Annotated in this window: 55 protein-coding genes, 1 pseudogene and 1 riboswitch (1 of these 57 only partly in view); of the genes and pseudogenes, 40 read left to right on the top strand and 16 right to left on the bottom strand. The window is 60.9% G+C overall.

Annotation, left to right across the window (positions count from 1 at the left end):
* From ACTJK9_RS12765 to ACTJK9_RS12730, 8 genes are all read left to right on the top strand, one after another.
* A protein-coding gene (locus tag ACTJK9_RS12765; RefSeq protein ID WP_039769786.1) for a 2-oxoglutarate dehydrogenase E1 component crosses the window boundary here: on the top strand, positions 1-63 show its 3' end. Its footprint begins 2,769 nt before the window's first position; the window shows 63 of its 2,832 coding nt (coding positions 2,770-2,832); the start codon falls outside the window, past its left edge; its stop codon occupies positions 61-63.
* A gap of 42 nt (positions 64-105) precedes the next feature.
* A complete protein-coding gene (odhB, locus tag ACTJK9_RS12760; RefSeq protein WP_039769789.1) occupies positions 106-1,329 on the top strand; it encodes a 2-oxoglutarate dehydrogenase complex dihydrolipoyllysine-residue succinyltransferase in 1,224 nt (407 codons plus the stop codon).
* A 97-nt stretch (positions 1,330-1,426) separates the two neighbouring features.
* A complete protein-coding gene (lpdA, locus tag ACTJK9_RS12755) occupies positions 1,427-2,863 on the top strand; it encodes a dihydrolipoyl dehydrogenase (RefSeq protein ID WP_011333117.1) in 1,437 nt (478 codons plus the stop codon).
* A 201-nt stretch (positions 2,864-3,064) separates the two neighbouring features.
* The gene (sucC, locus tag ACTJK9_RS12750) at positions 3,065-4,231 is read left to right on the top strand and encodes an ADP-forming succinate--CoA ligase subunit beta (protein ID WP_007959029.1); all 1,167 of its coding nucleotides are present in this window, start codon (positions 3,065-3,067) and stop codon (positions 4,229-4,231) included.
* Positions 4,231-5,115 (top strand): succinate--CoA ligase subunit alpha, encoded by an 885-nt coding sequence (gene sucD, locus ACTJK9_RS12745; RefSeq protein ID WP_011333119.1) that lies wholly within the window; start codon positions 4,231-4,233, stop codon positions 5,113-5,115. Before sucC ends, sucD begins: the two co-directional genes overlap by 1 nt.
* A 328-nt stretch (positions 5,116-5,443) precedes the next feature.
* Positions 5,444-6,757, top strand: coding sequence for a branched-chain amino acid transport system II carrier protein (gene brnQ, locus ACTJK9_RS12740; RefSeq protein WP_039769790.1), 1,314 nt, complete (start codon positions 5,444-5,446; stop codon positions 6,755-6,757).
* A 151-nt stretch (positions 6,758-6,908) separates the two neighbouring features.
* Positions 6,909-7,646, top strand: a complete 738-nt coding sequence (locus ACTJK9_RS12735) for a DUF599 domain-containing protein (RefSeq protein ID WP_011333121.1) — start codon at positions 6,909-6,911, stop codon at positions 7,644-7,646.
* Entirely contained in the window at positions 7,646-8,047 is a 402-nt protein-coding gene (locus ACTJK9_RS12730) for an MAPEG family protein (protein WP_064594489.1), read from the top strand. The genes ACTJK9_RS12735 and ACTJK9_RS12730 overlap by 1 nt, the downstream gene beginning before the upstream one ends.
* 77 nt (positions 8,048-8,124) lie before the next feature.
* Here the strand turns inward: ACTJK9_RS12730 and ACTJK9_RS12725 are convergent, their stop codons facing one another.
* Complete coding sequence (locus tag ACTJK9_RS12725; protein WP_007959016.1) at positions 8,125-8,361, bottom strand: hypothetical protein; 237 nt, start codon at positions 8,359-8,361, stop codon at positions 8,125-8,127.
* A 158-nt stretch (positions 8,362-8,519) separates the two neighbouring features.
* On the opposite strand from ACTJK9_RS12725, the gene ACTJK9_RS12720 reads away from it, so the two are divergent.
* The 4 genes from ACTJK9_RS12720 to ACTJK9_RS12705 all read left to right on the top strand — a co-directional run bounded on the left by ACTJK9_RS12720 (position 8,520) and on the right by ACTJK9_RS12705 (position 12,228).
* Positions 8,520-8,996, top strand: a complete 477-nt coding sequence (locus ACTJK9_RS12720; protein WP_440814155.1) for a PaaI family thioesterase — start codon at positions 8,520-8,522, stop codon at positions 8,994-8,996.
* The gene (locus ACTJK9_RS12715) at positions 8,993-9,445 is read left to right on the top strand and encodes a PaaI family thioesterase (RefSeq protein WP_085611495.1); all 453 of its coding nucleotides are present in this window, start codon (positions 8,993-8,995) and stop codon (positions 9,443-9,445) included. Before ACTJK9_RS12720 ends, ACTJK9_RS12715 begins: the two co-directional genes overlap by 4 nt.
* Before the next feature lie 81 nt (positions 9,446-9,526).
* The gene (htpG, locus tag ACTJK9_RS12710) at positions 9,527-11,431 is read left to right on the top strand and encodes a molecular chaperone HtpG (protein ID WP_440814153.1); all 1,905 of its coding nucleotides are present in this window, start codon (positions 9,527-9,529) and stop codon (positions 11,429-11,431) included.
* 68 nt (positions 11,432-11,499) lie between these two features.
* Complete coding sequence (locus ACTJK9_RS12705) at positions 11,500-12,228, top strand: dienelactone hydrolase family protein (protein WP_064594496.1); 729 nt, start codon at positions 11,500-11,502, stop codon at positions 12,226-12,228.
* A 42-nt stretch (positions 12,229-12,270) separates the two neighbouring features.
* Here ACTJK9_RS12705 and ACTJK9_RS12700 read toward each other — a convergent pair whose 3' ends face one another.
* Both ACTJK9_RS12700 and ACTJK9_RS12695 read right to left on the bottom strand, forming a co-directional pair.
* Positions 12,271-13,161: a pirin family protein gene (locus ACTJK9_RS12700; RefSeq protein ID WP_440814150.1), complete on the bottom strand. Its 891-nt coding sequence runs from the start codon at positions 13,159-13,161 to the stop codon at positions 12,271-12,273.
* Positions 13,162-13,222: 61 nt separating this feature from the next.
* Positions 13,223-13,639 carry an OsmC family protein gene (locus ACTJK9_RS12695; protein ID WP_007959010.1) on the bottom strand — a complete coding sequence of 139 codons (417 nt, stop codon included), beginning with the start codon at positions 13,637-13,639 and terminating at the stop codon, positions 13,223-13,225.
* A gap of 129 nt (positions 13,640-13,768) precedes the next feature.
* Here ACTJK9_RS12695 and ACTJK9_RS12690 point away from each other — a divergent pair, with 129 nt between their 5' ends.
* From ACTJK9_RS12690 to ACTJK9_RS12680, 3 genes and pseudogenes are all read left to right on the top strand, one after another.
* Complete coding sequence (locus ACTJK9_RS12690; RefSeq protein WP_440814147.1) at positions 13,769-14,824, top strand: amidohydrolase family protein; 1,056 nt, start codon at positions 13,769-13,771, stop codon at positions 14,822-14,824.
* 130 nt (positions 14,825-14,954) lie between these two features.
* Positions 14,955-15,482, top strand: a pseudogene (locus tag ACTJK9_RS12685) (MCP four helix bundle domain-containing protein); the annotation flags it as partial.
* A gap of 54 nt (positions 15,483-15,536) precedes the next feature.
* Positions 15,537-16,580: a methyl-accepting chemotaxis protein gene (locus ACTJK9_RS12680; protein WP_440814304.1), complete on the top strand. Its 1,044-nt coding sequence runs from the start codon at positions 15,537-15,539 to the stop codon at positions 16,578-16,580.
* Between the two features lie 53 nt (positions 16,581-16,633).
* Here the strand turns inward: ACTJK9_RS12680 and ACTJK9_RS12675 are convergent, their stop codons facing one another.
* From ACTJK9_RS12675 to purM, 3 genes are read right to left on the bottom strand one after another with little or no spacing between them, the layout of a single operon-like run.
* Positions 16,634-17,347 carry a DUF3108 domain-containing protein gene (locus ACTJK9_RS12675; protein ID WP_007950391.1) on the bottom strand — a complete coding sequence of 238 codons (714 nt, stop codon included), beginning with the start codon at positions 17,345-17,347 and terminating at the stop codon, positions 16,634-16,636.
* A gap of 8 nt (positions 17,348-17,355) precedes the next feature.
* Positions 17,356-18,006 carry a phosphoribosylglycinamide formyltransferase gene (gene purN / locus ACTJK9_RS12670; RefSeq protein ID WP_085611491.1) on the bottom strand — a complete coding sequence of 217 codons (651 nt, stop codon included), beginning with the start codon at positions 18,004-18,006 and terminating at the stop codon, positions 17,356-17,358.
* Positions 18,006-19,064, bottom strand: coding sequence for a phosphoribosylformylglycinamidine cyclo-ligase (gene purM, locus ACTJK9_RS12665; RefSeq protein ID WP_007950393.1), 1,059 nt, complete (start codon positions 19,062-19,064; stop codon positions 18,006-18,008). The genes purN and purM overlap by 1 nt, the downstream gene beginning before the upstream one ends.
* Before the next feature lie 375 nt (positions 19,065-19,439).
* Between purM and ACTJK9_RS12660 the strand changes: the two genes are divergently transcribed.
* The 5 genes from ACTJK9_RS12660 to ACTJK9_RS12640 all read left to right on the top strand — a co-directional run bounded on the left by ACTJK9_RS12660 (position 19,440) and on the right by ACTJK9_RS12640 (position 24,113).
* Complete coding sequence (locus ACTJK9_RS12660) at positions 19,440-20,498, top strand: DUF2066 domain-containing protein (RefSeq protein WP_440814144.1); 1,059 nt, start codon at positions 19,440-19,442, stop codon at positions 20,496-20,498.
* A 35-nt stretch (positions 20,499-20,533) separates the two neighbouring features.
* A complete protein-coding gene (locus ACTJK9_RS12655) occupies positions 20,534-21,607 on the top strand; it encodes an AI-2E family transporter (protein ID WP_039769808.1) in 1,074 nt (357 codons plus the stop codon).
* A gap of 210 nt (positions 21,608-21,817) precedes the next feature.
* Complete coding sequence (gene hda, locus ACTJK9_RS12650; protein WP_007950396.1) at positions 21,818-22,522, top strand: DnaA regulatory inactivator Hda; 705 nt, start codon at positions 21,818-21,820, stop codon at positions 22,520-22,522.
* A 214-nt stretch (positions 22,523-22,736) separates the two neighbouring features.
* A complete protein-coding gene (locus ACTJK9_RS12645) occupies positions 22,737-23,357 on the top strand; it encodes a C40 family peptidase (RefSeq protein ID WP_039769810.1) in 621 nt (206 codons plus the stop codon).
* A gap of 219 nt (positions 23,358-23,576) precedes the next feature.
* Positions 23,577-24,113 (top strand): C40 family peptidase, encoded by a 537-nt coding sequence (locus ACTJK9_RS12640; protein WP_039769812.1) that lies wholly within the window; start codon positions 23,577-23,579, stop codon positions 24,111-24,113.
* Between the two features lie 63 nt (positions 24,114-24,176).
* Here ACTJK9_RS12640 and ACTJK9_RS12635 read toward each other — a convergent pair whose 3' ends face one another.
* Both ACTJK9_RS12635 and ACTJK9_RS12630 read right to left on the bottom strand, forming a co-directional pair.
* Complete coding sequence (locus tag ACTJK9_RS12635; RefSeq protein WP_085611489.1) at positions 24,177-25,490, bottom strand: PQQ-dependent sugar dehydrogenase; 1,314 nt, start codon at positions 25,488-25,490, stop codon at positions 24,177-24,179.
* Positions 25,491-25,555: 65 nt separating this feature from the next.
* Positions 25,556-26,140 carry a hypothetical protein gene (locus tag ACTJK9_RS12630; protein ID WP_039769816.1) on the bottom strand — a complete coding sequence of 195 codons (585 nt, stop codon included), beginning with the start codon at positions 26,138-26,140 and terminating at the stop codon, positions 25,556-25,558.
* 166 nt (positions 26,141-26,306) lie between these two features.
* Positions 26,307-26,532: riboswitch (cobalamin riboswitch) on the top strand.
* A gap of 81 nt (positions 26,533-26,613) precedes the next feature.
* On the opposite strand from ACTJK9_RS12630, the gene cobO reads away from it, so the two are divergent.
* From cobO to ACTJK9_RS12560, 14 genes are all read left to right on the top strand, one after another.
* Entirely contained in the window at positions 26,614-27,225 is a 612-nt protein-coding gene (cobO, locus tag ACTJK9_RS12625; protein WP_007950401.1) for a cob(I)yrinic acid a,c-diamide adenosyltransferase, read from the top strand.
* A complete protein-coding gene (locus tag ACTJK9_RS12620; RefSeq protein WP_440814138.1) occupies positions 27,222-28,517 on the top strand; it encodes a cobyrinate a,c-diamide synthase in 1,296 nt (431 codons plus the stop codon). Before cobO ends, ACTJK9_RS12620 begins: the two co-directional genes overlap by 4 nt.
* Positions 28,514-29,164: a 5,6-dimethylbenzimidazole synthase gene (gene bluB / locus ACTJK9_RS12615; RefSeq protein ID WP_440814136.1), complete on the top strand. Its 651-nt coding sequence runs from the start codon at positions 28,514-28,516 to the stop codon at positions 29,162-29,164. Before ACTJK9_RS12620 ends, bluB begins: the two co-directional genes overlap by 4 nt.
* Positions 29,161-30,069, top strand: a complete 909-nt coding sequence (cbiB, locus tag ACTJK9_RS12610; protein WP_440814134.1) for an adenosylcobinamide-phosphate synthase CbiB — start codon at positions 29,161-29,163, stop codon at positions 30,067-30,069. Before bluB ends, cbiB begins: the two co-directional genes overlap by 4 nt.
* A complete protein-coding gene (gene cobD / locus ACTJK9_RS12605; RefSeq protein ID WP_221399055.1) occupies positions 30,062-31,072 on the top strand; it encodes a threonine-phosphate decarboxylase CobD in 1,011 nt (336 codons plus the stop codon). Before cbiB ends, cobD begins: the two co-directional genes overlap by 8 nt.
* On the top strand, positions 31,069-32,571 hold the full coding sequence (locus ACTJK9_RS12600; RefSeq protein ID WP_221399056.1) for a cobyric acid synthase: 1,503 nt from the start codon (positions 31,069-31,071) through the stop codon (positions 32,569-32,571). Before cobD ends, ACTJK9_RS12600 begins: the two co-directional genes overlap by 4 nt.
* Before the next feature lie 83 nt (positions 32,572-32,654).
* On the top strand, positions 32,655-33,176 hold the full coding sequence (gene cobU, locus ACTJK9_RS12595; RefSeq protein WP_221399057.1) for a bifunctional adenosylcobinamide kinase/adenosylcobinamide-phosphate guanylyltransferase: 522 nt from the start codon (positions 32,655-32,657) through the stop codon (positions 33,174-33,176).
* Positions 33,173-34,228 (top strand): nicotinate-nucleotide--dimethylbenzimidazole phosphoribosyltransferase, encoded by a 1,056-nt coding sequence (gene cobT / locus ACTJK9_RS12590; RefSeq protein ID WP_440814130.1) that lies wholly within the window; start codon positions 33,173-33,175, stop codon positions 34,226-34,228. The genes cobU and cobT overlap by 4 nt, the downstream gene beginning before the upstream one ends.
* Positions 34,225-34,800: an alpha-ribazole phosphatase family protein gene (cobC, locus tag ACTJK9_RS12585; protein ID WP_440814127.1), complete on the top strand. Its 576-nt coding sequence runs from the start codon at positions 34,225-34,227 to the stop codon at positions 34,798-34,800. Before cobT ends, cobC begins: the two co-directional genes overlap by 4 nt.
* Before the next feature lies 1 nt (position 34,801).
* Positions 34,802-35,533 carry an adenosylcobinamide-GDP ribazoletransferase gene (locus ACTJK9_RS12580; protein ID WP_440814125.1) on the top strand — a complete coding sequence of 244 codons (732 nt, stop codon included), beginning with the start codon at positions 34,802-34,804 and terminating at the stop codon, positions 35,531-35,533.
* Between the two features lie 56 nt (positions 35,534-35,589).
* Entirely contained in the window at positions 35,590-35,994 is a 405-nt protein-coding gene (locus ACTJK9_RS12575; RefSeq protein ID WP_007950413.1) for a MarR family winged helix-turn-helix transcriptional regulator, read from the top strand.
* 53 nt (positions 35,995-36,047) lie between these two features.
* A complete protein-coding gene (locus ACTJK9_RS12570) occupies positions 36,048-37,256 on the top strand; it encodes an MFS transporter (protein ID WP_440814123.1) in 1,209 nt (402 codons plus the stop codon).
* Positions 37,253-37,375, top strand: coding sequence for a hypothetical protein (locus tag ACTJK9_RS12565; RefSeq protein WP_007950415.1), 123 nt, complete (start codon positions 37,253-37,255; stop codon positions 37,373-37,375). The genes ACTJK9_RS12570 and ACTJK9_RS12565 overlap by 4 nt, the downstream gene beginning before the upstream one ends.
* 55 nt (positions 37,376-37,430) lie before the next feature.
* Positions 37,431-37,991 (top strand): glutathione peroxidase, encoded by a 561-nt coding sequence (locus ACTJK9_RS12560; protein WP_039769833.1) that lies wholly within the window; start codon positions 37,431-37,433, stop codon positions 37,989-37,991.
* A 97-nt stretch (positions 37,992-38,088) separates the two neighbouring features.
* Here ACTJK9_RS12560 and ACTJK9_RS12555 read toward each other — a convergent pair whose 3' ends face one another.
* From ACTJK9_RS12555 to ACTJK9_RS12545, 3 genes are all read right to left on the bottom strand, one after another.
* Positions 38,089-39,360 carry an OmpP1/FadL family transporter gene (locus ACTJK9_RS12555; RefSeq protein WP_064594534.1) on the bottom strand — a complete coding sequence of 424 codons (1,272 nt, stop codon included), beginning with the start codon at positions 39,358-39,360 and terminating at the stop codon, positions 38,089-38,091.
* Between the two features lie 146 nt (positions 39,361-39,506).
* A complete protein-coding gene (locus ACTJK9_RS12550) occupies positions 39,507-39,989 on the bottom strand; it encodes a hypothetical protein (RefSeq protein WP_085611479.1) in 483 nt (160 codons plus the stop codon).
* Positions 39,990-40,265: 276 nt separating this feature from the next.
* Positions 40,266-40,490, bottom strand: a complete 225-nt coding sequence (locus ACTJK9_RS12545) for a hypothetical protein (RefSeq protein ID WP_007950419.1) — start codon at positions 40,488-40,490, stop codon at positions 40,266-40,268.
* Between the two features lie 954 nt (positions 40,491-41,444).
* Here ACTJK9_RS12545 and ACTJK9_RS12540 point away from each other — a divergent pair.
* Together ACTJK9_RS12540 and rmuC are read left to right on the top strand one after the other, a co-directional pair.
* On the top strand, positions 41,445-41,768 hold the full coding sequence (locus ACTJK9_RS12540; protein ID WP_085611478.1) for a hypothetical protein: 324 nt from the start codon (positions 41,445-41,447) through the stop codon (positions 41,766-41,768).
* Between the two features lie 175 nt (positions 41,769-41,943).
* Positions 41,944-43,308 (top strand): DNA recombination protein RmuC, encoded by a 1,365-nt coding sequence (gene rmuC, locus ACTJK9_RS12535; RefSeq protein WP_440814301.1) that lies wholly within the window; start codon positions 41,944-41,946, stop codon positions 43,306-43,308.
* A gap of 9 nt (positions 43,309-43,317) precedes the next feature.
* Here rmuC and ACTJK9_RS12530 read toward each other — a convergent pair whose 3' ends face one another.
* Both ACTJK9_RS12530 and ACTJK9_RS12525 read right to left on the bottom strand, forming a co-directional pair.
* Positions 43,318-46,788, bottom strand: a complete 3,471-nt coding sequence (locus ACTJK9_RS12530; RefSeq protein ID WP_085611476.1) for a hybrid sensor histidine kinase/response regulator — start codon at positions 46,786-46,788, stop codon at positions 43,318-43,320.
* 134 nt (positions 46,789-46,922) lie between these two features.
* Positions 46,923-47,465 (bottom strand): TetR/AcrR family transcriptional regulator, encoded by a 543-nt coding sequence (locus tag ACTJK9_RS12525; protein WP_085648475.1) that lies wholly within the window; start codon positions 47,463-47,465, stop codon positions 46,923-46,925.
* A 91-nt stretch (positions 47,466-47,556) separates the two neighbouring features.
* Here ACTJK9_RS12525 and ACTJK9_RS12520 point away from each other — a divergent pair, with 91 nt between their 5' ends.
* The 4 genes from ACTJK9_RS12520 (at position 47,557) to ACTJK9_RS12505 (ending at position 52,351) form a co-directional block, all read left to right on the top strand.
* Positions 47,557-48,744 (top strand): MFS transporter, encoded by a 1,188-nt coding sequence (locus tag ACTJK9_RS12520; protein WP_440814118.1) that lies wholly within the window; start codon positions 47,557-47,559, stop codon positions 48,742-48,744.
* Positions 48,745-48,797: 53 nt separating this feature from the next.
* A complete protein-coding gene (locus ACTJK9_RS12515; protein WP_440814116.1) occupies positions 48,798-49,109 on the top strand; it encodes a cupin in 312 nt (103 codons plus the stop codon).
* 105 nt (positions 49,110-49,214) lie between these two features.
* Positions 49,215-50,366, top strand: a complete 1,152-nt coding sequence (locus tag ACTJK9_RS12510) for a TDT family transporter (RefSeq protein WP_440814113.1) — start codon at positions 49,215-49,217, stop codon at positions 50,364-50,366.
* A 110-nt stretch (positions 50,367-50,476) separates the two neighbouring features.
* Positions 50,477-52,351 (top strand): MFS transporter, encoded by a 1,875-nt coding sequence (locus tag ACTJK9_RS12505; protein WP_440814110.1) that lies wholly within the window; start codon positions 50,477-50,479, stop codon positions 52,349-52,351.
* A 123-nt stretch (positions 52,352-52,474) separates the two neighbouring features.
* Here ACTJK9_RS12505 and sugE read toward each other — a convergent pair whose 3' ends face one another.
* From sugE to rdgC, 3 genes are all read right to left on the bottom strand, one after another.
* Complete coding sequence (gene sugE / locus ACTJK9_RS12500; protein WP_008077894.1) at positions 52,475-52,789, bottom strand: quaternary ammonium compound efflux SMR transporter SugE; 315 nt, start codon at positions 52,787-52,789, stop codon at positions 52,475-52,477.
* A 118-nt stretch (positions 52,790-52,907) separates the two neighbouring features.
* Positions 52,908-53,873 (bottom strand): bile acid:sodium symporter family protein, encoded by a 966-nt coding sequence (locus ACTJK9_RS12495; protein WP_039769848.1) that lies wholly within the window; start codon positions 53,871-53,873, stop codon positions 52,908-52,910.
* A gap of 74 nt (positions 53,874-53,947) precedes the next feature.
* Positions 53,948-54,868: a recombination-associated protein RdgC gene (rdgC, locus tag ACTJK9_RS12490; RefSeq protein WP_007950430.1), complete on the bottom strand. Its 921-nt coding sequence runs from the start codon at positions 54,866-54,868 to the stop codon at positions 53,948-53,950.
* Positions 54,869-55,078 lie beyond the last annotated feature (210 nt).

The raw sequence follows: 55,078 nt of genomic DNA, 5'->3' as shown, positions 1-55,078 counted from the left end.
GGTTACGCATCGATGCACGCCGAGCAGCAGGAACAACTGCTGCAAGACGCGTTTACCGTTTAACGCCTTCGCGCACCTGAAACCGAATTTAAGGAACCACAGATAATGGCTATCGAGATCAAAGCCCCCACTTTCCCGGAATCGGTTGCCGATGGCACCGTTGCCACCTGGCACAAACAACCGGGCGACGCCGTCAAGCGTGACGAACTGATCGTCGACATCGAAACCGACAAAGTCGTACTGGAAGTGCTGGCTACCGCCGACGGCGTGCTGGGCGCAATCGTCAAGGGCGAGGGCGACACCGTCCTGTCCGACGAAGTCCTGGGCTCCATCGTTGAAGGCGGCGCTGCTGCCGCCGCTCCGGCTGCCGCCGCTGCTCCGGCCGCTGCTGCCGCTGCACCTGCTGCCGCTGATGGCGAAGACGACCCGATCGCTGCTCCTGCCGCGCGCAAGCTGGCTGAAGAGAACGGCATCAACATCGCGTCCGTTGCCGGCACCGGCAAAGGCGGTCGCGTGACCAAGGAAGACGTGGTTGCAGCCGTTGCTGCCAAGAAAGCCGCTCCGGCTGCCGCGCCTGCCAAGGCTGCTGCTCCGGCCGCCGCCGCTCCTGTGTTCGCCGCTGGCGACCGCATCGAAAAGCGCGTTCCGATGACCCGCGTTCGTGCCACCGTTGCCAAGCGTCTGGTTGAAGCTCAATCGAACATGGCGATGCTGACCACTTTCAACGAAGTCGACATGACCGAAGTCATGGCCCTGCGTTCGAAGTACAAGGACCTGTTCGAGAAGTCCCACAACGGCGTACGCCTGGGCTTCATGTCGTTCTTCGTCAAGGCTGCCACCGAAGCGCTGAAACGCTTCCCGGCGGTCAACGCTTCGATCGACGGCAACGACATCGTTTACCACGGTTATGCCGACATCGGTGTCGCTGTTTCCAGCGACCGTGGCCTGGTAGTTCCGGTTCTGCGTAACGCCGAACACATGAGCCTGGCTGAAATCGAAGGCGGCATCGCCACCTTCGGCAAGAAAGCCCGTGACGGCAAACTGTCGATGGACGAAATGACCGGCGGCACCTTCACCATCACCAACGGTGGTACCTTCGGTTCGATGATGTCGACCCCGATCGTCAACCCGCCGCAGGCAGCGATTCTGGGCATGCACAACATCATCCAGCGTCCAATGGCCATCAACGGTCAGGTCGTGATCCGTCCGATGATGTACTTGGCACTGTCCTACGATCACCGTCTGATCGATGGCAAAGAAGCTGTAACCTTCCTGGTGACCATCAAGAACCTGCTGGAAGATCCGGCTCGTCTGTTGCTGGATATCTGATAGAAGCAGTCACGCGCTGCAAGCTTCAAGCTGCGGGAAAACGCAGCCTGGCTTGCAGCGCGCGGCTTGAAGCTTTTCGCTAAAGAGGATTTTTTGAATGTCGCAGAAATTTGACGTAGTAGTGATCGGTGCGGGCCCTGGCGGCTACGTGGCAGCTATCAAGGCCGCCCAACTCGGCCTGAGCACTGCCTGCATCGAGAAGTACACCGATGCTGAAGGCAAGCAAGCCCTGGGCGGCACCTGCCTGAACGTAGGCTGCATTCCTTCCAAGGCGCTGCTGGACAGCTCCTGGAAATACAAGGAAGCGAAAGAAAGCTTCAACGTCCACGGTATCTCGACCGGCGAAGTCAAAATGGACGTCGCTGCGATGGTTGGCCGCAAGGCTGGCATCGTCAAGAACCTGACCGGTGGTGTTGCCACTCTGTTCAAGGCCAACGGCGTCACTTCGATCCAGGGCCACGGCAAACTGCTGGCCGGCAAGAAAGTCGAAGTCACCAAGCCGGACGGCTCGGTTGAAGTCATCGAAGCCGAAAACGTCATTCTGGCTCCTGGCTCGCGTCCGATCGACATTCCACCGGCTCCGGTCGATCAGAAAGTCATCGTCGATTCGACCGGCGCTCTGGAATTCCAATCCGTACCTAAGCGTCTGGGTGTGATCGGCGCTGGCGTGATCGGTCTGGAACTGGGTTCGGTCTGGTCGCGTCTGGGTGCGGAAGTGACTGTCCTGGAAGCCCTGGACACCTTCCTGATGGCAGCGGACACCGCTGTTTCCAAGGAAGCGCTGAAAACCCTGACCAAACAGGGTCTGGACATCAAACTGGGCGCTCGCGTAACCGGCTCGAAAGTGAACGGCGACGAAGTCGTTGTGAACTACACCGACGCCAACGGCGAACAGACCATCACTTTCGACAAGCTGATCGTAGCCGTTGGTCGCCGTCCGGTGACCACTGATCTGCTGGCTGCCGACAGCGGCGTGACCCTGGACGAGCGCGGTTTCGTGCACGTTGACGATCACTGTGCCACCACCGTACCGGGCGTTTACGCCATCGGTGACGTGGTTCGCGGCATGATGCTGGCTCACAAGGCCTCGGAAGAGGGCATCATGGTTGTCGAGCGCATCAAGGGCCACAAGGCCCAGATGAACTATGACCTGATCCCTTCGGTTATTTATACTCACCCGGAAATCGCATGGGTCGGTAAAACCGAGCAGGCCTTGAAAGCTGAAGGCGTTGAAGTTAACGTCGGCACCTTCCCGTTCGCTGCATCCGGCCGTGCCATGGCCGCCAACGATACCGGTGGTTTCGTCAAGGTCATCGCCGATGCCAAGACTGACCGCGTATTGGGCGTGCACGTGATTGGCCCGAGCGCTGCAGAACTGGTTCAGCAGGGCGCGATCGGTATGGAATTCGGCACCAGCGCTGAAGACCTGGGCATGATGGTTTTCTCCCATCCGACCCTGTCTGAAGCCTTGCACGAAGCAGCTTTGGCAGTGAATGGCGGCGCCATCCACATTGCCAACCGCAAGAAGCGTTAAGACACACAATAAGAAACCACGGCGGTACGGCCCGTCGTGAGCCTTGCGTGCAAGACTCACCGCGGAATGTCCGCTGGACGCAGCCTTGCGTAGCTGCACCGGGTATCCGGCAAGGCTACGCAAGCAGCAGTCACAGGTGGCGCGGCACTCATAAAGAGCGCAGCGCCGAATGCGCAGTACCTAACGAAGACGGTAAAAAGCATGAATCTTCACGAGTATCAGGGTAAGCAGCTGTTCGCTGAATACGGCCTGCCAGTTTCCACTGGTTTCGCAGTAGACACCCCGGAAGCAGCAGCAGAAGCTTGCGACAAAATCGGCGGCAACGAGTGGGTTGTCAAAGCCCAGGTTCACGCCGGTGGTCGCGGTAAAGCGGGCGGCGTCAAGCTGGTTCGCAGCAAAGAAGACGCCAAAGCCTTCGCACAGCAGTGGCTGGGCAAGCGTCTGGTGACTTACCAGACTGACGCCAACGGCCAGCCAGTCACCAAGATCCTGGTTGAATCGTGCACTGATATCGCTAAAGAGCTGTACCTGGGCGCTGTCGTTGACCGTTCGAGCCGTCGCATCGTGTTCATGGCTTCCACCGAAGGTGGCGTGGACATCGAGAAAATCGCTCACGACACTCCAGAAAAAATTCTGAAAGCCACCATCGATCCACTGGTCGGCGCTCAGCCATTCCAGGGTCGCGAGCTGGCATTCCAGCTGGGTCTGGAAGGCAAGCAGGTTGCTCAGTTCGCCAAGATCTTCGTAGGTCTGGCCAAGCTGTTCAAGGATCACGACCTGGCTCTGCTGGAAGTGAACCCGCTGGTGATCAAGGCTGACGGCGATCTGCACTGCCTGGATGCCAAGATCAACATCGACGCCAACGCAATGTACCGCCAGCCCAAGCTGAAGACTTTCCACGATCCGTCGCAGGACGATCCGCGCGAAGCGCACGCTGCCAAGTTCGAACTGAACTACGTAGCGCTGGAAGGCAACATCGGCTGCATGGTGAACGGTGCCGGCCTGGCCATGGGTACCATGGACATCGTCAACCTGCACGGCGGCAAGCCAGCCAACTTCCTCGACGTAGGTGGTGGTGCTACCAAAGAACGCGTAACCGAAGCTTTCAAAATCATTCTGTCCGACAGCAATGTCGCTGCAGTACTGGTTAACATCTTCGGCGGCATCGTTCGTTGCGACATGATTGCCGAAGGCATCATCGGTGCAGTGAAAGAAGTCGGCGTGAAAATCCCGGTTGTTGTTCGTCTTGAAGGCAACAACGCTGAACTGGGCGCTAAAGTACTGGCAGAAAGCGGTTTGAACATCATCGCTGCTACCAGCCTGACCGACGCTGCTCAACAAGTCGTTAAAGCTGCGGAGGGCAAGTAATGAGCGTCCTGATCAATAAAGACACCAAAGTAATCTGCCAGGGCTTCACCGGTGCGCAGGGTACTTTCCACTCCGAACAAGCCATTGCCTACGGCACCAAAATGGTTGGCGGCGTGACGCCAGGCAAAGGTGGCACCACTCACCTGAACCTGCCTGTGTTCAACACCGTGAAAGAAGCTGTAGAAGCCACTGGCGCCACCGCCAGCGTGATCTACGTTCCGGCTCCTTTCTGCAAGGACTCGATCCTGGAAGCAGCTTTCGGCGGCATCAAGCTGATCGTCTGCATCACCGAAGGCATTCCTACCCTGGACATGCTGGACGCCAAAGTTAAGTGCGACGAGCTGGGTGTTACCCTGATCGGCCCTAACTGCCCAGGCGTGATCACCCCAGGCGAATGCAAGATCGGCATCATGCCAGGTCACATTCACTTGCCAGGCAAGGTCGGTATCGTTTCCCGTTCCGGCACCCTGACCTACGAAGCTGTGAAGCAGACTACTGACGCCGGTTTCGGTCAGTCGACTTGCGTCGGCATCGGTGGTGACCCGATCCCGGGTTCGAACTTCATCGACATCCTGAAGCTGTTCCAGGAAGACCCGAAGACCGAAGCGATCGTCATGATCGGCGAGATCGGCGGTTCGGCTGAAGAAGAAGCGGCTGCCTACATCAAGGCTAACGTGACCAAGCCGGTTGTTTCCTACATCGCTGGTGTGACTGCTCCTCCGGGCAAGCGCATGGGCCATGCTGGCGCAATCATCTCCGGCGGCAAAGGCACTGCAGACGAGAAATTCGCTGCTCTGCAAGACGCAGGCGTGAAAACCGTGCGTTCGCTGGCAGACATCGGCAAGGCCCTGGCCGAGCTGACTGGCTGGGAAGTGAAGAAGTAAGCTTCGGCTGACTTCTCTGCTACAGCAACAAAGGCCACCTTCGGGTGGCCTTTGTCGTTTCTGGCGTTCGGGTGGACGATGGCAATTTATAAGCACTCATCCAATAACATGCAAAAACGCGACACAGAAACGTCGCGTATCGGATAGTTCGCCCTCTAACAGTGCGTTTGTCGGGCAAATTCGTTAGGCTAGCCGCCATTTTGCGTCTGCCGCCCACAAGGCATGCAACGCGCTAAACGGGTCAGTCTTATACGGATTGACAGCATTTCCCTAACCCCACAGGGAAATCCCCCTCTAAATTCCGATTCAGTAGTGTGGTATTTCCTTAATGAAAGTTTTGAAAGGTCAGGACATCCTGGCACTTGGCTTTATGACATTCGCCCTGTTCGTCGGGGCCGGCAACATCATCTTCCCGCCTATCGTCGGTTTGCAGTCCGGGCCTAACGTCTGGATTGCGGCGCTGGGCTTTCTGATCACGGCGGTCGGTCTGCCGGTGGTCACCGTGGTCGCACTGGCCAAGGTCGGTGGCGCAATGGATGCCCTGAGCAGCCCGATCGGCAAAATCGCTGGTGGCGTGCTGGCAGCGGCTTGCTACCTGGCCGTCGGCCCATTGTTCGCCACCCCGCGAACCGCGACCGTCTCCTTTGAAGTAGGTCTGGCGCCGCTGACCGGCGAGAGCCCGCTGGCACTGTTCCTCTACAGTTCGGTGTACTTCCTGCTGGTGTTCTTCATTTCGCTCTACCCTGGGCGTCTGCTGGACACTGTCGGTCGCTTCCTCGCGCCGCTGAAAATCATCGCCCTGGCCGTGCTCGGCATCGCCGCATTCGCACTGCCGGCTGGTGATATCGGCGTGGCCACTCCGGAATACGTTGCGGCACCGTTCTCCCAGGGCTTCATCAATGGTTATCTGACCATGGATACCCTCGGCGCGCTGGTGTTCGGCATCGTCATCGTCAACGCGATCCGCTCCCGTGGCGTCGAGTCGCCGGCGCTGATCACCCGTTACGCGATCATCGCCGGGCTGATTGCCGGTGTCGGTCTGGCGCTGGTGTATGTCAGCCTGTTCCGTCTGGGTTCCGGCAGCCATGAAGTGGCGGCGGGCGCGACCAACGGCGCGGCGGTGCTGCACGCCTACGTGCAACACACCTTCGGTTCGCTGGGCAGTGGCTTCCTTGCCGTGCTGATCTCCCTGGCGTGCCTGGTGACGGCGGTTGGCCTGACCTGCGCCTGTGCCGAATACTTCAGCCGCGTACTGCCGCTGTCGTACAAGACCCTGGTGATCATCCTGGCGGCGTTCTCGCTGTTGGTGTCCAACCTGGGCCTGACCAAGCTGATCGCGTTCTCGATCCCGGTACTGACCGCGATCTACCCGCCGTGCATCGTGCTGGTGGCCCTGAGCTTCTGTGCGGCGTTCTGGCATGAACAGAGCCGCATCATGGGCCCGGTAATGTTGGTGTCGTTTGTGTTCGGTACCATCGATGCCCTGAAAGGCGCCGGTCTGGCTGACTGGATGCCATCGCAACTGGCCCACCTGCCGCTGAGCGAGCAAGGTCTGGCGTGGCTGGTGCCGTGCGTGATGACCCTGGTGGTTGCCGTGGTTTGCGACCGCCTGCTGGGCAAGCGCGCCGAAGCACTCGCTTAAGATTGCCGGGTCGCCACAAGCGGCTGCCGAGCGATTAAACAGAAATGCCCCGTATCAATCGATACGGGGCATTTTTTATGGGCTTCAGGCAGTGTCTTTTTCCGTCGACTAACGTCGAAGGGGAGCCGAAATCTTCATCACAGGGAATTGCATGTCGTTCATCCAAGCCAACCTGATCCACCTGCTGGCCGCGCTCTGGTTTGTCATCTGCTGGGGCGGCTACACCCGTTATGCCACCTGGAAGGGCCGTGACACCGCGTGCCTGGCCAGCGTGCTGCACCTGTACCGCGAAGACTGGATGCGCCGCATGCTGCTGCGCGACAACCGCATCGCCGATGCCAGCGTGATCGGCAACCTTGAGCGCAACGCCTCGTTCTTCGCTTCCAGCACACTGATTATCCTGGCGGGCATTCTGACCGTGCTCGGCGCTTCCGAGCGCGCGGTGTCATTGCTGGCGGACATTCCGATGGTGCAACAGGCTTCGCAGGGCATGTCGGAGATCAAGTTGCTGTGCCTGGCGCTGGTGTTCGTCTATGCCTTCTTCACCTTCAGTTGGTGCATGCGCCAGTACAACTTCGCCGCGATTCTGGTCGGCTCGGCCCCGATGATCGGTGAGCGGCAAGTCTCGGAGCAGGAGCGCAAGGCGTTCGCCTCGCGGGCAGCGCGGGTGATTTCGATGGCGGCCAACCAGTTCAACTTCGGTCTGCGTTCGTATTACTTCGGGATGAGCATGCTGGCGTGGTTCGTCAGCCCGTGGCTGTTCATGTTGATGAGCGCCGGCGTGGTGCTGGTGTTGTATCGCCGGGAGTTTCATTCCGACGTGCTCGATGTAATGGTCTATACCCCTACAGAGGCGCCATTGCCCGAAGCGAACAAAGAGGCTGCTTGATGAGTATTCCGTTCTGGTGTGTGTTTATCAGTGCATTGTTGATCTACGTGGCGCGTATGCCGGTCGGCAAGGCCATGAAAGAGCAGGGCGGTTACAACAACCATCTGCCGCGTCAGCAACAGGCGCAACTCACCGGTTACGGAGCGCGGGCGCTGGCGGCACATCAGAACAGCATCGAAGCGTTCATCCTGTTCGCCGTTGGCGTGCTGATGGCGCATACCACGCAGACGGCGGGATGGCTGATCGATACATTGGCGATCATCTTCGTGATCTCACGGATTTTCTATCTGTGGTTTTACCTGGCGGATATTCCCAAGCTGCGCAGTCTGGTCTGGCTGGTCGGCTTAGTGTGTTCATTGTTGCTGATGATTAGTCCGACTTTTAGAACTGTTTTGCTCTAAGACGGCATGGGCAAAAAATCACAGGCAAAAGAAAACCCGCACTTGGCGGGTTTTCTTTTTTGGCCATCAAGAGCGGCTTATTGCTTCTTGGCAGCTTCTTCTTGCGCTGCAGCGTTCGATTCGGCCTGAGCTTTGGCAGCTTCGGCGTTTTCTTTCGCTGCGTCGTTCACTTTATCCTGAGCTTTGTTCATGTCTTGCTGAGCTTGTTCAGCATGTTGGTTGGCATCTTGAGCTTTGTCCTCGGATTTTTTATCGCAGGCAGCGAGACCGAGGGAAGCGGTCAACATCAAGGCAATAGCTAAAGTCTTACGCATGGGGTGTTTCTCCTTATGGAAAATAACTACTGGCCTTAAGAGCTCAGGCCCACGGCTTAAGTTCCTCATTTCTTTCAGATATATAAGTTTGTTTTGCAATGGAACTTTTGCTGTTCTTTCCACTACTGGGAATAGCCACTAACAAGAGTAATTATCAAATGGCCGAAAACCCCGTTTTTGAGCGTGCGACACGGTTTCTCTCGGCCTTGCGCCACTGTCAGGTGCTGGGATTGAAGGTGCATGGCGCAAGTAGCGAAGGCCTGACGGTGGTGCTGCCGTACAGTGCGCAAATCGTTGGCAATCCGCTGACCGGCGTGATCCACGGCGGGGCGATCACGTCGCTGATGGATACCGCGTGCGGCATGTCGACCCTGTGCGTCCTGCCGGAATTCGAAGTCTGCCCGACCCTCGATCTGCGCATCGACTACATGCATGCCGCTGAGCCGCATAAAGATGTTTACGGCTTCGCCCAATGTTATCGAGTCGCCACCGATGTGATCTTCGCTCGCGGCTTTGCCTATCAGGACGATCCCGAGCAGCCGATTGCCCATGTCGTCGGCACCTTCATGCGCATGGGCAAGGGCCTTAAAGGCACCAAAGGCTTTGGTGGCGCGATCAAGGGAGAAACCCCATGAGCGATGATTTCAAGCAGCAGCTGCAAGAGGCCCACGAGACGGGTAACTACGCGCCGCTCCTGAAGCTGATTCCCTATGCCGGGCTGATCGGCGTCGAGTGTTCGCGGGTCGGTGATGACTTGCTGTTCAAGCTGCCGGCCAACAAGGACAACATTGGTAACCCTTTATTGCCGGCGATTCACGGCGGGGTGATTGCCGGGTTCATGGAGCTGTCCGCGGCCCTGCACCTGCTGATTTTCACCGGCGCGCCCGGTGTGCCGAAAATTATCGATTTCTCCCTCGATTACCTGCGGGCCGGGCAGTTTCGCGATACCTGGGCCCGGTGTCAGGTCTGCCGCCAGGGCCGGCGGGTGGCCAACGTCGCGGTCACGGCCTGGCAAAGTACCGAGAGCGAACCGATCGCCACTGCCCGCGCGCATTTCAAAATCGATGAGCCCTTGAAATCCTGAAGCACGCCCCCAACTCACAGAACAACCCGCCGCCGACCGGTAAGGTCGCGGCCAATGCCATCTGATTGGAGTTTGATGACCATGAGTGTGGAAACTCAAAAGGAAACCCTGGGCTTCCAGACCGAGGTGAAGCAACTGCTGCACCTCATGATCCATTCGCTGTATTCCAACAAGGAAATCTTCCTTCGCGAATTGATCTCGAACGCCTCTGACGCTGTCGACAAATTGCGCTTCGAAGCCCTGGCCAAGCCTGAGTTGCTCGAAGATGGCGCTGAACTGAAAATCCGTGTGAGCTTCGACAAGGACGCCAAGACCGTCACCCTCGAAGACAACGGCATCGGCATGAACCGTGACGATGTGATCACCCACCTGGGTACCATCGCCAAATCCGGCACTGCCGATTTCATGAAAAACCTGTCCGGCGATCAGAAGAAGGATTCGCACCTGATCGGTCAGTTCGGCGTGGGTTTCTACTCGGCCTTCATCGTTGCTGACAAAGTTGACGTGTACAGCCGTCGCGCCGGCACTGCTGCCAGCGAAGGCGTGCACTGGTCGTCGAAAGGCGAGGGCGAATTCGAAGTCGCCACCCTCGACAAGCCGGAGCGCGGCACCCGCATCGTCCTGCACCTGAAATCCGGTGAAGACGAGTTTGCCGATGGCTGGCGTCTGCGCAACATCATCAAGAAGTACTCCGACCACATCGCGCTGCCGATCGAGCTGCCGAAAGAAGTGGCCGCTGCCGAAGGCGAAGAGAAGTCTGAAGTTGAATGGGAAACCGTCAACCGCGCCAGCGCCCTGTGGACCCGTCCTCGCACCGAAGTGAAGGACGAGGAATACCAGGAGTTCTACAAACACATCGCTCACGACTTCGAAAACCCGCTGTCGTGGAGTCACAACAAGGTTGAAGGCAAGCTCGAGTACAGCTCGCTGCTGTACGTGCCGGCCCGCGCACCGTTTGATCTGTACCAGCGTGAAGCGCCGAAAGGCCTGAAGCTGTACGTACAGCGCGTGTTCGTGATGGATCAGGCCGAGTCGTTCCTGCCGCTGTACCTGCGCTTCATCAAGGGCGTGGTCGACTCCAACGACCTGTCGCTGAACGTGTCGCGGGAAATCCTGCAGAAAGACCCGATCATCGACTCGATGAAGTCGGCGCTGACCAAGCGCGTGCTGGACATGCTGGAAAAACTGGCGAAGAACGAGCCTGAGCAATACAAGGGCTTCTGGAAAAACTTCGGTCAGGTCATGAAAGAAGGCCCGGCAGAAGATTTCGCCAACAAGGAAAAAATTGCCGGTCTGCTGCGTTTCGCATCGACCAACGGCACCGATGGCGAGCAGATCGTCGGTCTGGCCGAGTACCTGGCGCGCGCCAAGGACGGTCAGGACAAGATCTACTACCTCACCGGCGAAACCTACGCGCAGGTCAAGAACAGCCCGCACCTGGAAGTCTTCCGCAAGAAAGGCATCGAAGTGCTGCTGCTGACCGACCGCATCGACGAGTGGCTGATGAGCTACCTGAGCGAGTTCGACGGCAAGAGCTTTGTCGACGTCGCACGCGGTGACCTGGACCTGGGCAACCTGGACTCGGAAGAGGACAAGAAGGCCGCAGAAGAAGTCGCCAAGTCGAAAGAAGGTCTGGTCGAGCGCCTGAAAACCGCACTGGGCGATTCCGTTGCCGAAGTCCGGGTTTCCCATCGCCTGACCGATTCGCCGGCCATTCTGGCGATTGGCGAGCAGGATCTGGGTCTGCAAATGCGTCAGATCCTTGAAGCCAGTGGGCAAAAGGTGCCGGATTCGAAGCCGATCTTCGAATTCAACCCGAGCCACCCGCTGATCGAGAAGCTCGACAACGAGGCCAGCGAAGATCGCTTCAGCGACCTGTCGCACATCCTCTTCGACCAGGCCGCCCTGGCGGCGGGCGACAGCTTGAAAGACCCGGCCGCTTACGTGACCCGTCTGAACAAGCTGCTGGTCGAGCTGTCGGCCTGATCAAGCTGTAGAAAAACCCGCTTCGGCGGGTTTTTTCATTCTGGAATTCAACCAATCTGGAGTCAGAAATGAGCCAAGTCACTGTACGTTCCGTGGTCTATCAGATTGACGGCCAGCCTTATGAAGGTCGCCTGGCCTTCGACGCCGAGCACAAAGGCGCGCGTCCGGGTCTGCTGATGGCGCCGAACTGGATGGGTGTCAGCGCTGGCGCTGAAGAGATCGCCAAGTCGGTGGCGGCCAAGGGTTATGTGGTGCTGATCGCTGACGTGTATGGCCAGGCCGTGCGTCCGCAGAACGCTGATCAGGCTGGTGCGGCGATGATGCCGCTGAAGAATGATCGTGCGCTGCTGCGCAAGCGTATGCAGGCCGCATTCGAGCAATTGCAGAAGCAGGGCGAGGCGGTGGTCGATACCTCGAAACTGGCGGTGTTCGGCTTCTGCTTCGGCGGTTGCTGCGCGCTGGATCTGGCCCGCACCGGTGCCCCGGTGAAAGCGGCGGTGTCGTTCCACGGCACACTGGATTCGCCGAACCCGGCGGACGCGAAGAACATCAAGGGCTCGGTGCTGGTGCTGCACGGTGCTTCGGACCCACTGGTGCCGAAAGAGCAGTTGCCGGCATTCGAGGACGAGATGAACGCTGCTGGCGTGGACTGGCAGTTGCTGAGCTACGGTGGCGCCGTGCACTCGTTCACCGATCCGCACGCCAATGTGCCGGGCAAGATGATGTACGACGCGAAGACCGCAGCGCGGGCGTTCAAGTCGATGCATGACTTGCTGGAAGAAGTGTTCAAGGGCTGAATCGGCTGAACACACTCCCACGCCTGGCGTGGGAGTGTGGCTTTACAGCGGTGTCGGTTCGCTGCGCGATTTAGGCAGCTCGATCCGCTCGACTTCCCCCGGCACCGTCGGCCAGTCCCCGGCCGCCCACTTGCGTCGCGCCTCATCGATCGCCGCCGGATCGCTCGCGACAAAATTCCAGTTGATTCGCCGTGGCCCGTCCAGTGGCGCACCACCGAACAACACGGCGTGGCTGTCGCTCTCGGCGAAGAGGCTCATCTCTTCCCCGGCCGGCAATACCGCCAGCGCATGGGGTTCCACCGTCTCGCCATTCAGCTGCACATCACCACTCAACACATACAGCGCCCGCTCTTCATGTTCGGTCGGGATCAGCAGCGTGGTCGCAGTCTGCATCTTCAATTCGGCATACAGCGTAGGAGAAAGCACCGGCACCGGTGATTCCAGGCAAAAGCCTGACCCGGCAATCATGCGGATCTGCACGCCGAGGTTGTCGCTGACCGGCAAGGTTGCGGCCGGGTGGTGGCTGTAATGCCCCGGGCCTTGTTCGTGATCCTTGGGCGAGGCGAGCCAGATTTGCAGGCCGTGCATCTTGAAGCTTTGCTCCCACAGCGGTTCGGGCGTGCGCTCGACGTGCGCGATCGCCGTACCAGCCGTCATCCAGCTGACATCGCCGGCGCTGACCACCTGATCCGAACCCAGGCTGTCCTTGTGCTGGATCTGTCCTTCGAACAAATACGTGAGGGTCGACAGACCGATGTGCGGATGCTGTCGGATGTTCATGCCTTTGCCCGCCGGATAAACCGTTTCGAGCATGTGGTCGAAAAACACAAAAGGCCCGACGCTGCGGCATTTGGCTGACGGCAGCGGGCGCAGGATCGGCTGGCCTTCGACGTCTTCGGCGCGCGGGCGGATGATCAGGGGTTGGGTGTCCATGGTCCATTCCAGGCTGAGCGGGTGATGCGTGGAGCATAACCCGCCGGTGTCATCGAGGTGATTACTGGCTGTCGAAGCCGACTGGCGCGTGGGTTTCGATGGTGACTTCGCTGGTGGTCATCAGCTTGTGGATCGGGCAGCGATCGGCGACGCGCAGCAGTTCTTCGCGCTGGGCATCGGTGAGCACGCCCTTGAGGGTGAGGGTCACGTGCAGGGCGTATTTGCCTTTCTGTTCCTGGCTGTTGTCGCGTTTGACCTCAACGCCGACGCCGGTCAGCGGGATGTCCTTTTTCTTCGCGTACAGCTTCAGGGTCAGGGCCTTGCAGGCCCCGAGGGCGGCGTCGAAGTAATCGTGCGGCTCCGGAGCCGAGCCTTCGCCGCCAGCAGTCGTCGGGACGTCTGCAAACAGCTCATGCTCATCGATCTGAACGGTGTGGCGAAAACCTTCGGCGGACACGGTATTGACGGTAACGGTCATGTGAACCTCGCAAGCTGTAGGAAAAGGGATTCGATCAAAAAAGACCTTGCAGGTATAGAGCATTTCCCACACAGGCGCGTTCCACTTTCTTGCCGGGTGAACCCTCGTTGCCCGGCGAGGGTCTAGGCTATGCCTGTCTGCCGGAGAATGCTTGTGTCCGTGTTTCGTTTGAGCCTTGCCTGCCTGATGGTTTTCACCGGCGCCGCCAGTGCCCGGGAATACACCTACAGTGACGCGCACCTGCATTACGTGGATTTTTTCCAGGAAACCGCCGGCATGCCGAAATTGCTGACGGCCATGAAGGAAAATGCCATCGAGCACGTGATGATTTCCGGCATTCCCGTGGCGAAGAAATGGCACGAAGACGAGCCGAAGCGCCCGCGTTATTACGCCGGTGATGACGCCGATGCCTACTGGTACAGCGCGACTGACGTGATCGTCGCCGACGCGGTGCAGAAGCTGACGCCGGAGCAACGCCAGTACTTTCACCCGTTTCTTTCAGGCTTCAACCCCAACGACAAGAACTCCGCCGCGCACATCCAGCGCATGCTCGATCTGTATCCCGGCTTGTGGCAGGGCATCGGCGAGGTCTTCACCCGTCACGACGATCTCACCGCACTCACCTCCGGCGACACGCCACGCGCCAACAACGAAGCCATGACCCGCATCTATCACTTGGCCGCTGAAAACGATCTGCCGGTGATGCTGCATTCCAACATCACTTCCAAGCGTGAGAAGAATCCGCTGTACCTGAAGGAAATCGAAGAGCCGCTGCGTAATCATCCGCACACCCGGTTCATCTGGGCGCATGCCGGCACCAGTGCCGAAATCCACCGTCATCAGACGCAGCTGGATTTTCTGCTGCCGACCCTCACGCGAATGCTGGAGGATTACCCGAACCTGTTCATCGATCTGTCGTGGAGCTTGCTGACGCCTTATCTGCTGGACGAAAAGGGTCAGCCGCGAGCGGAATGGGTGCAACTGGTCGAGCGCTATCCGGATCGGTTCATGATCGGTTCGGACGTGGTCGGGCGATTCAACAAACTCGGCAAGGAAATCCACGGCTTCAAGCCGTTTCTCGACGCCTTGCCGGAAGCCGTGGCGAAAAAAGTCGCACGGGACAACTTCCTGGCGATATTGCCGCGAACAGCGCTCAAGTCCGGCAAACCCACGCTGAATCGTTAATGCCGAGGGTTCGTAGGATCAAGGCCTTTTGATATCGCGTTTTGGTCTTACGCATTTTTTAAAAGGGCCGATACCTTCTAGAACAACCAGCTGCAGGGTTGATGCAGCGCTTTTGGAAGGAACCAGAGCAATGAGTATCCGTAGTCTCAATATTGCGCCCCGGGCCGGGCTGGGTTTTGGCGTGCTGGCGCTGATGGTGTTTGCCCTTGGGGCGTTCGCCCTGTTGCAGATGTCGAACATGCGTGCGCAATCCGACGAGGTCGACAACAACTGGCTGCCCAGCGTGATGGCGGTGGGCGAGATGAGCCAGGACATGCTGCGCCTGCGCGCGCTGACCATGCGCCTGTTGCTCAATCGCGATCCGCAGGCGCTGGAGCAGAACGTGGCCAAGCTCAATGATTTGCGCGGTGTGCTGAGTGAAGCCCAGCAACGTTACGACAGCCTGATCGCGTTGCCCGCAGAGCGCGCGCTGTTCGACCGCTTCAAGGTTGCCGAACACAAGTACCTGGAGCTTCAGGCACAGGTGATGACGTTGTCTGCTCAGGGACGAGTGGAAGAGGCGGCCGCCATTCTCAACGGACAGATGAGCCCGCTGGCGGATGAAATTGCAGTGACCCTGCGTGAGTTGGTCGAATTGAACAAGCACAACGCCAACCTCGCCACAGAGGCCGCACGGCTGGTGTTCACCAACTCGCGGGTGTGGGTCGGGGTGATGATCGGCATCACTGCGCTGATTACCATCGCGCTGGCGTTATTGCTGACCCGCAGCATCGTGCTGCCGCTGTCGCAATCGCTCAATGTCGCGGAAGTGGTGGCCGGAGGCGATCTGACCGGGGATATCAGCATTTCCGGCAAGGACGAACCGGCGCGGCTGCTGCACGCGCTCAAGAGCATGCAGCACAACCTGCGAGACACTATCCGCCGGATCTCCGAGTCCTCCAGTCAACTGGCCTCGGCCTCGGAAGAGTTGAGCTGCGTCACCGAAGACGCGACGCGGGGGCTGCATCAGCAGAGTCAGGAAATCGAACAGGCGGCCACGGCGGTCAATCAGATGACCGCCGCCGTGGAGGAGGTGGCGAGCAATGCCGTCGCGACTTCCGAGGCGTCCCGTGAGTCTGATCGTATTGCCCAGCATGGCCGGGAGCAGGTGCAGCAGACCGTGTCGTCCATCGAGCTGCTGGCGGACGATGTCACCGCCAATGCCACGCAGGTGGAGGACCTGGCGCAGAAGGTCTACAGCATCAGCAAAGTGCTGGATGTGATCCGCTCGATTGCCGAACAGACCAATCTGCTGGCGTTGAACGCGGCGATCGAGGCCGCACGGGCGGGAGATGCCGGACGGGGTTTTGCGGTGGTGGCGGACGAAGTGCGGGCGCTGGCCCATCGTACTCAGCAGTCGACGCAGGAGATCGAGCAGATGATCGGCGGCATCCAGCAGGGCACCGATTCGGCGGTCAGCTCGATGCAGCAGAGCAATATTCGGGCGCGCTCGACCCTGGAGCTGGCGAAGGCCGCCGGCGTTGCGCTGGAGGAAATCGCTTCGGCGTTTACCTTGATCAACGAGCGCAACCTGGTGATCGCCAGTGCGTCGGAAGAGCAGGCGGCCGTGGCGCGTGAGGTCGATCGCAACCTGATGAACATCCGTGACCTGGCGATGCAGACGTCGGCGGGTGCCAACCAGACCAGCGCTGCGAGTCAGGAGCTGTCGCGGCTGGCGGTGGACCTGAACAGCATGGTGGCCAGGTTCTCGGTCTGATCAGCGTTCGACAGGCGAAAAAAAGCCCCGCGTTTGCGGGGCTTTTTGTTGAATCAGCTGCCTTTGACTGTCTTGCCGTTGACCGTACCGTCGAGGAGCATGATGTTGTACTCCTTGCCGTCGGTTTCGACCTGTTGCAGGCGAACCAGCAGGTAATCCCAGTCCTTGGCGAACCACAGGACGGTGATGCGCTTGCTTTGTGTCGGATCGCGGACACGCTCGACCTTGATCGCATCGATCTGACCGGCCTTGGTTTCGACCTTCTCCGAACCCAGCACGCGGAAGTCGTAGGTATCGACTTCGCCATCATCGACTACCTGATAGCTCATGCTTTTCTTGCCGGCGGCCACGTCATGCTGCAGCGCCAGTTGATAGGTGGATTTGTCGACCATGCCACGGTTGAGCGGGATTTTCACCGCGTCGCCGCGGTCGGTGCCGGTCACCAGCTTGTTGGCCCAGTCGAAGTCCAGGTCAGCCTTTTTCGCCTTGCCCAGACCACCGCGTTCAAAGTGGTAGGACTGTGGCAGCAGGGTGTCCTTGTCCAGGGTCAGGGTGCTTTCCTCGGACAGGCTGGCAATCATCATCGAAGCCTTGAAGCTGAGCTTCCAGACGCCGTTGGCCTGTTTGGTCAGGCTGCGCTCGGCGGTGCCGCTCATGGGCAGCTGTTTCCAGTCGGCGGTGTAGCTGGCGGAGAACGGTTGAAGGTCTGCCGCCTGCGCGAAGGGCAGGGCGAGCAGAGCGCAAGCGAAGAGCAGGGCGCGACGCATAATATCTCCTAGTTTCGAATCAAGTGACCGCTGGCCGGCAGTGGCTGGCCATCCAGTAAAGCACCTTGCTCGCCGAGGCTCAGCCGTCCTTCGGCGAACCAGCGTACGGCCATCGGGTAGATCAGGTGTTCCTGAGCGTGAACCCGCTGCGCCAGACTTTGCGGCGAATCGTGCAACTCTACCGGGATTACTGCCTGTACGACCAGTGGTCCGCCATCGAGTTCCTCGGTGACGAAGTGCACGGAGCAGCCGTGTTCGGCGTCGCCGGCCTCCAGCGCGCGCTGATGAGTGTGTAACCCTTTGTATTTGGGTAGCAGCGACGGGTGGATGTTGAGCAGGCGACCCTGGTAGTGACGGACGAAGTCAGCGCTGAGAATGCGCATGAAGCCGGCCAGTACCACGAGTTTGGGATTGAATTCGTCGATCAGTTCGATCAGGGCGGTATCGAAGGCCTCGCGGCCCTCGAATCCCTTGTGATCCAGCGAGCGGGTAGCGATACCCGCGTCACTGGCGCGTTGCAGGCCGTAGGCGTCGGCACGGTTGGAAATCACCGCAGCGATGCGGACCGGGCTGTCGCCGGTCCGCGTGCTGTCGATCAGGGCCTGCAAGTTACTGCCGGTGCCGGACAGCAGCACCACGACATCACAGGTGTTTGGCATCAGTGAGCCTTGAGGTTCTTCAGTTCGACCTGGGCCGCGCCTTCGGCAGCGACAGCGATCTGACCGATGACCCAAGGCTGCTCGCCGGCGTCACGCAGGGTGTTCAGGGCAACTTCAACGTGCTCCTGAGCCACGCAGATCACCATGCCCACGCCGCAGTTCAGCACGCGGTGCATTTCGGTTTCGTCGACGTTGCCTTTCTCTTGCAGCCAGTCGAAGACGGCCGGGCGGTTCCAGCTGGCCACGTCAACCACGGCCTGAGCGCCTTTTGGCAGAACGCGCGGGATGTTGTCCAGCAGGCCACCACCGGTGATGTGGGCCATGGCCTTGACCGCGCCGGTGTCCTTGATCAGCTTGAGCAGCGGCTTCACGTAGATGCGGGTCGGGGCCATCAGCAGTTCGGTCAGCGGCTTGCCGTCGAGCTGTACGGTTTCGATGTCGGCACCGGACACTTCGATGATCTTGCGGATCAGCGAGTAGCCGTTGGAGTGCGGGCCGGACGATGGCAGGGCGATCAGGGCATCACCGGTGGCGACTTTCGAGCCGTCGATGATTTCGGCTTTTTCCACGACGCCGACGCAGAAACCGGCCAGGTCGTAGTCTTCGCCTTCGTACATGCCAGGCATTTCAGCGGTTTCGCCGCCGACCAGCGAGCAGCCAGCCAGTTCGCAGCCTGCACCGATACCGGTAACCACGGTGGCGGCCACGTCGACGTTCAACTTGCCGGTGGCGTAGTAGTCGAGGAAGAACAGCGGCTCGGCGCCGCACACCACCAGATCGTTGACGCACATGGCGACCAGGTCCTGGCCGATGCTGTCGTGCTTGTTCAGGTTCAGCGCCAGGCGCAGTTTGGTGCCGACGCCGTCAGTACCGGAAACCAGTACCGGCTGCTTGTAACCGGCCGGGATCTCGCAGAGGGCGCCGAAACCGCCCAGGCCGCCCATGACTTCCGGGCGCGCAGTGCGCTTGGCGACGCTCTTGATGCGTTCGACCAATGCTTCACCGGCGTCGATGTCTACACCGGCGTCCTTGTAGCTCAGGGAGGGTTGCTTGCTCATGATCCAGGCCTTTAGGGGAGGGGATTCAGGGGTAACGACCGAGTTCAGCGGGAGCGCCGAATCCGACAGGGGCGATTGCCTCACGCGAAGTTCGGGGTGCCCGGCTGTTGCCGGTCTGCGAAGGCGCGCGATTTTATCAGGCTTGAGGGGCAGCGGCCATCCTCACGCCGACGGGCAGGGGCATATCGGTGGAAAAATTTTGCAATTGACGCTGTGGGCGACATCACGGGTGCCTGTATAAGGAACCGTCTATCGTTAGGACTGTGCAAAAACTTACCGACCGCGTGTGAATGTTTTGCGACGGCCTGTGGTCACAGGCTTGCCACAACGGTACACGCGGCCTGTTCCAGCCGCTCTTGTCGACGGGAATTCTCCATGCGTTTTTGTAAATGGTTGTTAGTGGGTGGCTTCTCTCTGATCAGCCTGGCGAGCCAGGCCGAAAATCTCAAAGGTCTTTATCAGGTGCGTGAGCCGGTCACTGGCCAGTCGCCAGAGGAGCGCGATCGCGCGACCCAGGCTGCGCTGGATACGCTGGTGCTGCGCCTGACCGGCGACCCGAAGGCCCCGCAGAACCCGGGGCTGGCGCCGGTTCGCAAGGATCCGCAGCAGATCATCAGTCAGTTCGGTTTCGATGCCGGGCCGCCGGAAGTGCTGAAAGTCGATTTCGACCCGGGAACCACCGAGCAGGCGTTGCGCCGCGCCGGGCTGGCGCTGTGGGGTGCCAACCGGCCCTCGATCCTGAGTTGGTGGCTGAACGATTCGACCGAGGGTTCGAGCCTGGTGGGCGACGGTCAGGCCAGTGCCGCACCGTTGCGCCGCGCCGCCCAGCACCGTGGATTGCCGTTGCGCCTGCCGCTGGCGGACTTGAGCGAGCAATTGGTTGCCACGGCGCCGGCACTCGAAGGTGCCGACCCGGCGCCGCTGCGTAACGCTTCCGAGCGCTACAACGCCGACGCCCTGCTCGCCGTGCATGCTCGCGAAGAAAGCGGGCAATGGCAGGCCAAATGGCAATTGTGGCTGGGCGATAAAAAAGAGGCGGGCAGCGTGCAGGGCGCGGATCAGGCTGCCGTGGCCGATGCGGTGATGCTGGCGGTCACCGAGCGTCTCGCGCCGCGCTTTGTGGCCAAACCGGGCGCGTCCGGCCAGCAGACCCTGGAAGTCCAGGGCATGAATCTGGAGCACTACGCAGCGCTGCTGCGGTTACTCGAACCGTTCGGCGTGCGTCTGCAGAGTGTCGATGCCGATCGCATCCTTTATCGGGTCAACGGTAGTGCCGATCAGCTGCGGGCGCAGCTGTCGCTGGCGAAGTTGCAGGAACTGCCGGCCGAGGCGCCGGCTCCGGTTGCTGCACCTCAGCCTGCGGTCGCCGGGGCGCCACCAGTCGTTGCGCCGACGCCGGCACCGGTGGCGCCGTCTTTGCGGTTCCGCTGGTAGGTTTTCTTTCTTATATATAAGCAATGGAGTGTTACATGGCCGATACGCGGCGTTGGTTCTGGCTCGGTGGGGTGCTCCTGCTTTGCGCGTTTGTCTGGTTGCTGCATCCGATCCTTACGCCGTTTCTGGTGGCGCTGCTGCTCGCCTATCTGTTCGATCCGCTCGTCGATCGTCTGGAACGCCTGGGGCTGTCTCGCACCTGGGGTGTGATCGCGGTGTTCGCCTTGTTCACCCTGATCGTCACTGCGTTGTTGCTGGTGCTGGTGCCGATGCTCGCCAAGCAATTAGTACGGCTGTATGAACTGGCGCCGCAAATGCTCGACTGGTTGCAGCACACCGCCGTGCCATGGGCGCAATCGAAGCTGGGGCTGTCGGACGGCTTCTGGAAGTTCGACAAGGTCAAAGCCGCAATCAGCGAACACATGGGCCAGACCACGGATATCGTCGGTGTGGTGCTGAGTCAGGCGACGGCCTCGAGCCTGGCACTGATCGGCTGGCTGGCGAATCTGGTGCTGATCCCGGTGGTGAGCTTTTACCTGCTGCGTGATTGGGACGTGATGATGGCCAAGATCCGTGGCCTGTTGCCCCGTGATCGCGAAGAGCGTGTGGTGGCGCTGGCGGGTGAGTGCCATGAAGTGCTGGGCGCGTTCGTGCGCGGGCAGTTGCTGGTGATGCTGGCGCTGGGCGTGATCTATGCGGCCGGTCTGATGATTGTCGGGCTGGAGCTGGGCCTGTTGATCGGTCTGATCGCGGGGCTGGCGGCGATTGTGCCGTACATGGGATTTGTGATCGGCATCGGCGCGGCGCTGATTGCCGGGTTGTTCCAGTTCGGTGGCGATCTGTATCCGATGATCGGGATCGTGGCGGTGTTCATGGTTGGTCAGGCACTGGAAGGCATGGTGCTGACGCCTTTGCTGGTGGGGGACCGGATCGGTCTGCACCCGGTGGCGGTGATTTTCGCGATTCTGGCCGGTGGCGAGCTGTTCGGCTTCACCGGTGTGCTGCTGGCATTGCCGGTGGCGGCGGTGATCATGGTGCTGGTGCGACACGTCCACGATCTGTACAAGGATTCCGACATCTATAGCGGGGTGGATGAGCCGGAGTTGTAATCGTGAAGGTCGGGCTGCCCGGTGGATCGCCGGGTTGGCCCGTCTCATGCAGGCCATGGCGCCAAAGAAACTGTCATAAAACCAGCACGTTAACGCAAACCTTTGATTTTGCTTGGGGTCTGTCGCATTGTGCGCTCCGCTTCACGGGTATAAACTTCGCTCACTTTACACAGAGGCCACTAACGGTTCCTTGGGAACTGTTCAGTCAGCATGAAACCGATTCAGCTGCCCCTAGGTGTGCGTCTGCGTGACGACGCCACCTTCATCAACTACTACCCAGGCGCCAATGCCGCTGCACTCGGCTATGTCGAGCGTCTATGCGAAGCCGACGCCGGCTGGACCGAAAGCCTGATCTATCTGTGGGGCAAGCACGGGGTAGGGCGGACGCATCTGTTGCAGGCCGCGTGCCTGCGCTTCGAACAGATGGGTGAACCGGCGGTGTACCTGCCGCTGGCCGAGTTGATGGATCGCGGCATCGAAATTCTCGACAACCTCGAACAGTACGAACTGGTCTGCCTGGATGACTTGCAGGTGATTGCCGGCAAGGCGGACTGGGAAGAGGCGATGTTTCATCTGTTCAACCGTCTGCGTGACAGCGGTCGGCGTCTGCTGATCGCGGCGTCCACTTCGCCACGTGAATTGCCGATCAAACTGGCTGACCTGAAATCGCGCCTGACCCTGGCGCTGATCTTCCAGATGCGTCCGCTCTCCGACGAAGACAAATTGCGCGCCCTGCAATTGCGTGCTTCCCGTCGCGGCCTGCACCTGACCGACGAGGTCGGGCATTTTATCTTGACTCGCGGTACCCGCAGCATGAGCGCGCTTTTCGATCTGCTGGAGCAGCTCGATCAGGCCTCTTTGCAGGCTCAGCGCAAGCTGACCATTCCCTTCCTGAAAGAAACCCTGGGCTGGTAAAACCGGGGCTTTCAGCCGGTTTCGGCATATTTCAGGCGCCAGAAAACCCGCTTTCCTGTGGGGCTCACAGGCCGCGTCTCGATTCAAATAGGCTTAAGCGCTTAGATGTAAACGAGAAACCGGGGAGTCACAAAAAGATCGATTGAATTTGCAAATGAGGCTGATAGCGGGCATAGTCTCGGCTTCTTTACAACTATCAGCCACGGTCGTGCCCATGCTAAAGCGCTTCGCACCCCTCGTGCCTCTCGCACTCGTCACCCTGTTGTTCGGTTGCGCTGCTCATTCACCTGTTAATCAAGAGCAGCAACAACAGGTTAAAAATTCTGCCACCGCCCAGTCCTCCGTTATTTACCAGGAAGAGCTGGACACCGAAAAAGAACTCGCCGACTTCAACGGCAAGAAGCCTTACCAGCTTCCGGTTCTGGCCGACAGCATCCTCGAACGCGGCATGTCCCTGATCGGTACCCGTTACCGTTTCGGTGGTACCTCTGAAGCCGGTTTCGATTGCAGCGGTTTCATCGGCTATCTGTTCCGTGAAGAGGCCGGCATGAACCTGCCACGCTCCACCCGCGAAATGATCAACGTTGATGCGCCGCTGGTTTCGCGCAGCAACCTCGAGCCGGGCGACCTGCTGTTCTTCGCCACCAATGGTCGTCGCGGTCGTGTCAGTCACGCCGGGATCTACCTGGGCGACAACCAGTTCATCCATTCCAGCTCTCGTCGCAGCGGCGGTGTTCGCATCGACAGCCTGGGCGACAGCTACTGGAGCAAGACCTTTATCGAAGCCAAACGCGCTTTGGCGAACGCTCCAACCGTGGTTACCGCTCGCAAGTAATCACGCATTTGTCGCCACGCTCGTGGCGACAAAGCGGCCCTTCAGAGGCAATAGACCTAAACTTTACAAGGTGAAGTTAAAGTCTTACTTGAAGTTTGCCGCGTAGCCGCTAGAATCCTGATCTATATTGATGGCAAACCGCCTGCGTCCCAACGCAGGCGGTTTTGTTTTCTATCGAATCGGCAGTCAAAGCCGCAGCCAGATCAGGATGTTCTGCATATGACGATGTCGGCCCGCTTTGCCTTGATGTTCTTCGCCGCGCTGCTCAGCGCCTGCGCCAGCCGCACTCCACCCCCTGCGCCGGTGGTTCGCGCTCCGATCGTGTTCGGATCCTCCCAGACCTTTTCGCCTGCTGCCGAAGACGTGCTGTTCCGCGCGCTAGGGCTGGTCGGCACGCCTTATCGCTGGGGCGGCAATACGCCGGATTCGGGCTTCGATTGCAGTGGTCTGATTGGTTTTGTCTACCGCGATGCCGCCGGCATCAGCCTGCCGCGTTCCACCCGCGAAATGATCGTGATGCAGGCGCCGAATGTCGGCAAAGAAGGGCTGCAAACCGGCGACCTGATCTTCTTCGCCACCAATGGCGGCTCTCAGGTCAGCCATGCGGGGATCTACGTCGGGGAAGGGCGCTTCGTTCATGCGCCCGCCACCGGCGGCACGGTGAAGCTGGACAGCCTGTCGAAAGCCTATTGGCAGAAAGCCTATCTGAGCGCCAAGCGCGTTCTGCAGCCGGAGCATCTGGCGCATAACCCGTAATCCAGATACATAAAAACCGTGGGAGCTGAATGGCTCCCACGGTTTTTTTATACCTGCAACAGACTAACGGGTCGCTGAAACCCGCCACACCTTGTTACCCACGTCATCCGCCACCAGCAACCCACCTTGCTGATCGATCACCACGCCGACCGGGCGACCCAGCGCGTTTTCGTCCTTGTCGAGGAATCCGGTCAGCACGTCAACCGGTGTGCCGCTCGGTTTGCCAGCAGCAAACGGCACAAAGATCACCTTGTAGCCACTGTGCGGCTTGCGGTTCCACGAGCCGTGCTGGCCGATGAATGCGCCTTCCTTGAACTGTGCCGGCAAGCGATTGCCCTCGGCGAAGGTCAGCCCCAGTGATGCGGTGTGCGGGCCGACGGCGTAGTCCGGAGCGATGGCCTTGGCCACCATGTCCGGCCGCTGGGGTTCCACGCGCACATCAACGTGCTGGCCGTAGTAGCTGAACGGCCAGCCATAGAAACCACCGTCCTTGACCGAGGTGATGTAGTCCGGCACCAGATCGCTGCCAATCTCATCGCGTTCGTTGACGGCGGTCCACAGCGCACCGCTTTGCGGTTCCCAGGCCAGGCCGTTGGGGTTGCGGATGCCCGAGGCGAAGATCCGGTGGTTGCCGGTGGCGCGATCCACTTCCCAGATCGCCGCGCGGCCTTCTTCCTGGTCGAGACCGTTTTCACCGACGTTGCTGTTCGAGCCGACGGTGACGTACAGCTTGCTGCCGTCTTTGCTGGCGATGACGTTCTTGGTCCAGTGATGGTTGAGCGTGCCGCCCGGCAAATCCACGACCTTGATCGGCTGGCTCTTGATTTCGGTCGCGCCGGGCTCGTAGTTAAAGCGCAGCAGGCGATCGGTATCGGCGACGTAAAGATCGTTGCCGACCAGGGTCATGCCGAACGGCGAATTGAGGTTTTGCAGGAACACCGTGCGGGTTTCGGCCACGCCATCATGATCGGCATCGCGCAACAGTGTGATGCGGTTCGGACTGGGCACGCCGGCGCCGGCACGGCCCATGACTTTCTTCATCACCCAGCCGCGAATGCCCTTGCCGTCGTCGGGTTTGGGTGGGGCGTTGGTTTCCGCCACCAGCACATCGCCATTGGGCAGCACGTAGAGCCAGCGTGGGTGATCGAGATTTTCGGCAAACGCCGCCACCTGCGTACCTGTCGCTGCCATCGGTTTGGCGCCGGCCGGCCAGCCGATGGCCGGGGCGATGTTCACCGTCGGGATCAGCGTCTTGTTCGGTTCGGGCAGTTTCGGTGACGGACCGGTGCCGTCGGTAACTTGCAGGCTGGAGGATTCACCACAGGCGGCGAGCCCTCCGGCGATCATGATGACGAAAACGAGCTGGGGCTTGCGCATTGCTGATCTTCCCTATGAATGCATTCCTAAACATAGAGAAGCGCACAAGCCCGATGGTTCAACCCTCAGCCGCGGGCCTCCTTGAACAGCACGGCAATGCCGGGGTGATAGTTGCCGGCTTCGCTGCGCAATTTGCGGTAGGCGTAGGGGAAATACCAGGCGACGGCGCAGGTGTGTTCCTTTTGCAGGTCGTCGACCATGTCCTGCAATTCTTCCGGGCTGGCGCTGTGTTGGGCTTTTTGCGGGGCGACGAATAGGCAGCCGAGTTTCAGGTCGCTGGCGTAGCTGATGCGCTTGGCGTCGCTGGTGATATCCGCCAGGGCCTGGGTCAGATTCAGGCTGGTGACGCGCGGCCAGCGTTGGGTCGCCTGAATGAAGGCGCGATCCTCGGCGCCAGCGATAAACAAATCGGCGCGGGCGTTGCGCTCGCCTTCTTCGTTTTGTTTGCGGGTGGCGGTGTCGCGCAGGGTGACCAGTTCAGCCATCCACGCGGCGGCCGACAGCAGACCGAGGTTGGCTTTTTCGTCGTGCCAGTAGGGCGTGTCATTGTCGCCGCGCACGGCGTTGTAGCGGTCGATACAGTCAAACCAGCGTTCCAGCACCGGGCGCAGGAATTCCAGCCGCGGATTGCTGATGATCATGCCTTGCATGGGGTTCTCCCTTGTTATTGTGATGGGCTCTCTGCAGTCAAAGAGCATGGCTCTTTGATATCACTCATGTCAGTGTGGCACAAGATTGGCGTCAGTTAATTGATCGGCGGCAGTTATTCGCCGCACAAGCCCCTCTTCAATTGACGCTCCACCCCCAACCCTCTAACCTTCGCGGCTTGTTTCAGGTGCTCTGTGGCGCATGTCGACAGAGTGAAACAGGGAAGCCGGTGAGGCGGGTCTTCGAGCGAAGAACCCTCACGATCCCGGCGCTGCCCCCGCAACGGTAAATGAGTAAAAGCTGCGTCTGATGCCACTGCTTAACAGCGGGAAGGCGCGCAGCCAGGCACCAGCCGCTCATGAGCCCGGAGACCGGCCTGATCCATCCAGCGGCATCACGGTGGGCGATGCCAGGCTTGTTGCCGTCTATTCTTGTGCCTGCCCGCCGTTATCCAGCCTCAACGGAGAGCTCCCCCATGACTGATTCCCCCGAACGCGACGAGCGCCACCTGGCGCGCATGCAGCGCAAAAAAGCCGTGATCGATGAGCGCATCGCCAATTCGCCAGACGAATGCGGCCTGGTGCTGGTGCTGACCGGCAATGGCAAAGGCAAAAGCAGCTCGGCATTCGGCATGCTCGCCCGCGCCATGGGCCACGGCATGCAGTGCGGCGTGGTGCAGTTCATCAAGGGCCGCAACAGCACCGGTGAAGAGCTGTTCTTCCGCCGCTTCCCCGAGCAAGTGCGTTTTCATGTGATGGGCGAGGGCTTCACCTGGGAAACCCAGGACCGTCAGCGCGACATCGCCGCCGCCGAAGCGGCCTGGGAAGTCTCCCGCGAGCTGCTGCGCGATCCGTCGATCGGTCTGGTGGTGCTCGATGAACTGAACATTGCCCTCAAGCACGGTTACCTCGATCTGGACCAGGTACTCAGCGATCTGCAGGCCCGTCCGCCGATGCAGCACGTGATCGTCACTGGCCGCGCCGCCAAGCCGGAAATGATCGAGATGGGCGACACCGTCACCGAAATGGGCATGATCAAGCACGCCTTCCAGGCCGGCATCAAAGCGCAGAAAGGCGTCGAACTTTGAATCAACCACGTCACTGCCCGGCGGTACTGATCGCCGCGCCGGCTTCCGGCCAGGGCAAGACCACCGTCACCGCCGCGCTGGCCCGTCTGCATCGCAATCAGGGGCGCAAGGTCCGCGTATTCAAGTGCGGCCCGGACTTTCTCGACCCGATGATCCTCGAACGCGCCAGCGGTGCACCGGTCTATCAACTGGACATGTGGATGGTCGGCGAGCAGGAAAGTCGACGTCTGTTGTGGGAAGCCGCTGCCGAAGCCGATCTGATCCTGATCGAAGGCGTGATGGGCCTGTTCGATGGCACGCCGTCGAGCGCCGACCTGGCGCGGCATTTCGGCGTACCGGTGCTCGGCGTGATCGACGGCACGGCCATGGCCCAAACGTTCGGCGCACTGGCCTTGGGCCTGGCGCGCTATCAGCCGGATCTGCCGTTCGCCGGCGTGCTGGCCAATCGTGTCGGCACCGTGCGCCATGCGCAGTTGCTCGAAGGCAGCCTCACCGAAGGCCTGCGCTGGTACGGCGCGTTGTCCCGGGAAACCGGGATCGAACTGCCAAGCCGCCATCTCGGCCTGGTGCAGGCCAGCGAACTGAATGACCTCGACGTGCGCCTCGACGCCGCCGCCCAAGCGCTGGCCGGCACTTGCGAGGCAGCGCTGCCACCGGCCGTGGAATTCGCCGCGCCAGCAATCGTTGAGACAGAAAAACTGCTCGAAGGCGTGCGAATTGCCGTCGCCCGCGACGAAGCCTTCGCTTTCACCTACGGCGCCAGTCTCGATCTGTTGCGGGCGATGGGCGCCGAGTTGAGTTTCTTCTCGCCGATCCGCGATGCGCAATTGCCTGAAGCCGACAGCTTGTACCTGCCTGGCGGTTATCCGGAATTGCACCACGTTGCCTTGTCGCAGAACACTGACATGCTCAAAGCGATCCGCGCTCACCACGCTGCCGGCAAACCGTTGCTCGCCGAGTGCGGTGGCATGCTGTACTTGCTCGACTCGCTGACCGATGTCGAAGGCACCCGCGCTGATTTGGTCGGTCTGTTGAATGGCGATGCCGTGATGCAAAAGCGCCTCGCTGCGCTGGCCTTGCAAGAGGTCGACCTGCCGGAAGGCCTGTTGCGCGGCCACACCTATCACCATTCTCTGACCACCACCGAACTGACGCCGATTGCCCGTGGCCACAGCCCCAACGGCGGGCGCGGCGCGGAAGCGGTTTACAGGGAAGGGCGGATGACTGCCTCGTACGTTCACTTCTATTTCCCGTCAAATCCGTCGGCGATTGCCGCGCTGTTGGTGCCATGAGCGACAACGCCTTCACTGACGCCGAGCGCGAAGCGGTCTACCGCGCCATCGCTGAACGCCGCGACATGCGCCACTTCAGCGGCGGTATGGTCGAGCCTGACGTGTTGCGACGATTGCTTGAAGCCGCACACCAGGCACCGAGCGTCGGCCTGATGCAGCCGTGGCGCTTCATCCGTATCAGCGACCGCGCGCTACGTGGCCAGATCCAGAACCTTGTTGAAGAAGAACGCGTACGCACCGCCGAAGCCCTCGGCGAACGCAGTGACGAGTTCATGAAGCTCAAGGTCGAAGGCATCAACGATTGCGCCGAAGTGCTGGTCGCCGCGTTGATGGACGATCGCGAAAAACACATCTTTGGTCGTCGCACAATGCCGGAAATGGACATGGCCTCATTGTCCTGCGCGATCCAGAACCTGTGGCTCGCCGCGCGTGCCGAAGGCCTGGGCATGGGCTGGGTGTCGCTGTTCGAACCGCAGGCGCTGGCCGATCTGCTGAAACTGCCGGCCGGGGCCAAACCGCTGGCGGTGCTTTGCCTGGGGCCGGTCAAGGCATTCTATCCGGCGCCGATGCTGGTACTCGAAGGGTGGGCGCAGGCGCGTCCGCTGAATGAGCTGCTGTATGAAAATTTTTGGGGAGTGAGTCAATGAGTGTGGCGTTGTTGAGTGTCGCCGCAGTTGCGCTGGATGCGCTGCTGGGTGAACCGAAACGCTGGCATCCGCTGGTGGCGTTCGGCAATTTCGCCGGGCGCATCGAGCAACGTTTCAATAGCGCTGGTCGTGGTTGGCGCAGCCATGGCGTCACCGCGTGGGTGATCGCGGTGTTGCCGCTGACCCTGCTGGCCACCGCGTTTTCCTGGGCGCCGTATGTGGGCTGGATCGTCGAGATTCTTGCGCTGTATTGCGCCCTCGGCATGCGCAGCCTGGGTGAGCACGTCGAGCCGGTGGCCAAGGCCTTGCGTGCCGATGATCTGCAAGAGGCGCGCAAGCGTGTGGGGTATCTGGTCAGCCGCCAGACCGATGAGCTGGACAGCACCGCTGTCGCCCGCGCTGCTACTGAATCGGTGCTGGAGAACGGTAGCGATGCGGTGTTCGCGGCGCTGTTCTGGTTTGCCGTGGCCGGTGCGCCGGGCGTGGTGCTCTACCGTTTGAGCAATACGCTCGACGCGATGTGGGGCTATCGCAACGAACGTTTCGAGCGGTTCGGCTGGGCGGCGGCAAAAATCGACGACGTCCTCAACTACATTCCTGCGCGGCTGGTGGCGTTGACCTACGCGCTGCTCGGCAAAACCCGACTGGCGCTGAAATGCTGGCGCACCCAGGCGCCGAAATGGGACAGCCCGAACGCCGGCCCGGTGATGGCCGCCGGCGCGGGTGCCTTGGGCGTCGAACTGGGTGGTCCGGCGATTTACCACGGCGAGCTGCACGAGCGTCCGCAACTGGGCGAGGGCGTGCCGGCGGATGCCGATTCCATTGGTCGCGGCTGGCAATTGGTCCAGCGCGGGGTATGGTTATGGCTGCTGATTCTCTGCGTGGGGGCTGAATTCTATGCTTGAGCACGGTGGCCGGTTGCGCAGGGCGGCGCTCGGATACGGCATCGCGGAAGAAGACTGGCTCGACCTGTCCACGGGGCTTGCGCCGTGGCCGTTTCCGGTCCCGGATATTCCGCTGCGGGCCTGGGCACGCTTGCCGGAAAACGATGACGGTCTGGAGCAGGCCGCCTGCGATTACTACGGTACCAGCCAGGTGCTGCCGGTGGCCGGTTCGCAGATGGCCATTCAGTTGTTGCCGCGATTGCGTCGGGCCGGCAAGGTCGGCGTGCTGTCGCCGTGTTATGCCGAGCATGCTGAAGCCTGGCGGCGCAGCGGCTATATCGTGCGTGAGGTGCTGGAGCAGGAAGTCGATTTCTTTCTCGACAGCCTCGACGTGCTGGTGGTGGTCAATCCGAACAACCCAACGGGCCTGAACCTGACCCCGGCGCGCCTACTCGACTGGCACGCACGGCTGGCCCAGCGCGGCGGCTGGCTGGTGGTCGATGAAGCGTTCATGGACAACACGCCGCAGCTGAGTCTCGCCCCGCATGCGCATCAAGTGGGGTTGATCGTGTTGCGCTCGTTCGGCAAGTTTTTCGGTCTGGCCGGTGTGCGGCTGGGGTTCGTGCTGGCCGAGCGCAAGTTGCTCCGGTTGCTGGCCGAACAGGTCGGGCCGTGGGCGGTCAGCGGGCCGACCCGCGTGCTCGGCCAGGCCTGTCTGCGCGACACGGAAGGCCACACGCGTCAGCGCATCCGCAGCGACGAGGCCAGCGAACGATTGGCTGCGCTGCTCGAACGTTCCGGTTTCAAACCGCAGGGCGGCTGCGCACTGTTTCAGTGGCTGATCACCGAACAGGCCTCCGCGTTGCACGAATTCATGGCCCGACGCGGCATTCTCCTGCGACTCTTCGCGCACAACAGCAGCCTGCGTTTCGGGCTACCCGCCGATGCCGCCGACGAGGCGCGCCTTGAGCAAGCCCTGCAAGCATTCGCCCTGCAACGCTCTATGGAAAACAAACCAGCATGACCACTTTAATGGTGCAGGGCACCACCTCCGACGCCGGCAAAAGCACGCTGGTGACGGCGCTCTGCCGCTGGGCCACCCGTCAGGGCGTTGCCGTGGTGCCGTTCAAGCCGCAGAACATGGCGCTCAACAGCGCGGTGACTGCCGACGGCGGCGAGATCGGCCGCGCGCAAGCGGTGCAGGCCCAGGCGGCGTTTCTCGAGCCGCACACCGACATGAACCCGGTGCTGCTCAAGCCCAACAGCGACACCGGCGCCCAGGTCATCATCCACGGTCGTGCGGTCACCAGCATGAACGCCGTCGCCTATCACGACTACAAAGCCATCGCCATGCAGGCCGTGCTTGCTTCCCACGAACGTTTGAGTGCCGCCTATCCGCTGGTGATGGTCGAAGGCGCGGGCTCGCCGGCCGAGATCAATCTGCGCGCCGGTGACATCGCCAACATGGGCTTCGCCGAAGCGGTGGATTGCCCGGTGTTGCTGATCGCCGACATCAATCGTGGCGGCGTCTTCGCCCATCTGGTGGGCACGTTGGAACTGCTGTCGCCGAGCGAACAGGCACGGGTCAAAGGTTTCATCATCAACCGTTTTCGCGGCGATATCGCCTTGCTGCAACCGGGCCTCGACTGGCTGGAACAGCGCACCGGCAAACCGGTGGTGGGCGTGCTGCCATACGTGATGGATCTGCATCTGGAAGCCGAGGACGGCATCGACCAGCGTCAGACCGACAAGGCGGAGCAAGTCCTGAAAGTGGTGGTGCCGGTGCTGCCGCGCATCAGCAACCACACCGATTTCGATCCGCTGCGTCTGCATCCGCAGGTTGATCTGCAATTCATCGGCCCGGGGCAAGCGATACCGCCGGCCGACCTGATCGTTCTTCCGGGCTCGAAAAGCGTGCGCAGTGACTTGGCGTATCTGCGCGCCAATGGTTGGGAATCGGCCATCCGCCGTCACCTGCGTTACGGCGGGAAATTGCTCGGGATCTGCGGCGGTCTGCAAATGCTCGGCGAGCAGGTGCACGATCCGCTGGGCCTTGAAGGTGCGCCGGGTTCCAGCGCTGGTCTGGGGTTGCTGGCGTTCGAAACGCAGCTCGAAGCCGAGAAGCAGCTGCGCAATGTGCACGGGCGTCTGGCGCTGGAAGATGCCGAGGTCAGCGGTTATGAAATTCATGCCGGCGTGACCACGGGAGCGGCGCTGGAAAATGCTGCCGTGCATCTGGACGACGGCCGCTGCGACGGCGCGCAAAGTCTCGACGGGCAGATTTTCGGCACCTACCTGCATGGGCTGTTCGAGTCGCCGGCGGCCAGTGCCGCGCTGTTGCGCTGGGCCGGCCTGAACGATGTGCAGGAGGTGGATTACCACGGCTTGCGCGAACGCGATATCGAGCGGCTGGCGGATCTGGTGGAGAAGCATCTGGATACCGATCTGTTGTGTGAACTCTGTGGTATCCAGGCCGGATGTGATGGCCTCTTCGCGGGCAAGCCCGCTCCCACAGGGTGTTGAGGTGTACTCAAGTGCCATGTTTNGGAGCGGGCTTGCCCGCGAAGAGGTCAGTTGTCTCAACGAATTTTTTTCAGGATGCCTCCATGCTCCAGTTGATCCTCGGCGGCGCCCGCTCCGGCAAAAGTCGCCTGGCCGAAAAACTCGCTACTGACAGCGCGCTGGCCGTCACTTACATCGCCACCAGCCAGCCACAGGATGGCGAGATGAATGAACGCGTCGCCCATCATCGCGCCCGTCGTCCTGCTGAATGGGCGTTGATCGAAGAGCCGCTGGAACTGGCTCGGGTGTTGCGCGAAAACGCTGGCCCCGAGCGTTGCCTGCTGGTGGATTGCCTGACGCTGTGGCTGACCAATCTGCTGATGCTCGAAGACGCTGAACGCCTCGCCGCCGAGCGCGAAGCCTTGCTCGAATGCCTGGCGTCGCTGCCGGGTGAAATCATTTTTGTCAGCAACGAGACCGGAATGGGTGTCGTGCCGCTGGGCGAATTGACTCGCCGCTACGTCGATGAAGCCGGTTGGCTGCATCAAGCTCTGGCCGAGCGTTGTCAACGAGTCGTCCTGACGGTCGCCGGCCTGCCCCTGACTTTGAAAGGACCTGCGTTATGACCCAAGCCTGGTGGCTGAACCCGTGCAAACCGGTGGATACGCACGCCGTTGAAAACGCGGCGGCGCGTCAGCAGCAATTGACCAAACCCGCCGGCTCCCTCGGTCAGCTTGAATCGGTGGCGGTGCAGCTGGCCGGATTGCAGGGCCGGATCAAGCCGACGCTGGATCAAGTCTGGATCGCGATTTTTGCGGGTGACCATGGCGTTGTCGCCGAAGGGGTTTCCGCGTTCCCGCAGGAAGTCACCGGGCAGATGCTGCTGAACTTCGTCAGCGGCGGCGCGGCGATCAGCGTGCTGGCGCGGCAACTTGGCGCGCAGCTGGAAGTGGTGGATCTGGGCACCGTGACTCCGTCGCTGGACCTGCCGGGTGTGCGCCATTTGAACATCGGCTTGGGCACGGCTAATTTCGCCAAGGGCGCGGCGATGACTCAGGCCCAGGGTGAACTTGCCTTGCAGGGCGGTCGCGACAGCGTGCTGCGGGCGAAAGCGGCAGGCGCGCAATTGTTCATCGGCGGCGAAATGGGCATCGGCAACACCACGGCAGCCAGTGCGCTGGCCTGTGCTTTGCTCGATTGCCCGGTGGCACACCTGACCGGCCCCGGCACCGGGCTGAATGCCGAAGGCGTCAGCCACAAGGCGCAGGTGATCGAGCGGGCGCTGGCACTGCATGCGGCGCAACGTGGCGATGCGTTACAGACGCTGTTCAATCTCGGCGGCTTCGAGATTGCGGCATTGGTCGGCGCGTATCTGGCCTGTGCACAGGAGGGTGTGGCGGTGCTGGTGGATGGGTTCATCTGTACGGTCGCCGCGCTGGTGGCGGTGCGCCTGAATCCGGCCTGCCGTGAGTGGCTGCTGTTCGGTCATCGCGGTGCCGAGCCGGGCCATCGTCATGTGCTGGAAACCCTTGGCGCTGAGCCTTTGCTGGAACTGGGCCTGCGTCTGGGCGAGGGCAGTGGCGCGGCGCTGGCGGTGCCGTTGTTGCGTCTGGCCTGCGACCTGCACGGCCAGATGGCAACCTTCGCTGAAGCCGCGGTGGCGGACCGCCCGGCATGACCTTGCGCCTGGATCTGCTGCGCCACGGTGAAACCGAACTCGGCGGCGGTCTGCGCGGCAGCCTCGACGATGCGTTGACCGAAAAAGGCTGGGCGCAGATGCGCGAGGCGGTGAGCGGGCAGGGGCCCTGGGATCGGCTGGTCAGTTCGCCGTTGCAGCGTTGTGCGCGGTTTGCTGAAGAGTTGAGCGCGCAGCGGGATCTGCCGGTTTCTTTGGACAGGGATCTGCAGGAGTTGCATTTCGGTGCCTGGGAAGGGCGGAGCGCGGCGGCGTTGATGGAGACTGATGCTGAAGCGCTGGGGCTGTTCTGGGCCGATCCGTATGGGTTTACTCCGCCGCAGGGTGAGCCGGTCAGCGATTTTTCGGCGCGGGTGCTGGCGGCGGTGATGCGACTGCACGCGGCGCACGCGGGTGAGCGGGTGTTGCTGATCAGTCATGGTGGCGTCATGCGTCTGTTGCTGGCGCAGGCCCGTGGCTTGCCCCGTGAACAACTGCTCAATGTCGAAGTCGGCCACGGCGCGCTGTTTTCGCTGATCGTCGAGGCCGACGGTTCGCTCAGGGAAGTGCTCTGACATGCTGCCTCTGTGGATCGCCCTGCAATTTCTCAGCAGCCTGCCGATTCGTCTGCCGGGTATGCCGGCGCCTGAACAGCTCGGACGCTCGCTGCTGTTTTATCCGCTGGTGGGACTATTGTTCGGTGTCATTCTCTGGGCGCTGAACATTGCCTTGGTCGGCACGCCGTTGCTGTTGCATGCGGCGCTGTTGCTGGCGGTGTGGGTGCTGCTCAGCGGCGCGTTGCACCTGGATGGGCTGGCGGACAGCGCCGATGCGTGGCTCGGCGGCTTCGGTGATCGCGAGCGTACGCTGACGATCATGAAGGATCCGCGCAGCGGGCCGATCGCGGTGGTGACGCTGGTGCTGGTGTTGCTGCTCAAGTTTGCCGCGTTGCTGGCGTTGATCGAACAACAGCAGGGCACGGCATTGATCATGGTGCCGCTGATCGGCCGAGCGGCGTTGCTCGGGCTGTTTCTCACCACGACTTATGTGCGGGCTGGCGGGTTGGGGCAGGCGCTGGCCGATCATCTGCCGCGCAAGGCGGGTTGGCAGGTGCTGGTGGGGAGTGCGGCGGCGTGTGTGGCGATCGCCGGGTTCGACGCTGTCGTGGCGTTGCTGCTGGCGGTTGTCGTGTTCATCTGGCTGCGGCATTTGATGGTGCGACGACTGGGTGGAACCACTGGTGATACGGCGGGAGCGTTGCTGGAACTATTGGAGATGTCAGTGCTGGTCGGGCTGGCCTTGTTTTGATAAATAACTTTGATCTGTAACTTGATTTAACACAGTCGCGGGTATATACACGCATCATGCTTCCATCTCAGTGTTTGTGCACCAACCTGCGTCGCGCCGCGCGTGGCGTCAGCAGGCATTACGACGGCGCTCTCGACGGCTTCGGGATCAACGTTGCCCAGTATTCTCTGCTGTGCAATCTGCAGCGCCTGGATCAGCCGAGCATTTCCGAACTGGCCGAAGCCATGGGCCTGGATCGCAGCACCCTCGGGCGCAATCTGCGGGTGCTGGAAGGCGAGGGCCTGGTGGCGCTGGCCGAGGGCGAAGACATGCGCAACCGCATCGTCCGGCTCACCGAAACCGGCGCGCAACGCCTGGCAGCAGCCTTGCCGGCCTGGGAAGCGGCGCAACAGCGGTTGATCGACCGACTGGGTGCCGAGAAGCGTGAAACCTTGCTGCGGCTATTGGATGAACTGGCCTGAGGGCCGGTTTTTCCGAATCTAAGCGGGTATATACCCGCGACTGGAGAATAATAATGAGTTCGATGTGGCGTACGTGCGGTTGGGTGTTGCTGGGGAGTGCGCTGATTCTGGCGTTGTCATTGGGCGTGCGGCACGGCTTCGGCTTGTTTCTGTCGCCGATGAGCGCCCAGTTCGGCTGGGGTCGCGAGGTGTTCGCCTTCGCCATCGCCTTGCAGAACCTGATCTGGGGGCTGGCGCAACCGTTCACTGGCGCGCTGGCCGACCGCTTCGGCGCGGCGAAAGTGGTACTGATCGGCGGGGTGCTCTACGCCTTGGGCCTGGTGTTCATGGGCCTGTCGGAAACCGCTTTGGGCTTGTCCCTGAGCGCCGGTCTGTTGATCGGTATCGGACTGTCCGGGACCTCGTTCTCGGTGATTCTCGGTGTCGTCGGCCGCGCCGTGCCGCCGGAGAAACGCAGCATGGGCATGGGCATTGCCAGTGCTGCCGGTTCTTTCGGCCAGTTCGCCATGCTGCCGGGCACCCTCGGGCTGATCGGTTGGCTCGGCTGGTCGGCGGCATTGCTCGTGCTGGGCTTGCTGGTGGCGCTGATCGTGCCGCTGGTGAGCATGCTCAAGGACAAGCCGCTGCCGGTGCTCGGCCATGAACAAACCCTGTCCGAAGCCCTGCGCGAAGCCTGCTCGCACTCCGGTTTCTGGTTGCTGGCATTCGGTTTTTTCGTCTGCGGATTTCAGGTGGTGTTCATCGGCGTGCACTTGCCGGCGTATCTGGTTGATCAGCATCTGCCGGCCACCGTCGGCACCACCGTGCTGGCGTTGATCGGCCTGTTCAACATCTTCGGTACCTACACCGCCGGTTGGCTCGGTGGGCGGATGTCCAAACCGCGTCTGCTGACCGGGCTCTATCTGCTGCGCGCGGTGGTGATCGTGCTGTTTCTGTGGCTGCCGGTGACGACGACCTCGGCCTATCTGTTCGGCATGGCCATGGGGTTCCTGTGGCTGTCGACGGTGCCGTTGACCAACGGTACGGTGGCGACCTTGTTTGGCGTGCGAAACCTGTCCATGCTCGGCGGCATCGTGTTTCTGTTCCATCAGTTGGGTTCGTTCCTCGGCGGCTGGCTGGGCGGGGTGGTGTATGACCGAACCGGGAGTTATGACTTGATCTGGCAAGTGGCGATTCTCCTGAGCCTGCTGGCGGCGGCGCTGAACTGGCCGGTGCGCGAGCGCCCGGTCGAGGGCCTGCAACCGCGTGCGAGCGCTGCATGAACCGTTTCTGGCCGCAGATCGTCGTCACCGCACTCGGCGCCGCGTTGCTGGCGCTGGTGTGGTGGGGCTGGCATCAGGGCGGGCTGGCGCTGATGCAGTTGGGTATGGGTGCTTGCTAGACCGGCGGAAGGGCGAGTAACGTCGAGGTCTGACGATTGCTCAAGGATGCCCGACATGCTCAAGCGCTGGTGTGCTGTTCCCGCGTTGCTGATGGCGTTGACCGGACTGGCCCAGGCCGCGGACTGTCCGGATCTGTTGCAAGGCTCGTTGCCCAAGTTGCGGGCCAAGGAATCCATCGACCTGTGTCAGCGCTACGCCGACAAACCGCTGGTAGTGATCAACACGGCCAGCTTCTGTGGTTTTGCGCCGCAGTTCGAGGGGCTGGAAGCGCTGAATCAGCGCTACAAGGCCCAGGGCCTGGAAATGCTCGGCGTACCGTCCAATGACTTCAAGCAGGAGTCCAAGGACAGCGCCGAGACCGCCAAGGTCTGCTATGCCAACTACGGCGTGACGTTCACCATGACCGAACCGCAGAAGGTGCGGGGTGACGATGCGACTCATCTGTTCCAGGTGCTGGCCAAACAGAGCAGCGCACCGAAGTGGAATTTCTACAAATACGTCATCGACCGCCAGGGCAAGGTGATCGCCAATTTCTCCAGCCTGACCAAACCGGATGATCCGGAATTTCTGGCGGCCATCGAGAAAGCCATTGCCTCCCAGCCGCTGAAGCCCTGATCGACGCCCATTAAAAAGCCCCGCCTCTGTGAAGAGTGCGGGGCTTTTTAATGGGCGAGGCCTCAAATGGTAAAGAGCTCAGCCTCGCCGTACAGCATCAGAAGCGGTAGGTTGCGCCGACACCGAAGCCGTTTGCCGAGTTTTCATACTGCGAGTTGTAGCTCTGGCCACGATCGTTTTCGTTGCGGATGTTGACCTTCTCTTCCTTCAGGTACGAGTAGGCAACGTCGATGGTCAGGTCTTCGGTCGGGCTCCAGCCGGCACCGATACTGAAGATGGTCCGGTCGCCGGTCGGGATGCGTGGCGAACGGTCGACGTTGTTGGTCGGCGACTGGTCGAACGTCAGGCCGGTACGCAGTACCCATTCCTTGTTCAACTGATAGGACGTACCGATGGCGTACGCCCAGGTGTCATGCCAGTTCTGTTCTTCGGTGATCTCGCCGAACTGGCCAGCCAGCAGTGGCTGAACGCCGGAGTTCTTGACGGTGATCTTTTCCAACTGGCTCCAGCGGGTCCAGGTGGTACCGGCGTAGACGTTCCAGCGATCGTTGATCGCCTGGGTGACCGAGAGGTCCACGGATTCAGGCGTGGTGATCTTCAGCGAAGCGTCGTACTTCTGGTTCGCACCCAGGCCGATCGCGCCCAGCACACCGTAGTTGACCTTGGTGTTGCCTTCGAGCTTGTAGTCGACCTTCGAGTGGTAGGTCAGACCCAGGCGAGTGCTGTCGGTAGCCTGTACCAGCACGCCGATGTTGTAGCCCAGTGCGGTGTCGTCGCCCTTGATCTTGACCTTGCCGTCCGGCGCTGCCTGAGTGATCGACAGGTTGGATTCCAGCGAGCCGTCGATGCGGTTGATGGTCGGGCCGAAACCGATCGACACGACATCGTTGAACTTGTAGCTGACGGTTGGCTGGAAGGTGATGATCTTGACTTCTGACTTGCTGCCGAAGTAACGGCCGGCGAAGCCGTTTTCATAGTCGGTGATCAGGCCGAAGGGTACGTACACACCCAGACCGAATGCCCAATGCTCGTCGATCGGCTTGACGTAGTAGCCCATAGGTACGGAGGTGAAGGGCACCATGTCGCCTTTGTTGCTGCCGCCGTTCGGGCTGGAGCTGGCGTCGCTGATATCGGTTTTTGCGTCGAGGAATGCAACGCCACCGGTGACTTGTTCGCGCGTGATGCGCGACATGCCGGCAGGGTTGCCATAAACGGTGCTTGCGTCGTCGGCAGAAGAAGATCGCCCGGCGTACCCAGTCCCCATCCCGCTGATGCTGTGTTCGTTGATGGCAAAGCCAGCTGCGAAGATCTGGGTGGATGCCACGGTTACGGCAAGGCTAAGGGTGGTTTTGAGCATGACTTTTTTCATTATTAGAACTCCTGGTGATCACCGGGGCGAAAATTACCAACATTTTCGTCCCGGCGCTATAGTCCGTATGCCTTGAGTTAGAGCGGTTTTGTAGGACAATCCGACCAAAATTACTGCCTGTTGGGCGATGTTGTGAAAACAGCGGGTCAGCAAGCGACCTGATTCAGCGGTGAAACACAGGTTTGCCAGGCGCAGGTGAAGTCGCGCAGACGACCTTGGGGCTGAAAGGTCTGACGCCAGATGCGCGCCATGCCCAGCAGATCGTCCGGCTCGGGGAGGGTAGTGTTTTGTTCTTCGACCAGCAGCCAGGCGATGGCTGTGGCATAACGCAAATTGACGGTCAGTTCGAGGTGCGGGCCGCTGAGGAAGGCATGCTGGCTGGCGAGGCCGCGAACCAGGCTGGCGCGTTCCGGATCCAGCGCCAGGTAATGATCCCAGAGGGCTTGGTGGCGGTTTTCGGCAATCCGGTACAGGCCGTGGCCACGGCGGTCATGCAGGGCGGAACCGAGAGCGGACTGGCTGGCGGCAATGCCCAGCAGCAGGGATTCGGCGGTTGCGCAGTGACGTCCCAGGTAGATCAGCGTAGGACGAATCACATAGCGGCACAGTTCGCTGGCAGCGATACCCATAAATCCCTCGGATCTTGTTATTGGGCGGCGAGGCCTGAAGGGGGAGCTTGGCAGCTGTGGATCGACTCAGGCTCGCCGGAAGCGGATCACGCCGCTTGAGTTGAAGTGTAGTGTCATATTCGCGACGTAAAGGACTGTTTTTAAAATATTTCCGGCGCGCCGTTATAACCGTTATACCGGTTGGTGCTTAAGCGGAAAGAGGTAAAAGTGAAACATCGGGCAATAAAAAGCCCCGCATTTCAGCAGGGCTTTTGCTTTTGCAGCCATTTCGGCTTCTCAGGCGATCAATGCCTGACGGGTGCGATCAATCACGGCCTGCAGCGGTTCGGCGCTGGAGTATTGATCGGGGTACAGACGCTCGCTATGGCGGGCGATCCCGTGTTCATTGACCACGGTGAAGCTGAAGCAGCCTTTGCGAGCGGCCATGATCAGGCAGTTCATTGGAGCAAAAGCGTTGGTTAGGGTGCGAATGGCATCCTGAGTCTGGATTTGAGTCGACATAGTTATTAGGTGTTCCTACAAATGACACGGATAAGAACCGTGCAACGTTAAAACGTTCCAGTAACGTCGACCACCATTGGTCGAACGAAGAACCCGACTGGAACAAGGCAGCCAGTTCGAGCGCTATAAAAGTTGGCGCGCTTGGGCTGGCAGGTAGGTACTTAGGAGGACAGGCAACATATCAAGGGCAGAGGTTCTGGGCCCTTGGTGAAGATCCTGATCAATTTGCAGGTTGGTTCGGTCAGAGTAAGTGGTCTTCGCAACACTCTTTGCATTCGATTCAAAGACTGTGTCGTCGCAAGATTTACCTGGAAACCATCGAGGGGTCGATCCCGCTTTTTTCAGTGAAGGTCTCTGTGAGAGAAACTTGACCGTGGGGGTGTGTTCGACCGGAATTGACTTTCAGCTTGGTACTAACGCCGCGGATACTAACGGAACGAACCGCAGAAGGCAAACCCGATAATCAAAAAAAATCAGAATCCGCTGCCCGGGCTCCCCGCCTGCCCCGATCTGGCTCACTTTACGTTCGTCGGTCCCCACCACCGGAAAGATGCTGACGCTCTGCGCAGCGGCTTATCCCCAGCACGAATGCCAAAACGACCCGAAAAGGCGCATCGATATAACCGCGTAACAGGTACTTGTGCACATTAGTTGCGCAGACTGTAACGGCGCTGTCACAACAATCCTGACCCCGATGACTGCCTGCATCGAAAGTTTAAGTCAATGAAAAACATCGCTTTTTTTAACTGGTGAAAAAATCGTCAGTTTGACTGCGAGCCCCGTTCCACAAGGCTTTGCGGCGACTGGAGGGCGGTTGTCCACTGAGTTATCCACAGCTTCTGTGGATTGTCCCGAGCGCTTGCTCTAGCACGGGCGTGCCGGGTTTTTTTCGACTTTACCTGTGCGAAAAAAAGAGTAGAGTGGCGCGCCTTCCGATCTGTCCCACAGTGCTTTATGAAGTTTCGTTCCGCTCCAGAATCTGTTACCTCCCAACTCCCTCGTGTTACCGCTCCCAAGCGATTTTCCGTGCGCGTGGCCGAATGGCTGCTGGACAGCCCGCGACTTGGCGACAGCCAGAATGCCAAGCACCTCGCCGGCCGCCTGCTCAAGCAACCGGCCCGGGAAGGGGTGGTCGCGGCGCAGAGTCGCCTCGGCCAGTTGATGTGCCGCGAGTGCGGCAATGCCCGGGATCGCCGGATCGGCCAGGACCTGCTGCGCCAGGCCGCCCGCGCCGGTGACCGACGCGCGCAACAGGAACTCGGCCTGATCGAAGACTGAGCTGTCCAAGACCAGACGCCTTGGTTAACCTTCAGGCTTTATCGGATCGGCGGGAATCACTATGGCGATGGACTTGACCAGCATCCTGCTGGGGCTGGCAGGTGCGGCGGTGCCGTTGCTGGCATTGGCCTGGCAACTGCAACGTCGGGCCAGTCAGAACCAGTCTGAAGTCGCGTTGCTCGAGGAGCGGCTGGCCATGGCGCAAATGGCCCAGGACGGCCTCACTGCACAACTTGAAGCCTGCCGCGATGAAGTCGCCGATCTCGGCCAGGCCAACGCCTCCAAACAAGCGGATCTCGCGGCTGTGCGCCGGGAAGTCGAGCTGTTGCAGATCGAGCGCGATGACGCCCGTGACGCCGCCCACGCCTGGAATCTCGAGCGCGCCAACAAGGAAGCCGAATTGCGGCGCCTGGACGCCCAGGCCGCTTCGCTGAATGCCGAATTGCGCGAGCAACAGGAAAGCCATCAACAACGCCTGGATGACCTGCAAGGTTCCCGTGACGAGCTGCGCGCGCAGTTCGCCGAACTGGCCGGCAAGATCTTCGATGAGCGTGAACAGCGTTTCGCCGAAACCAGCCAACAACGCCTCGGCCAATTGCTCGACCCTTTGAAGGAGCGCATCCAGTCGTTCGAAAAGCGTGTCGAGGAAAGCTACCAGGCCGAAGCCCGCGAGCGTTTTTCGCTGGCCAAGGAACTGGAGCGTTTGCAGCAACTGAACCTGCGCCTGAGCGATGAGGCAACCAACCTGACCCGCGCCCTGAAGGGCCAGAAAACCCAGGGCAACTGGGGCGAGCTGATTCTCGAGCGCGTACTTGAGCATGCCGGGCTGGAGAAGGGCCGCGAGTACCAGACCCAGGTCAATCTCAAGGGTCCGGATGGCGAGCGTTTTCAGCCGGACGTGATCATTTACTTGCCGGGCGACAAGCAGGTAGTGGTGGATTCCAAGGTCAGTCTCACCGCGTATCAGCAATACGTGGCGGCCGACGACGACGCCATCGGCCAGATCGCCATGAAGCAGCACGTGCTGTCCCTGCGCAGCCACGTCAAAGGTCTGGCCGGTAAGGATTACAAACGTCTGGAAGGCTTGCACAGCCTCGATTTCGTCTTGCTGTTCGTGCCCATCGAAGCGGCGTTTTCCGCTGCATTGCAGGCCGAGCCGTCACTGTTTCAGGAAGCTTTTGATCGCAACATCGTGATCGTCAGTCCGACCACGCTGCTCGCCACCCTGCGGGTGATTGACAGCCTGTGGAAGCAAGAGCGCCAGAGTCAGAACGCCCGGGAAATCGCCGAGCGCGCCGGTTGGCTGTACGACAAGTTCGTGCTGTTCATTCAGGATCTGGACGAAATCGGCAATCGCTTGCAGCAACTGGACAAGGCCTACAGCGCGGCGCGCAACAAACTGACGGAAGGGCGCGGCAACCTGGTCAGCCGCAGCGAACAGCTCAAGTTGCTCGGCGCACGAGCCAGCAAGAGCCTGCCGGCGGACCTGCTGGAGCGCGCGATGACCGATGCCGACGGCCTGGTCGAGCTGCCTGAATAAGCCGCTCTGCTAGAGCGGCAAATAACGACTCAACAACGCCCGCAACGCCGCCGGTTTCACCGGTTTGGCCAGATAATCCAGCCCCGCTGCATGAACCTGCGCCACCGTTTCCGGATGCCCGTCGGCGCTGATCACCACGCCGGGCACCGGCTCGCCCAGCCTTGTGCGCAACCAGGCCATCAGATCGGTGCCGGTTTCGCCGTGATCGAGGTGATAGTCCACCAGCGCCAATTGTGGCCGCACGCCGTCATCGAGCAGCGCCGCACATTCTTCGCGGTTGCGCGCGGTCCAGACCTGACAGCCCCAGCGCGTGAGCAGGCTGTTCATGCCGATCAGAATGCTGTCTTCGTTGTCGATGCACAGCACCTGCGCGCCGCTGTGCAATTTGCCATTGATTTCCACCGCCGCTGGCGGTTGCACGGTCTGTGCTTTGGCCAATGGCACACGGACACTGAACACGCTGCCGCGCCCCGGCCATGAGCGCACGCGCAAGGTATGGCCGAGCACGCGGCACAGACCGTCGGCTATCGCCAGACCCAGGCCCAGACCTTTTTCGGCGCGGGTCTGGTGGCTGTCGAGGCGTTTGAATTCCTCGAAGATCACTTGCTGTTTGTCCTCCGGAATTCCCGGCCCGCGATCCCACACTTCCAGACAGATTTCGCCTTTGCGCCGACGCACGCCCAGCAGCACCGGGCCTTTTGCGTAGCGGAACGCGTTGGTGAGGAAGTTCTGCAGAATGCGCCGCAGCAGCTTGATGTCGCTGTCGATGCGCAACTGACTGCCCCGTACCCGGAAACTCAAGCCCTGTTCCTGAGCCAGTGCCTTGAATTCCGCGCCGAGAATATCGAACAGCTCATTGACCGCGAACGGCTTGCGATCCGGGTTGATCTTGCCGTTTTCCAGGCGGGAAATGTCGAGCAGGTCGCTGATCAGGTCTTCGGCCGAACGCAGCGAACTGTCCAGATGCTGCACCAGTTTCTGCGCCTCGGCGCTCAGGCCGTCTTCCTGATGGGAGAGGGCGGCGGAGAACAGCCGTGCGGCGTTCAAGGGCTGCATCAGGTCGTGACTGACGGCGGCGAGGAAGCGGGTCTTGGACTGGTTGGCCGCCTCGGCATTGCCCTTGGCTTCGGTCAGCGCGACGTTGAGTTGCGACAGTTCCTGGGTCCGTTCGCTGACCCGTTGCTCCAGCCCTTCGTTGGCCTCGGTCAGCGCCTGCTCGGCTTCGCGGAACGCGGTGATGTCGGTGAAACTCATGACGAAACCGCCGCCGGGCATCGGGTTGCCGATCAGCTCGATCACCCGGCCATTGGGGAACAGTCGCTCGGAGGTGTGGGCGCGGCCCTGACGCATCCAGTGCAGACGCCGGGCAACGTGAACTTCCGCTTCACCGGGGCCGCACAAACCACGCTCGGCGTTATGGCGAATGATGTCGGCAATCGGTCGGCCAACGCTGATCAAACCGTCCGGATAGTTGAACAGTTCGAGATAGCGGCGGTTCCAGGCCACCAGTCTCAGCGACTGGTCGACCACGCTGATGCCCTGGGTAATGTTCTCGATCGCGCCTTGCAGCAGCGCGCGGTTGAACTGCAGCACTTCCGAGGCTTCGTCGGCGATCCGCACGACGTCCTCCAGCTGCATTTCTCGACCTTCGATGGCGGCTTTCACGACCGCTCGCGTTGACGAAGCGCCAAGGACACCGGCCAGCAAACGCTCCGTGTGGGCGATCCATTCGCCGTCGGCGTTCTGGTTCGGGTTGAAGCCTTTGCCCTGACGGTAGGCGAAGCGGATGAAGCTCTGCCGCGCGCGTTCTTCGCCGACAAATCGTGCCGCCAATTGCAGCAAATCGTCGATCTGCACCGCCAGCATCGAGCGTGCATTCGGCCGGGCGCTGATTTCCTGGCCGATAAAACGCCCGGCCTGCCAGTGCTCCGACACGCGGGTGCGCGACAGCACCGAGACCCAGGCGAACAGGGTGAAGTTGCCTGCCAGCGACAGCACCACGCCTTGGGTCAGCGGGGTGATCGGCAGGTTCAACGGGTTGCTGTGCAGCCAGGCGAGTCCGGGGAAACTGTCCAGCGACCAACCGAGGCTGCGCGCAGCGATCGGCAGGATCAAGGTGTAGAACCACAGGAACGTACCGGCGGCGAGACCGGCGAATACACCACGCCGGTTGGCCTGTTTCCAGTACAGCGCGCCGAGCATCGCCGGGGCCAGTTGGGTGACGGCGGCGAAGGCGATCTGGCCGATGGTCGCCAGGCTCGCAGTCGAGCCGAGCAAACGGTAGCTGACGTAGGCCAGCAACAGAATCAGCACGATGCTGACGCGGCGCACCGAGAGCATCCACTGACGGAACACTTCGAACGGCCGCTCGGCATTGTTGCGGCGCAGCAGCCATGGCAACAGCATGTCGTTGGAGACCATGGTCGACAGCGCCACACTCGCTACGATCACCATGCCGGTGGCCGCCGATGCACCGCCGATAAACGCCAGCATCGCCAGCGCCGGATGGGCCTGGGCCAATGGCAGGCTGATAACGAAAGAGTCGGGGATGACCGAGCTGGGCAGCATCATCTGACCGGCCAGGGCGATAGGGACTACAAACAGCGCGGCCAATGCGAGGTAGGCGGGGAACACCCATTTGGCCAGACGCAGATCCTGCGGGTCAATGTTCTCGACCACCGTCACGTGGAACTGCCGGGGCAGGCAGATGATCGCCATCATCGCCACGCCGGTCTGTACCACCATCGACGGCCAGTTGATGGTTTCTTTCCAGTATTCCTCCAGGCGCGGGGCGAGCATCGCCTGATTGAACAGGTCGTCGAAGCCATCGTACAGCCCGTAGGTGACGAAGGCGCCGACGGCGAGGAAGGCGAACAGCTTGACCAGCGATTCAAAGGCAATCGCCAGCACCATGCCGCGGTGGTGCTCGGTGGCATCGAGGTTGCGCGTACCGAAGACGATGGTGAACAGCGCCAGCACCAGCGACACGATCAGCGCGGTGTCCTGTGCGCGGGTGCCCATGGCGTCGGCGCCGGCACCGATCAGCAGGTTCACGCCGAGGACGATGCCTTTGAGCTGCAAGGCGATATAAGGCAGAACGCCGACCAGACAGATCAGCGCAACCACCACCGCCAACGACTGGGACTTGCCGTAACGGGCGGCAATGAAGTCGGCGATGGAGGTGATGTTCTCCTGCTTGCTGATCATCACCATTTTCTGCAGCACCCACGGCGCACCGAGCAGCAGCAGGATCGGCCCGAGGTAGATCGGCAGGAACGACCACAGTTGTTCGGCAGCCTGACCGACCGCGCCAAAGAACGTCCAACTGGTGCAGTAGACCGCCAGCGACAGGCTGTACACCCAGGCACGCACCCGTGGCGGCAGCGGTGTGCTGCGACGGTCGCCGTAGAAGGCGATGGCGAACATGATGGCCATATAGGCCAGGGCGACGGCGGCGATCAGCCCGGTGGACAACGACATGGAACACTCCCGACAGAAAACGACCGGACTCGCGCCCGGTCAGACAGTCTCGCACGGGCGCGGCGGTTAGTCAGTGTCGACCAAGGTCGTGGCGCGGCGGGGTGTCGCAGGAACAGAACCGGCCGGTTCTGCGGTCAGTCCGGTTTCAGCGCGATGTCGATCAAGCGGTGCAGTTCTCCGACTTCCAGCGGCGCTGCCGAAAACAGAATGCGAAATACCACCGGGGACACCACCAGATTGATCAGCCGATCCACGCTCGGCGCCGGTTCCTTGGGGTGGCGCTCGATGATGGTTTGCAACTGCGCGCCGATGATCGCCACGCAATAGCCCGGCGTCGCACTCGCCTGCACGTCGCGCATCATGTTGCGCCCGGGTTCCGAACTCATTTCGTCGAGGTATTGTTCGGCCCACGCGCGGATGTCGCTGCGCAGGCTGCCGGTTTCAGCCGGCTCGCTGTCGGGGCGCATGCGGGCGAGGGCAACGTCGGCCAGCAAGGTCGCCAGATCGCCCCAGCGCCGATAAATGGTTGATGGCGTTACCCCGGCGCGCGCCGCGATTTGCGGGACGGTCACCGTTGAGCGCTCCTGTTCTTGCAGAAGCGCGCGGACTGCCGAGTGAATCGACTCCTGCACCCGGGCGCTGCGACCGCCGGGGCGTAAACCTTCTTTAATAGCCATGCGGCAGACCTTAACACAAAGAATTTGCTTTAAGCGCAAGCCAAGAGCACACTCCGCAAAAGCAAAAAATTAGCTTTTGCGGAGTGTGCCCATGACCAGCCTTGCTTCCAACCGTTCCAGCCTGTGGTTTCTGGCGATCACCTTACTGAGTTTTCTCGCCGCTTCCACTGCGCCGACGCCGTTGTATCACCTGTATCAGGATCAGCTGCATTTTTCGGCAGCGGTGCTGACCCTGATTTTCGGCGTCTATGCCCTCAGTCTGCTGGCCGCGTTGCTGACGGTCGGGTCGCTGTCGGATCACCTGGGACGCAAACCGGTGATCTTCACCGCCGTGACGCTCAATGCGCTGGCGATGTTGCTATTTATCTACGCCGACAGCGTGGGCTGGCTGATCGGCGCGCGAGTGCTGCAAGGTTTCGCCACCGGCATGGCCACCGCCGTATTGAGTGCGACGCTGCTGGACACCGACCGTCAGCAAGGGCCGCTGATCAACAGCGTTGCTCCGTTGCTGGGCATGGCATTGGGTGGCATGGGCTGCGGCTTGCTGGCCGAGTTCGCTCCGGCGCCGTTGCAATTGACCTATTGGTTGCTGCTCGCGCTGTTTGTGTTGCAAGGCATCTATGTGTGGCGCCTGCCGGAAAGTGTCTCGCCGCAGGCCGGGGCGTGGGCCTCGTTGCGACCGACCCTGCACGTGCCGGTCCAGGCGCGTTCGACGTTATGGCGAGTATTGCCGCTGAATACCGCGACCTGGGCGCTCGGCGGTTTTTATGCCTCGCTGGCACCGTCGCTGGTGCGCACGGCCACCGGTTCCACCTCCAACCTGATCGGCGGCGCGACCGTGGCGGCGTTGACCGTGACCGGTGCGCTAATGATCTTCACGTTGCGCAATCGTCCGGCCTCCCGAGCGCTGCAACTTGGGGCGAGCCTGCTGCCGGCCGGCATCGTGCTGATTCTGTTGGGCGTGCACAGCGCCAGTCTGTCGCTGTTCTTCCTCGGCACACTGGTGGCCGGTTGTGGCTTTGGCTCCGGTTTTCTCGGAGCGGTGCGCAGTCTGGTGCCGTTGGCATTGCCTCATGAGCGCGCCGGGTTGATGTCGGCGTTTTATGTGCTGAGTTACCTGGCGTTCTGCCTGCCGGCGTTGCTGGCCGGGCACTTCACCCATAGCGTGGGGCTGCTGACCACCACCGATGTGTATGGCGCGGTGCTGATCGTGTTGGCGATTGGTGCGCTGCTGATGAGTTTCCGGGCGCAAGCGGCGAAGGCCTGCAGCGCTCCATAAGCCCGTCAGATTCGGTTAGCCTTGGCCAGCCCATTCTTCTCACGGATCGACGCATGAAGATTATCCGCAGCAAGACCTTCACCGCCGAGCGCGCCTGGGGCGCGCTCGACATCGCCAACATGAACGGCATCACCACGCGTCTGCACTGGACCGATCAGCCTTACAAATGGCATGTCAATGACGGTGAAGAAGTGTTCGTCGTGCTCGACGGTCAGGTGCTCATGCACTACCGCGAAGAAGGTGAGGAGAAGCAGGCCTTGCTCGACGTTGGCGATATCTTCTACGCCTCCATCGGCACCGAACACGTCGCTCATCCTCAGGGTGCGGCGCGGATTCTGGTGATCGAAACCGAAGGCAGTGCCTGACTGAATATCTACAAAACAGATAACAGTTAGAGATATTACCCGTTATATAGATATTCGATTCGGTTCTACCATGAGCTCAACCTCAACTGAGGACAGGAGTTCATGATGATTTGCCCCAATAGCGTCAAATCCGGCATCAAGCCATTCAGCCAGCTTCAGCACCCGCGTGAAGTGATCCGCCAATTCACCCCGAACTGGTTCGCCGCGACCATGGGTACCGGCGTGCTGGCCTTGGCGCTGGCGCAATTGCCGGTGTCCATTCCCGGCCTGCGCGCGGTGGCCGAAGGGCTGTGGCTGTTCAACATTCTGTTGTTCGTGCTGTTTACCGCTGCCTACGCTGCACGTTGGATCCTCTTCTTCGACGAAGCGCGGCGGATCTTAGGTCATTCCACGGTTTCAATGTTTTTCGGCACCATTCCCATGGGCCTGGCGACCATCATCAACGGCTTTCTGCTGTTCGGTCTGCCGCGCTGGGGCGATGGGGTCATTCAACTGGCCGAAGTGTTGTGGTGGCTGGACGTGGCGATGTCGCTGGCCTGCGGCGTGCTGATTCCCTACATGATGTTTACCCGTCAGGAACACAGCATCGATCAGATGACCGCCGTCTGGCTGCTGCCGGTGGTGGCCGCGGAAGTGGCGGCGGCCAGCGGTGGACTGCTCGCGCCGCATCTCGCCGATGCCCATTCGCAACTGGTGGTGCTGGTGACCAGCTACGTGCTCTGGGCCTTTTCTCTGCCGGTGGCGTTCAGCATCCTGACCATCCTGTTGTTGCGCATGGCCTTGCACAAATTGCCCCACGAAAACATGGCGGCATCGAGCTGGCTGGCCCTGGGGCCAATCGGCACCGGCGCCCTGGGCATGTTGCTGCTGGGTGGCGACGCCCCGGCGATCTTCGCGGCCAACGGTCTGCCGGGCATCGGCGAAATGGCGTCGGGCCTGGGGCTGGTCGCCGGGATCACGCTGTGGGGCTTCGGTCTGTGGTGGATGCTTATCGCGCTGCTGATCACCGTGCGTTACCTGCGTGATGGCATCCCGTTCAACCTTGGCTGGTGGGGTTTCACCTTTCCGTTGGGCGTTTATTCGCTGGCAACCCTGAAACTGGGCAGCACCTTGCACCTGACTTTCTTCAGCGTGGCCGGTTGTGTACTGGTGGCGTTGCTGGCGGTGATGTGGCTGATCGTCGGTAAACGCACGCTGCAAGGCGCGTGGCGCGGTGAGCTGTTTGTTTCACCGTGCATTGCAGGTTTGAAGAAATAACCTGCAAAGATTAGGTAATGTGTGGCCTGGATCGCGGTTCGAGATTCTTATAAGCGTAGCCAGGCCACTCGCTACCTTCTCTTTCCAAAAACAACAGGGTCACACGGAAGATGAGTCACCCCTCACAGTTCAACCTGCTGCGTACCCGGCGCTTCCTGCCGTTTTTCATCACCCAGTCGCTGGGCGCGTTCAATGACAACGTGTTCAAGCAGTCGCTGATCCTCGCCATTCTCTATCGGCTGACCATCGAGGGTGACCGCTCGATCTGGGTCAACCTGTGTGCGTTGCTGTTTATTCTGCCGTTCTTTCTGTTCTCGGCGCTGGCCGGGCAGTTCGGGGAAAAATTCGCCAAGGATGCGTTGATCCGTCTGATCAAACTGGCAGAAATCGCCATCATGGCCGTGGGATCCGTCGGCTTTCTGTTCGATCACCTGTCGCTGATGCTGGTGGCGCTGTTCGCCATGGGCACGCACTCGGCGCTGTTCGGGCCGGTGAAATATTCGATCCTGCCGCAGGCTTTGCGCGACGATGAACTGGTCGGCGGCAACGGGCTGGTGGAGATGGGCACGTTTCTGGCCATTCTGGCCGGGACCATCGGCGCCGGGGTGATGATGTCGTCGGTCAATTACGCGCCGGTGGTGTCCGCCGCGATTGTCGGCATCGCCGTGCTGGGTTATCTGGCCAGTCGCAGCATTCCCCGCGCAGCAGCGGCGACCCCGGAAATGCGCCTTAACTGGAACATCTTCAGTCAGTCCTGGGCGACCCTGAAACTCGGCCTGGGGCAGACGCCTGCGGTGTCGCGTTCGATTGTCGGCAACTCGTGGTTCTGGTTCGTCGGGGCGATTTATCTGACGCAGATCCCGGCTTATGCCAAGGAATGGATGCACGGTGACGAAACCGTGGTCACCCTGATTCTGACGGTGTTTTCGGTCGGTATCGCGCTGGGTTCGATGCTGTGCGAGAAACTTTCCGGACGCAAAGTCGAGATCGGCCTGGTGCCGTTTGGTTCGTTCGGTCTGACGGTTTTCGGGTTGTTGCTGTGGTGGCATTCCGGTGGAATTCCAGAAAGCGCTGTCGGTCATAGCTGGACCGAAGTGCTGAGTTTCGGCCATGCCTGGGCGGTGTTGATCGATGTGCTGGGCCTCGGGATCTTCGGCGGTTTCTACATCGTGCCGCTGTACGCGCTGATCCAGTCGCGCACCGCCGAGAACGAGCGTGCGCGGGTGATTGCCGCCAACAACATTCTCAACGCGCTGTTCATGGTGATTTCGGCGATTGTCACCATCGTGTTGCTGAGCGTGGTGAAGCTGTCGATTCCGCAGCTGTTCCTGGTGGTGTCGCTGCTGAACATCGGCGTCAACGCCTACATCTTCAAGATCGTCCCCGAGTTCAGCATGCGTTTCATGATCTGGCTGCTCAGCCATTCCATGTACCGCGTCGAGCATCGCAACCTTGAAGCGATTCCGGATGAGGGCGCGGCGTTGCTGGTGTGCAACCACGTGTCGTTCGTCGATGCCTTGCTGATTGGCGGCGCGGTGCGTCGGCCGATTCGCTTTGTCATGTACTACAAGATCTACAACCTGCCGGTGCTGAACTTCATCTTCCGCACGGCGGGGACCATTCCTATCGCCGGACGCCAGGAAGACATCCAGATCTACGAAAAGGCCTTCACCCGGATTGCCCAGTATCTGAAGGAAGGTGAGCTGGTGTGCATCTTCCCGGAAGGCAAGTTGACCGCTGATGGCGAGATCAACGAGTTCAAGGGCGGGCTGACGCGGATTCTCGAGGAGACGCCGGTGCCGGTGATTCCGCTGGCGTTGCAGGGGTTGTGGGGGAGTTTCTTCAGTCGCGATCCGAACAAGGGAGTGTTCCGGCGCTTGTGGTCGCGGGTGACGCTGGTGGCGGGTTCGCCGGTCGCCGTCGAAGCGGCGCAGCCAGCGGAACTGCAGGCGTTGGTCGGGGAATTGCGCGGGCCAGTCAGATAATCATTGGCTGTGCTGGCCTCATCGCGGGCAAGCCCGGCTCCCACAGGATCTCCAGCGNAACATGGACTTTGTGCACAACCGAAAACCTGTTGGAGCGGGCTTGCCCGCGATGAGGCCAGTGGCTTAAGCGCTGACCTTGAGCCCGATCAATCCGGTGATGATCAGTGCAACGCTGGCCAGGCGAATCAACGCCATCGATTCGCCAAACAGGATGATCCCGGCAATCACCGTGCCCACGGCACCGACGCCAGTCCAGATCGCATAGGCCGTGCCCAGCGGCAATTCCTTCATCGCCAGACCCAGCAGGCCAAGGCTGATCGCCATGGCGGCGACGGTGAGAGCGGTGGGCAGCGGACGGCTGAAGCCGTCGGTGTATTTCAGGCCGACGGCCCAGCCGACTTCGAACAGGCCGGCGAAAAACAGAATGATCCAGGACATGAAAGACCTCCATCGATTGACGGGGCCGTCCCCAGATTGAAAACTCGATTGAGCCGCAGGGTCGTCCCCGCGTGGCGCACATACTACCTAAAAATGTGCGCCGCACCGCGATCCGGAATCAGTCGGCCGTCTGTTGTGCCAACGTCTCACGGTCTTCTTTTTCGCTCATCCGCCGGAACCAGGTCGACAGCAGCGCCCCGGAAATGTTGTGCCACACACTGAACAATGCACTTGGCACCGCCGCCAGTGGCGAAAAGTGCGCACTGGCCAGCGCAGCACCCAGCCCCGAGTTCTGCATGCCGACTTCCAGCGCCAGGGACTTGCGCTGCGGCAGCGGCAGGCCGAACAGGCGTCCGGTGAAATACCCCAGCAAATAGCCGAAGCTGTTGTGCAACATCACCACGGCCATGATCAGCAGACCGGATTCGGCAATTTTCGCCTGGCTGGCGGCGACCACGGCGGCAACGATGATCACGATGCTGACCACCGACACCAGCGGCAGCACTTCCACCGCGTGGCGCACCTTGTCACCAAGCACACGTTGCGCGACCACGCCCAGGATGATCGGCAGCAGGACCACTTGCAGGATCGACCAGAACAATTCCATGAACGAAACCGGCAACCAGGCCGAGGCCAACAGCCAGATCAGCGCGGGCGTCAGCAGCGGGGCGAGGAGGGTGGTGACGGCGGCGATGGCCACCGACAGCGCCAGGTCGCCACGGGCCAGCCAGGTCATGACGTTCGAGGACGTGCCGCTCGGGCAGCACCCCACCAGAATCACGCCGACGGCGATTTCCGGCGGCAGATGAAAGATCTGGCACAGCAACCAGGCCATCCCCGGCATGATCACGAAATGCGCGACCACGCCCAGGGCCACACGCCACGGATGGCGGGCGACGGCGGCGAAGTCGTCGAGTTTGAGGGTCAGGCCCATGCCGAACATCACCAGCCCGAGCAACGGCACGATCGCGCCTTTGAGGCCGAGGAACCAGGCCGGTTGCAAGAACGCGATCACCGCGAAAATCAGAACCCAGTAAGCGAAGGTGTTGCCAACAAAACGACTCAGTGCAGCCAGTGCGCGCATGGCCTGTTCCTTATTATGTGAAAACGCCACCGAAGCGGTGGCGTTTGAAGATAACCCAAAGACTGCGCAGAGGCTTAGATGCCCTGCGGAGTCTCTTCGCCGCCGAGTGCTTCAACCAGCGCCGGCAGGAAGTCGCCGAACGTCAGCATCATCAGGGTGAAGCTGGCGTCCAGTTGGCCCAGGGCTTCGTCGCCGCCGTCCTGTTCCGCCTGATCCTGCAACAGATCTTCGAATTTCAGGCGCTTGACGGTCATCTTGTCGTCGAGCATGAACGACAGTTTGTCCTGCCATGCCAGCGACAGTTGAGTCACCACCTTGCCGGTGCTCAGGTGCAGCTGGATTTCTTCGCTGGTCAGGTCCTGACGCTTGCAACGCACGATGCCGCCGTCTTCGTGGGTGTCGCGCAGTTCGCACTCGTCCAGGACGAAGAAGTCCGGGGCGGCTTGCTGGGTGGTGACCCATTCGGTCATCACGGCGGTCGGCGCGGTTTTGACTGTCAGCGGACGAACCGGCAGGGTGCCGATCACTTCACGCAGGGTGGAGAGCAGGTCTTCGGCGCGTTTCGGGCTGGCCGAGTTGACCAGGATCAGGCCCTGTTTCGGCGCGATGGCGGCGAAGGTCGACGAGCGGCGGATAAACGCGCGCGGCAGGAACGCCTGGATGATTTCATCCTTGATCTGATCGCGTTCCTTCTTATAGACCTTGCGCATCTGCTCGGCTTCGATCTCTTCGACCTTCTCCTTGACCGCGTCACGCACGACGCTGCCCGGCAGGATGCGTTCTTCTTTACGGGCGGAGATCAGCAGGAAGTCACCGCTGACGTGCACCAGTGGAGCATCTTCGCCCTTGCCGAACGGCGCGACGAAACCGTAGGTGGTCAACTCCTGGCTTGCACATGGACGCGCCAGTTTGGTGGCCAGTGCAGTTTCCAGCGCCTCGGCATCGACAGGCAGGTCTTGGGTCAGGCGATAGATAAGCAGGTTCTTGAACCACATGGGGTGAGTCTCTCCTTTATACAAAGGGGGGCATTATTGTCTTCGCCGGGTCATAGGCCAACCCTTCTCTAAGCCTTTGGAAGGGCTGAGAAAATTATTTAAAAAAGTGCTTGCCAGAGGTTGGGTCGCTCCGTAGAATGCGCGCCACACCGAAGCGAAGGGTGATTAGCTCAGCTGGGAGAGCGTCTGCCTTACAAGCAGAATGTCGGC

Source organism: Pseudomonas sp. 22082 (assembly GCF_052046055.1).
Lineage (GTDB): Bacteria > Pseudomonadota > Gammaproteobacteria > Pseudomonadales > Pseudomonadaceae > Aquipseudomonas > Aquipseudomonas pharyngis.
Note: the sequence above shows the minus strand (reverse complement) of the source record. Positions and strands in the feature narration are given on the sequence as shown.

Bases quoted from the DNA above. Each gene is read 5' to 3' on its own strand.
- odhB (WP_039769789.1), top strand. From the start codon at position 106: ATGGCTATCGAGATCAAAGCCCCCACTTTCCCGGAATCGGTTGCCGAT.
- lpdA (WP_011333117.1), top strand. From the start codon at position 1,427: ATGTCGCAGAAATTTGACGTAGTAGTGATCGGTGCGGGCCCTGGCGGC.
- sucC (WP_007959029.1), top strand. From the start codon at position 3,065: ATGAATCTTCACGAGTATCAGGGTAAGCAGCTGTTCGCTGAATACGGC.
- sucD (WP_011333119.1), top strand. From the start codon at position 4,231: ATGAGCGTCCTGATCAATAAAGACACCAAAGTAATCTGCCAGGGCTTC.
- brnQ (WP_039769790.1), top strand. From the start codon at position 5,444: ATGAAAGTTTTGAAAGGTCAGGACATCCTGGCACTTGGCTTTATGACA.
- ACTJK9_RS12735 (WP_011333121.1), top strand. From the start codon at position 6,909: ATGTCGTTCATCCAAGCCAACCTGATCCACCTGCTGGCCGCGCTCTGG.
- ACTJK9_RS12730 (WP_064594489.1), top strand. From the start codon at position 7,646: ATGAGTATTCCGTTCTGGTGTGTGTTTATCAGTGCATTGTTGATCTAC.
- ACTJK9_RS12725 (WP_007959016.1), bottom strand. From the start codon at position 8,361: ATGCGTAAGACTTTAGCTATTGCCTTGATGTTGACCGCTTCCCTCGGT.
- ACTJK9_RS12720 (WP_440814155.1), top strand. From the start codon at position 8,520: ATGGCCGAAAACCCCGTTTTTGAGCGTGCGACACGGTTTCTCTCGGCC.
- ACTJK9_RS12715 (WP_085611495.1), top strand. From the start codon at position 8,993: ATGAGCGATGATTTCAAGCAGCAGCTGCAAGAGGCCCACGAGACGGGT.
- htpG (WP_440814153.1), top strand. From the start codon at position 9,527: ATGAGTGTGGAAACTCAAAAGGAAACCCTGGGCTTCCAGACCGAGGTG.
- ACTJK9_RS12705 (WP_064594496.1), top strand. From the start codon at position 11,500: ATGAGCCAAGTCACTGTACGTTCCGTGGTCTATCAGATTGACGGCCAG.
- ACTJK9_RS12700 (WP_440814150.1), bottom strand. From the start codon at position 13,161: ATGGACACCCAACCCCTGATCATCCGCCCGCGCGCCGAAGACGTCGAA.
- ACTJK9_RS12695 (WP_007959010.1), bottom strand. From the start codon at position 13,639: ATGACCGTTACCGTCAATACCGTGTCCGCCGAAGGTTTTCGCCACACC.
- ACTJK9_RS12690 (WP_440814147.1), top strand. From the start codon at position 13,769: ATGCCTGTCTGCCGGAGAATGCTTGTGTCCGTGTTTCGTTTGAGCCTT.
- ACTJK9_RS12680 (WP_440814304.1), top strand. From the start codon at position 15,537: ATGATCGGCATCACTGCGCTGATTACCATCGCGCTGGCGTTATTGCTG.
- ACTJK9_RS12675 (WP_007950391.1), bottom strand. From the start codon at position 17,347: ATGCGTCGCGCCCTGCTCTTCGCTTGCGCTCTGCTCGCCCTGCCCTTC.
- purN (WP_085611491.1), bottom strand. From the start codon at position 18,006: ATGCCAAACACCTGTGATGTCGTGGTGCTGCTGTCCGGCACCGGCAGT.
- purM (WP_007950393.1), bottom strand. From the start codon at position 19,064: ATGAGCAAGCAACCCTCCCTGAGCTACAAGGACGCCGGTGTAGACATC.
- ACTJK9_RS12660 (WP_440814144.1), top strand. From the start codon at position 19,440: ATGCGTTTTTGTAAATGGTTGTTAGTGGGTGGCTTCTCTCTGATCAGC.
- ACTJK9_RS12655 (WP_039769808.1), top strand. From the start codon at position 20,534: ATGGCCGATACGCGGCGTTGGTTCTGGCTCGGTGGGGTGCTCCTGCTT.
- hda (WP_007950396.1), top strand. From the start codon at position 21,818: ATGAAACCGATTCAGCTGCCCCTAGGTGTGCGTCTGCGTGACGACGCC.
- ACTJK9_RS12645 (WP_039769810.1), top strand. From the start codon at position 22,737: ATGCTAAAGCGCTTCGCACCCCTCGTGCCTCTCGCACTCGTCACCCTG.
- ACTJK9_RS12640 (WP_039769812.1), top strand. From the start codon at position 23,577: ATGACGATGTCGGCCCGCTTTGCCTTGATGTTCTTCGCCGCGCTGCTC.
- ACTJK9_RS12635 (WP_085611489.1), bottom strand. From the start codon at position 25,490: ATGCGCAAGCCCCAGCTCGTTTTCGTCATCATGATCGCCGGAGGGCTC.
- ACTJK9_RS12630 (WP_039769816.1), bottom strand. From the start codon at position 26,140: ATGCAAGGCATGATCATCAGCAATCCGCGGCTGGAATTCCTGCGCCCG.
- cobO (WP_007950401.1), top strand. From the start codon at position 26,614: ATGACTGATTCCCCCGAACGCGACGAGCGCCACCTGGCGCGCATGCAG.
- bluB (WP_440814136.1), top strand. From the start codon at position 28,514: ATGAGCGACAACGCCTTCACTGACGCCGAGCGCGAAGCGGTCTACCGC.
- cbiB (WP_440814134.1), top strand. From the start codon at position 29,161: ATGAGTGTGGCGTTGTTGAGTGTCGCCGCAGTTGCGCTGGATGCGCTG.
- cobD (WP_221399055.1), top strand. From the start codon at position 30,062: ATGCTTGAGCACGGTGGCCGGTTGCGCAGGGCGGCGCTCGGATACGGC.
- ACTJK9_RS12600 (WP_221399056.1), top strand. From the start codon at position 31,069: ATGACCACTTTAATGGTGCAGGGCACCACCTCCGACGCCGGCAAAAGC.
- cobU (WP_221399057.1), top strand. From the start codon at position 32,655: ATGCTCCAGTTGATCCTCGGCGGCGCCCGCTCCGGCAAAAGTCGCCTG.
- cobT (WP_440814130.1), top strand. From the start codon at position 33,173: ATGACCCAAGCCTGGTGGCTGAACCCGTGCAAACCGGTGGATACGCAC.
- cobC (WP_440814127.1), top strand. From the start codon at position 34,225: ATGACCTTGCGCCTGGATCTGCTGCGCCACGGTGAAACCGAACTCGGC.
- ACTJK9_RS12580 (WP_440814125.1), top strand. From the start codon at position 34,802: ATGCTGCCTCTGTGGATCGCCCTGCAATTTCTCAGCAGCCTGCCGATT.
- ACTJK9_RS12575 (WP_007950413.1), top strand. From the start codon at position 35,590: ATGCTTCCATCTCAGTGTTTGTGCACCAACCTGCGTCGCGCCGCGCGT.
- ACTJK9_RS12570 (WP_440814123.1), top strand. From the start codon at position 36,048: ATGAGTTCGATGTGGCGTACGTGCGGTTGGGTGTTGCTGGGGAGTGCG.
- ACTJK9_RS12565 (WP_007950415.1), top strand. From the start codon at position 37,253: ATGAACCGTTTCTGGCCGCAGATCGTCGTCACCGCACTCGGCGCCGCG.
- ACTJK9_RS12560 (WP_039769833.1), top strand. From the start codon at position 37,431: ATGCTCAAGCGCTGGTGTGCTGTTCCCGCGTTGCTGATGGCGTTGACC.
- ACTJK9_RS12555 (WP_064594534.1), bottom strand. From the start codon at position 39,360: ATGAAAAAAGTCATGCTCAAAACCACCCTTAGCCTTGCCGTAACCGTG.
- ACTJK9_RS12550 (WP_085611479.1), bottom strand. From the start codon at position 39,989: ATGGGTATCGCTGCCAGCGAACTGTGCCGCTATGTGATTCGTCCTACG.
- ACTJK9_RS12545 (WP_007950419.1), bottom strand. From the start codon at position 40,490: ATGTCGACTCAAATCCAGACTCAGGATGCCATTCGCACCCTAACCAAC.
- ACTJK9_RS12540 (WP_085611478.1), top strand. From the start codon at position 41,445: ATGAAGTTTCGTTCCGCTCCAGAATCTGTTACCTCCCAACTCCCTCGT.
- ACTJK9_RS12530 (WP_085611476.1), bottom strand. From the start codon at position 46,788: ATGTCGTTGTCCACCGGGCTGATCGCCGCCGTCGCCCTGGCCTATATG.
- ACTJK9_RS12525 (WP_085648475.1), bottom strand. From the start codon at position 47,465: ATGGCTATTAAAGAAGGTTTACGCCCCGGCGGTCGCAGCGCCCGGGTG.
- ACTJK9_RS12520 (WP_440814118.1), top strand. From the start codon at position 47,557: ATGACCAGCCTTGCTTCCAACCGTTCCAGCCTGTGGTTTCTGGCGATC.
- ACTJK9_RS12515 (WP_440814116.1), top strand. From the start codon at position 48,798: ATGAAGATTATCCGCAGCAAGACCTTCACCGCCGAGCGCGCCTGGGGC.
- ACTJK9_RS12510 (WP_440814113.1), top strand. From the start codon at position 49,215: ATGATTTGCCCCAATAGCGTCAAATCCGGCATCAAGCCATTCAGCCAG.
- ACTJK9_RS12505 (WP_440814110.1), top strand. From the start codon at position 50,477: ATGAGTCACCCCTCACAGTTCAACCTGCTGCGTACCCGGCGCTTCCTG.
- sugE (WP_008077894.1), bottom strand. From the start codon at position 52,789: ATGTCCTGGATCATTCTGTTTTTCGCCGGCCTGTTCGAAGTCGGCTGG.
- ACTJK9_RS12495 (WP_039769848.1), bottom strand. From the start codon at position 53,873: ATGCGCGCACTGGCTGCACTGAGTCGTTTTGTTGGCAACACCTTCGCT.
- rdgC (WP_007950430.1), bottom strand. From the start codon at position 54,868: ATGTGGTTCAAGAACCTGCTTATCTATCGCCTGACCCAAGACCTGCCT.